Raw genomic sequence first — 56379 nt, forward strand, 5'->3', positions numbered from 1 at the left:
CGACATACACCTGGTCACCACTGTGCATCAGCAGGGCTGGCCGCTCGCCCGGCGCATGGGGCGCCGCCAGCAGCCGATCGGCGCACAGCAGGCCATCGTTGGCGCCATGGTGTGGCTTGCGGCAGGAGCCATGCAGCAGGTGATCGATGCGCGAGCGCAGCACGAAGGTGGGTCGCCTCGCGCCGTCGTAGAGCAGGTGTGCGGCCCAGTCGGCGATGCCCTGCTGGCCGTCGACCAGCAGGTCGTAGGCGATGATCTCATCCTGGGGCAGGGGCGTGTCGAGGTGCAGGTCGATCAGGTGGATGACCGCATGCTCACCGACTGCCAGGCGTTGGCAGGCGTTTTCGTCCAGTGGGTGATCGCATTCGGCCCGGTCGCTCGGCGCCAGGCGCAAGGTCAGCTGCAGCGGGCGGCTGGCGGCCAGCCAGAGTACCAGGCGATCGGGCTCCAGCCGGCGCAGGAGTGGGCCGGCGAGGACGCTGGGCAGGGCGATGGGGTCAGAATCTGGCAACGGCATCCCGGATGGTTCGCGGCCGCTGGCTCAGCCAGCCGGCCTGGGGTTCGGAGAATCAATAAGGACATGGCGCTTGGCCATTGGTTCGGCTGTCACAAAAGCTTCATGCGTCAGTGCGCGGCCTCGCGCAGTGCGTGCAGATCGAGAATCTCGATCTCGCCGTAGGTCAGCTTGACGATGCCGCGGGCCTGCAACTCCTTGAGCACGCCATTGGCGGTCTGCCGGGAGATCGCCAGCATGGCCGCCAATTGCTCCTGGGACAGGTGGATGATGCGTCGCGGGCCCTGGCTTTCGCCATAGTCCTCGGCGATCAGCAGCAGGCGCCGCGCCAGGCGTTGTGCGGCGGGCAGCAGGCTGATCTCCTCGAGCGCGATAAAGGCCAGGCGCACCTTGTGGGCCATCAGCAGGGCGAGGTCGCGCCAATAGGCGGGATGGGCATCGAGCAGATTCAGCAGGCCCGCCTGGGGCACGTGCAGCAGGCTGCTGGCGCCTTCGGCAACGGCGTCGTGGGTGCGTGGCTGGCCGTCGAACAGGGCGATTTCCCCGAACCAGTGGGGCGCTTCCACCAGCACCAGCAAAGCCTCCTTGCCGTCGGCATCCACGCTGCCGACGCGCATGGCGCCGCTGAGCACGGCATACAGCCCGCTGGGCGCGTCGCCCCGGTTGAACAGGCGTTGCCCGGCCTCCAGGTTCAGCCTTCGGCCCTGGCTCAGCAACGCCTGCTGCAAGGCCTGCGGCAACGCGGCGAACCATTGGCCCTGAAGCAGGGTGTCGTGCAGATCGGTCATGAGGATCCCGCTTTGTCGGCTAGCTGACAGTGCTGCTGCGCGAGCCGCGCCATGATGAGGCGGTACGCACCCCGAGAGGATAACAACAATGAAAACCCTGGTGGATCACCTCGCCCAATACGCGGCCTACCACCGCGACCGGCGCAATATCGTCACCCACTTCGTCGGCATTCCGATGATCGTGCTGGCCGTCACCGTGCTGCTGTCGCGCCCGGGCCTGCTGCTGGGCGGCCTGTGGCTGTCGCCTGCGACCCTGGCTGCGCTGCTCAGCACGTTGTTCTATTTGCGCCTGGACCTTCGCTTTGGCATGGTGATGGGCGCCTTGCTGGGCTTGTGCCTGTGGTTCAGTGCCGGCCTGGCGATAGCCGGTACGGCGCTGTGGCTGAGCATGGGCCTGGGGCTGTTCGTGGTCGGCTGGATCATCCAGTTCATCGGTCATTACTACGAAGGCCGCAAGCCGGCGTTCGTCGACGACCTCTCGGGTCTGATCATCGGGCCGCTGTTCGTGGTCGCCGAAGCGGCCTTTCTGCTCGGCCTGCGCCAGGAGGTCGAGCATCAGGTGGTGGAGCGGGCCGGGCCGACGATGATTCGGCAGCGCGGGGTGGTTTGAGACGCCAACGTTTGCGGGCTATCTGTGGGAGCGGCGGGGATGCCTAGGGTCTGTTGACGTTTCAACGCGAGCCGCGTTGCCGCGAGAAATCTCGCCAGGCCGGGCGGCGATCCGCTAGGCGGAGGATGCAGGCAATGGACTAGCCGTCCGCGTTTTCCCTTGCCAAGTCCTCCAACAACGCATGGCGAGATTTCTCGCGCAACCTAGGCGGCCCCACCCGAAGGGCCGGGCCCGTTTTTGCGCGATGCGGCGTTACTCGATGGCTCATTTGGCCCACCAAACTTCGCATCTCGTGCCTTGCCTCGCGCAAAAACGGGCTCCGGCGCGGCCGTGCGTGAAACGTCAACAGACCCTAGTCCGTGCCCGCGAATCGCGCGCATGGCGCGCTCCCACAAAGTAGGGCGCGCGGATTTGCTTACTCTCGTACGGCGACCAGACCGGTTACCTCGAAAGAGCCGTCAGGCCCCAGTGCTCAGCGGCTTGCCGCCCTTGGGCTTGAAGTACAGGGTGGTGCCGCGGGCGAGGTTGTCGAGGCTGAGGTGATCCTTGGCGACTTCGGCTTCGATCAGCTCGTCCTGGCCCTCGACCTTCAGGGTGATGCGGGTGATGGCGCCAAGCAGGCGGATATCCCGCACTTCACCGGGCTGGTGACCGTCCAGCGCCTCGCTGGACAGGCTCACTTCGTGGGGGCGGAACAGCACGTGGTGATCGTCGCCGACGTACAGGCGGTTGGCGTCGCCGAGGAAGTGGTAGACGAAATCGCTGGCCGGCTTCTCGTACACCTCGGCCGGCGAGCCGATCTGCTCGACCACGCCCTTGTTCATCACCACGATGCGGTCGGCCACTTCCATGGCCTCTTCCTGGTCGTGGGTCACGAACACCGAGGTCAGGTGCACTTCTTCGTGCAGGCGCGCCAGCCAGCGGCGCAGTTCCTTACGCACCTTGGCGTCGAGGGCGCCGAAGGGTTCGTCGAGCAGCAGCACTTTCGGTTCCACCGCCAGGGCGCGGGCCAGGGCGATCCGCTGGCGCTGGCCACCGGACAGCTGTTCCGGGTAACGGTCGGCCAGCCAGTCGAGCTGCACCAGATCGAGCAGGTCGTGGACCTTCTTCTTGATCACGTTCTCGTTGGGACGCTCGCCCTTGGGCTTCATGCGCAGGCCAAAGGCGACGTTGTCGAACACCGTCATGTGGCGGAACAGGGCGTAGTGCTGGAACACGAAACCGACCTTGCGATCGCGCACGTCGTGCTCGGAAACGTCTTCGCCGTGGAACACGATATTGCCGCTGTCCGGGTTTTCCAGGCCGGCGATGATGCGCAGCAGGGTGGTCTTGCCGCAGCCGGACGGGCCGAGCAGGGCGACCAGCTCGCCGCTCTGGATGTTCAGGTTGATGTTATTGAGCGCATTGAACTGGCCAAAGTGCTTGTTGATACCGCTGACTTCGATACTCATGGTGTCTACCTGTTTCGGTCTGGTCGGTTCGCGCAAGGGCGCGGCGCCGGTGAAAGGGATTCAATCGTCGTTCGCCTTGAGCTGGCGGCTCAGGCGCGCTTCGCTCCACTGGCGCAGCAGCAGCACGATCAGGGCCATGACCAGCAACAGGATGGCCACGCTGAACGCGGCGACCATGTTGTATTCGTTGTAGAGAATCTCGATATGCAGCGGCAGCGTGTTGGTGTAACCGCGAATGTGCCCGGAAACCACCGATACCGCACCAAACTCGCCCATCGCCCGCGCGGTACACAACACCACGCCATAGACCAGCGCCCATTTTACGTTAGGCAGCGTGACATGCCAGAACATCTGCCAGCCGTTGGCGCCGAGCAGGCGCGCGGCCTCCTCTTCGGTGGTGCCCTGTTCTTCCATCAGCGGGATCAGCTCGCGGGCCACGAAGGGAAAGGTCACGAAGATGGTCGCCAGCACGATACCGGGTACCGCGTAGACGATCTGCAGGTCGTGGTCCTGCAGGTAGGGGGCGAGAAAACTCTGCGAGCCAAACAGCAGCACGTAGATCAGGCCGGCGACCACCGGCGACACCGAGAAGGGCATGTCGATCAGGGTGATCAGCAGGCTCTTGCCACGGAACTCGAACTTGGTCACCGCCCAGGCCGCGGCTACGCCGAACACCAGGTTGAGCGGCACCGAGATGGCGGTGGCCAGCAGGGTCAGCTTGAGTGCGGAAATGGCATCCGGCTCGCTGATCGCCTCCCAGAAGAATGCCAGGCCACGGCTCAGGCCCTGGCTCAGCACGATATACAGCGGCAGCAGCAGAATCACCGCGAATACCGCCCAGGCCACGACGATCAGGGCGATGGCGCCAGGGGAATGGCTCGCCGGGCGGGCCGCGTTCTTGCCAAGGGTTGCAAGGCTCATGACGGGCTCCTCAGAGTTGCGGCTGGATGCGGCGCTGCAGGATGTTGATCAGCAGCAGCAGGATGAACGAGACCACCAGCATGATCACGCCGATGGCCGTGGCGCCCGGGTAGTCGTACTGGTCCAGCTTGGAGACGATCAGCAGCGGCAGGATCTCGGTCTTCAACGGAATGTTGCCGGCGATGAACACCACCGAGCCGTACTCACCCACGCCACGGGCGAAAGCCAGGGCAAAACCGGTCAACCAGGCCGGCAACAGGCTGGGCAGCAGCACATGGCGAAACACCTGAAACGGCTTGGCGCCCAAACAGGCAGCGGCTTCTTCGACTTCCTTGGGAATGTCGGCCAGCACCGGCTGCAGGGTGCGCACCACGAAGGGCAGGGTCACGAACACCAGCGCCAGGGTGATGCCCAGGGGCGTGTAGGCGATCTTGAACGGGAACAGCGAGCCGATCAGGCCGTTGGGCGCGTACAGCGCGGTCAGGGCGATACCGGCCACGGCGGTGGGCAGGGCGAACGGCATATCGACCATGGCATCGATGATGCGCCGGCCCGGAAAGGTGTAGCGCACCAGCACCCAGGCGATGATGGTGCCGAGAATGCCGTTGAGCAGGGCAGCCGCCAGCGCGGTGCCGAACGACAGCTTCAGGGAGAACTGCAACTGGCGATTATTGAGCAGCGCCCACCACTGTTCAGCGGAGAGCTGCAGGGAGAACAGGAACATCGCTCCCAGGGGGATCAGCACGATCAACGCCAGGTAGGTGAGGGTGAAGCCCAGAGTCAGCCCGAAGCCGGGTATGACCGAGGAAGTTCGACGAGACATGGGGAGTCCTTTTGCTCAGGTCCACGGCAAAGCCCGCCATTGAGTCGCGCAATGGCGGGCCAGATCGATCAGCTGAACGTACAGGCCGTTGAAAAACGTAGGCGAGGCAGCCAGTGCAAGGCAAAAACAGGCGAAAAAGCGGAGTGTACGAGTAGTACATGAGCATTTTGAGTCTGTTTTTAACGCTGCGATGGCAACGCAGCTAGTTTTTCAACTGCCTGTTACTGGTTGATCTTCTGGAAGATCTTGTCGAACACGCCGCCGTCATCGAAATACTTCGGTTGCGCCTTGGCCCAGCCACCGAAGTCCTTGTCGATGGTGACCAGCTCCAGGTCCTGGAACTGGTCCTTGAACTCGGCCGCCACCTTGGCATCACGGGGGCGATAGAAGTTCTTCGCGGCGATGCGCTGGCCTTCTTCGCTGTACAGGTACTGCAGGTAGGCTTCGGCGGCCTTGCGGGTGCCCTTGCGGTCGACGTTCCTGTCGACCACGGCCACCGGCGGCTCGGCGAGAATGGACAGCGACGGGGTGACGATTTCCAGCCCGTCGCCGCCTTCTTCGGCCAGCGACAGGTAGGCCTCGTTTTCCCAGGCCAGCAGCACGTCGCCCAGGCCACGCTGCACGAAGCTGATGGTCGCGCCGCGGGCACCGGTGTCGAGCACCGGCGCGTGGCGGTACAGCTCGGTCACGTACTCCAGGGCCTTTTCGTCGCTGCCGTACTTCTTCTTGGCGTAGGCCCAGGCGGCGAGGAAGTTCCAACGGGCGCCACCGGAGGTTTTCGGGTTCGGGGTGATGATTTCCACGCCATCCTTGATCAGGTCATCCCAGTCCTTGATGCCTTTCGGGTTGCCCTTGCGCACCAGGAACACGATGGTCGAGGTGTACGGCGTGCTGTTGTCGGCCAGGCGCTTCTGCCAGTCCTTGTCGATCAGCGGCTGGTTGAGGTTCAGTGCGTCGATGTCGCCGGACAGTGCCAGGGTCACCACATCGGCCTGCAGGCCGTCGATCACCGCACGGGCCTGCTTGCCCGAACCGCCATGGGATTGCTGGATGGTCAGCGGTTCGTTGCCCAGTTCCTGCCAGTGCTTGTTGAAGGCCTTGTTGAATTCCACATACAGCTCACGGGTCGGGTCGTAGGACACGTTGAGCAGGGTCTGGGCGGAGACCGGGCCGGCAACCAGGGCGCTGGCAAGTGCAGCGAGTGCGAAACGGCGGATGGACATGGTGAAGCTCCTAAATGCTGAATACGTGTCTGGCGATGCGATGTCTGCTCTCTAGGCCGGCATTCGCGGGTTACATCGCCAGTACGGGTAACGGTTCATGCGGGCGGCCCGTAGTCGGGTGGCGAAAGGCGCTCAGGCGTTCTTGTTGCCAGGCTGCTGGAGGCGGAACTTCTCCTTGCGCTCGATCTGCACCACCTGGCCGTTGTGCACGGTGATTTCCACCGAACCGAACTTGAGGCCGTTCAGGGTGCTTTGGATTTCACGCAGGATGGTGGCGTCATCCTGGCCTTCCAGATTGCGAAGCGTGGCGGTCATGGCTAAAGGCTCCTTGCCCTCGAATCGTGATGCGACGGCTGTCGGCGGCGGGGCGTGGGTCGGATACTAGGAGACCTGAAATATTCTTAAAAATACTGTTTAAGAACATTTATATTCATTTTTAGTATATGTAATCGATTGGGTTGCCCAATTGGATTTTGGTTTTCGGAGCATAAGCAAATAAATTCTTATTCTTTTTAGATCGGTCGATGCGCTCCTACACTGCAGGTCACGCAGATATGGAGGGCGCTCTGATGCGCAGTGAAACGGTTCGCTACCTGATCGTGCCGGGCTGGCAGGGCTCGGCCGATGACCATTGGCAGAGCCATTGGCAGCGCAGCCTGCCCAATGGCGCGCGGGTCGAACAGCGCGACTGGCTGACGCCGCGCCGTGAAGATTGGGTTGCCGCGCTGGAACAGCAGATCGCTGCCGACCCGCGCCCGGCGATCCTCATCGCCCACAGCCTGGGCTGCGTCACCGTGGCTCATTGGGCGGCCCAAGGCTTCACCTGCTGGCCTGCGCCGTGTTCGGGGTGCGCTGCTGGTGGCGCCGGCCGATGTGCAGCGCGCCAATTGCCCGGAGGCGCTGCGCAACTTCGCGCCGATTCCCCGTCGAACTCTGCCATTTCCCAGCCAGCTGGTGGGCTCGGACAACGATTCGGCAGCCAGTGCGGCACGCGCCATCGAACTTGCCCGCGACTGGGGCAGCGAAGTCGCCATTCTCAGCGGTGCCGGGCATATCAACGTGAAGTCCGGCCATCAGCGCTGGGATCAAGGCTTCGCCTACCTGTTCCGCCTGCAGGGCCGCATCGAGCAACAGCTGCGCCTGCGTGCCTGAGACGCGCCTGATCGGCAGCACGCCCCTTGCCACCACGCGGCCTGTGCGTCATGGAGAACCCCTTATGAGCCTGTCTACGGCCGCTGACCCCTCCTTGCTGATTTTTCCCGACGCGGACAAGAGCGTGCTGAGCATCCGTGCCAAGGCGCTGGTCTTCATCGATCCGCGTACCCGGCGGTTGCGCGAGGAGGTCGAGCGCCTTGCCGGCTTGCCGGTGCCGATCCTGATCGAGGGCGAAACCGGCACCGGCAAGGAGTTGCTGGCCCGGCATATCCATCGCTCCAGCGAGCGCCCCGGCCTGTTCGTGGCGCTCAGCTGCAGCGGCCTGAGCCCCAACCATGGCGAGGCCGAACTGTTCGGCCACACCGCCGGCGCCCACCAGGGCGCGCCGAGCAGCCGCGCCGGCTGGCTGGGTTCGGCCAATGGCGGCACCCTGTATCTGGACGAGATCGCCGACCTGCCGTTGCCCTTGCAGACCCAGTTGCTGGGCGTGCTGGAAACCGGCGAAGCCTGGCGTGTCGGGGCCTCGGCGCCGACCCCGGTGGACGTGCGGCTGGTCGCGGCCACCAGCATCGACCTGTGGCGGGCGGTCGAGGCCGGCAAGTTCGACGAGCGCCTGGCCCATTACCTCAGTGATGGCCACCTGGGGTTGCCGCCGTTGCGCGAGCGGGTCGGTGATGTACTGCCACTGGCCGAGTACTTTCTCGGCATCTATGCCCAGCGCTTGCGGCTGCCCCTGCCGAGCATCACGCTGGCTGCCCAGCAGGTGCTGGAGCGGCATGACTGGCCGGGCAATACCCGCGAGTTGGAGAACGTGGTGCATTTTGCCCTGCTGGTCTGCAGCGGCGAGGAACTCGACGCACGCCACCTCAGCCTGCCGGCCGCGGCGCCGCTGAAGCGTATCGAGCATGCTCTGGAGCAACTGCTGGATGAGGGGGAGGCCGGGCAGCTCGCCGCGCTACGCGAGCTGCTGCTGCGGGCCGAACAGCGGCTCGCAGGTTGGTGAGCGTAGGGTGGGCGGAGGCGCCTGTCAGGTTGCTGGGCGTGCCTCTGGTCGTCGTCGCGCCGTAACCCACCATCGACGCAACTCGGCCTATCGCCTGCTGGGTTACGCGGCGCGCGGGGACGCGGTTATTCCAATACTTGGCTTGGCGCCGCTCCACCCACCCTACGGATGGAGCCGTGTGGTGATTCTGTGGGAGCGCGCCATGCGCGCGAACGCTTCGCGGGCATGGACTAGGCGTTCCCACCCGCTCCACGGTGGTCTCGGTTTGCCGCCGCCACAACGCGTCTTACGACGCCAGCAACGATACCGATTTCACCTGCGCCCACAGCGGCTGTCCAGCGCGGATAGCCAGTTGATCGAAGGAGTAGCGGGTGATGCGCGCGATGATGCGCTGTTCGCCCAGCTGCAGTTCCACCAGGCGGTGCGCCGCATTGGGCAGGTCGAACCAGCGTTCGACCCTTGCCGGCAGCAGGTTGAGCACGCTGCTGTCGCGGGCCTGCTGCAGGCTCAGGCTGATGTCCCGCGCCTTGATCTTGATGCGCACCTGACGGCCTGCCGGCAATGGCGCGTGGGCCAGGCGCAGGCAGGCGTTGCTGCCCGGAAGGCGGATGTCGAGCAGGTCGTACTGGGCGTCGTGGCGCTCGACCTGGCCGTCGATCACCGCTTCGGCATCGTCCTCGAAGATGAACGGCAGGTCGCTGCGCATCAGGGTTTCCTTGAGCGGCCCGCTGGCCGTGACCCGGCCTTCGTCGAGCACCACCAGGTGATCGGCCAGGCGCGCCACCTCGTCCGGGGCGTGGCTGACGTAGAGAATCGGAATGTCGAGCTCGTCGTGCAAGCGTTCCAGGTAGGGCAGCACCTCGCGCTTGCGCTTGAGGTCCAGCGCCGCCAGGGGTTCGTCCATCAGCAGCAGGCGCGGACTGGTGAGCAGGGCCCGGGCCATGCCGACGCGCTGGCGCTCGCCACCGGACAGCCGCTCCGGCAGGCGCTCGAGCAGGTGCTCGATGCCGAGCAGCTCGACTGCCTGCTCGAAGGGCACGCGGCTTTCGGCCCTGGCGATGCGCTTGAAACCGAACTCGAGGTTGCGCCGCACCGACAGGTGAGGGAACAGGTTGGCATCCTGAAACACGTAGCCGACCGGGCGCTGGTGGGCCGGTAGCCAGATGCCGCTGGCGCTGTCCTGCCAGGTGTCGCCATTGATTCGCAGGTAACCGCTGCCCGCGCGTTCCAGGCCGGCGACGCAGCGCAGCAGGGTGGTCTTGCCGGAGCCGGAATGACCGAACAGGGCGCTGACGCCGCGACCGGGCAGGTGCAGGTCGACCTGCAGGGTGAAGCCCGGGTGAGCCAGTGTGAAGCGTGCCTGTAGCTGCTTGTCGCTCATATCCACGCCTTCTGGCCGCGCCGGTTACCGGAGTAGAGCGCCAGCAGCACCAGGAAGGAGAACGCCACCATGCCGCCGGCCAGCCAGTGGGCCTGGGCGTACGCCATGGTTTCCACGTGGTTGTAGATCTGCACCGAGGCCACCTGGGTCTTGCCGGGAATATTGCCGCCGATCATCAGCACCACACCGAACTCGCCGACGGTATGGGCGAAGCCGAGGATCGCCGCGGTGAGAAAGCCCGGCCTGGCCAGCGGTAGCACCACGCTGAAGAAGGTATCCCAGGGCCCGGCGCGCAAGGTGGCGGCAGCCTCCAGCGGCGCGCGGCCGATGGCTTCGAAGGTGTTCTGCAGCGGCTGCACCACGAACGGCAGGGAATAGAACACCGAGCCGATCAGCAGCCCCGCGAAGGTAAAGGTCAGGGTGCCCAGGCCAAGGGCCTGGGTCAGTTGGCCGAAAAAGCCACTGGGCCCCATGCTGATCAGCAGGTAGAAGCCGATCACCGTCGGCGGCAGCACCAGGGGCAGGGCGACGATGGCGCCAATCGGCCGCTTCAGCCAGGACTCGGTACGCGCCAGCCACCAGGCGATCGGCGTGCCGACCAGCAGCAACAGCACGGTGGTCAGGGTGGCCAGCTCCAGGGTAAGGAGAATGGCGGCGAAGTCATTGGGGCCCAGGGGCATTCAGTGGCCTTTCAGCTGTGGTAGAGGGGAAGAGCGTCGGAGCCGGCTGCTGATCTTCCGACTTGGGCTCCGGTATTTCAAATCAATGGCTGCAAAGGGGCGGAAGCGGCCATTGAGCTTCAAGCCGCAAGCCTCAAGCTGCAAGAACAAGCTAGAGCACTGCGGACTGCTTTTAACCTGTAGCTTGCAGCTTGCGGCTGCTTGCGCCACATAGCTGCCACCCCTGTGCTCTGCTGCATCGGCCCGCAGGAGATCTTTGACATGCTCTCTAGAGCTTGTAGCCATAAGCCTTGATGATTTCCGCGGCCTTCGGCCCTTTCAGGTACTCGACCAGCGCCTTGGCGGCTGGGTTGTCTGCGCCTTTCCTGAGGATAAGCCCATCCTGGCGGATCGGCTGGTACATCGCTTCGGGCACCACCCAGGCCGAACCGGTGCTGATCTGGCCGTCCTTGTAGACCTGGGAGAGGGCGACGAAGCCCAGCTCGGCGTTGCCGGTGGACACGAACTGCAGCGCCTGGGTGATGTTCTGGCCTTCGACGATCTTGCCCTTGAGTGACTCACTCAGGCCCAGCTTGTCGAGTGTCTGGGTGGCGGCCAGGCCATAAGGTGCGGCCTTCGGATTGGCGATGGCCAGGTGCTTGAAGTCGCCTTTGCCGAGCACCGCACCCTGGTCATCGACGAAGTCTTCCTGCGGCGACCACAGCACCAGGCTGCCGATGGCGTAGGTGAAGCGCGAACCCTCCAGGCTCTGGCCTTCCCGCTCGAGCTTGGCGGGGGTGCTGTCATCGGCGGACAGGAACACCTCGAAGGGTGCGCCATGGCTGATCTGTGCATAGAACTGCCCGGTGGCGCCGTAGGAAGCCTGCACGCTGTGCCCGGTGTCCTGCTCGAAGGCGCTGGCGACGGCCTGCATCGGCGCAGTGAAGTTGGCAGCCACTGCGACCTGAACCTGGTCGGCGAGGGCGCTGCCGGTGGCGAAGCTGGCACAAAGGGTGAGAAGCGAACGAGCGAGGCGGTGGCGCATGGGGGCTCCTGAGCGAAGGGCCACGAGAGGCGGCCACTGGCGATACCGCTATATACAAAAATATATGGCGGTAGGAAAGCCAAACCATCGGGTATCGAGCGATAGGGGGGTTAAAAGGGCGGAAACAAGAATGCCAGTCAGCGGACTGACTGGCATTTGTTGAAGCGACGGGGAGCGGGCGTCAGCTTATTTCAGCCACTCGGCCACGCGATCCGGGTTCTTCTCGATCCACTGCTTGGCCGCTTCGTCCGGCTTCACGCCGTCGCGGATGGACAGCATCACCGCGCCCACTTCCTCGGCGCTCCAGGAGATCTTCGCCAGGAAGGCTGCGGCTTCCGGTGCCTTGGTTTTCAGGCTTGGGTTGGCGACGGTGTCGACGTGCTCGGCTTCACCAAAGACGTTCTTCGGGTCTTCCAGGAAGCGCAGCTTCCATTGCGCGAACATCCAGTGCGGGATCCAGCCCGTCACCACGATCGGCTTCTGGGACCTTTCCGCGCGGGTCAGGGCGGTGGTCATCGCCGGGCCCGAGCTGGGCATCAGCTTGATGCTCTTGAGGTCGTACTCCTTGATCGCTTCTTCGGTGCGGCGCATCACGCCGGCGCCGGCATCGATACCAGTGATCTTGCCATCGAAGTCCTTGGCATACTTCTCCAGGTCGGCGATGGTCTTGGCTTCCACGTAATCAGGCACGATCAGGCCGATCTTGGCGCCGTCGTAGTTGGTGCCCAGCACGGTGACCTTGTCCTTGAGCTTCTCGTAGTACTCGCCATGGGTGGCCGGCAGCCAGGCGGACAGGGTGGCATCGAGGTCGCCGCGGGCGATGCCCTGCCACATGATGGCCGGTTCCACTGGCTGCAGGGTCACGTCGTAACCGAGCTTGGTCTTGAGGATTTCACCCGCGACATGGGTGACAGCGACGCTGTCGTCCCAGCCGTTCACGTAGCCGATCTTGAGGGCCGGCTTGTCGGCGGCCATGGCACCGGACATACCCAGGGCCAGGGCAGCGGCACCGAGGCTCTGCAGGCAGAGGCGTTTGAAATTGTGCATAGGTCTTGCTCCGTCAGTGAGTGGCAGTTCAGGTGGTTTACTGGCTCGTTCTGATCGCGGGCCTTGCGGCACCAGCTGTGCAGAGCAGGGCATCGCCCTGTTGGCACCGGCGCAGGGGGTTCGAGCCCCCGGCTGACAGGCGATGCGTGCCGCGTCGCCTGCCGTACCTGACCCGCCCAGGCGCAGGCGGGTCGTGGTGAGTGCGGGCTCAGAGCCCGACGAATTTCTTCACGGCGGCCGCACCGTCCTGGCCGTCGAAGGTGGTCACGCCCTGCAGCCAGGCGTCGAGCACCTGCGGGTTGGCCTTGATCCATTCCTTGGCGACCTCGGCGGGATCCTGCTTGTCGAGCACCTTCTCCATCAGCTGGCTTTCCATCTCGACGTTGAACTGCAGGTTGTTCAGCAGCTTGCCGACGTTGGCGCAACGCTCCTCGTAGTCGGTGGGCACCACGGTGTAGACCTTGGCAGCGCCGTAGTCCGGGCCGAACACATCATCGCCGCCGGACAGGTAGGTCATGTCGTACTGGGTGTTCATCGGGTGCGGCGCCCAGCCGAGGAACACCACCGGCTCCTTCTTGCGGATCGCGCGCTGCACCTGCACCAGCATGCCGGCTTCGCTGGACTCGACCATCTTGAAGTCGCCCAGGTCGAACTTGTTTTCCTTGATCATGCCGTCGATCAGCAGGTTGCCATCGTTACCCGGCTCGATGCCGTAGATCTTGCCGCCCAGCTGATCCTTGAACTTGGCGATGTCCTGGAAGCTCTTCAGGCCCGCTTCGGCGGCATAGGTCGGCACCGCCAGGGTGTACTTGGCGCCTTCCAGGTTGGGCTTGGCCAGCACCTTGACGCTGTTGTCCTTGGTGAACGGCGCGATCACCGAGTCCATGGAGGGTGCCCAATAGCCGAGGAACACGTCGATCTGTTTGTTCTTCACGCCCGTAAAGGCGATCGGCACCGAGGCCATGGTCTTGCGTGGCGTGTAACCCAGGCCCTCGGTCAGGGTCATGGCCACGCCGGTGGTGGCGGCGATATCGGCCCAACCGATTTCGGCGAAACGCACCTGCTTGCAGCTCGCCGGCTCCTGGGCCCAGGCGCCCTGGATCAGGGCGCAGGACAGCAGGCCGACACCCGCTGCTTTGTGGAATATGTTCATCCGCGAATCCTTGTGTGATTGAAAGGACGCTGAGTATGGCCTTTTACTGGCGCTGCAGTCGCGCACTCAGCCAGCTCAGCCAACCGGCGCGATTTGCGGCGGTCTGCGGCGTACCGAAGCTCTCGGTGATGCGGTCGAGGATGATCGCCAGCAGCACCACGGCCATGCCACTTTCGAAGCCCAGGCCGATGTCCAGACGCTGGATGCTCGCCAGCACGTCGTTACCCAGGCCGCCGGCACCGACCATCGAGGCGATGATCACCATCGACAGGGCCATCATGATGGTCTGGTTGACGCCCGCCATGATCGACGGCATGGCGTTGGGCAACTGCACCTTGAACAGCAGCTGGCGGCTGTTGCAGCCGAACGACTGGCCGGCCTCGACGATTTCCTTGTTGACCTGGCGGATGCCCAGGCTGGTCAGGCGCACGGCCGGCGGCATGGCGAAGATCACCGTGGCGATGATGCCGGGTACCCGGCCGAGGCCGAACAGCATAGCCGCCGGTATCAGGTAGACGAACGCCGGCATGGTCTGCATGAAGTCGAGAATCGGCCGGATGATGGTCGACACGCGCTCGCTCTTGGCGGCCCAGATGCCCAGCGGAATGCCGATCAGCAGGCTGATCAGGGTCGCCGAGAAGGTCAGGCCGAGGGTCACCACCGTCTGTTCCCAGAAGCCGGTCATCACGATCAGCACGAAGGCCACGGTGGTGAACAGTGCGAAACGCAAGCCGATGCGCCACAGGCCCAGGGCCACGAAGATGGCGATCAGCAGCCATGCCGGCGGCAGCATCAGCACGTTCTCGATCGCTTCGGAGAAGCCGCTGACCACGCTGCCCATGCTGTCGAATACGCCGCTGTAGTTGTCCAGCATGTGCTGGACCGCGTCGTTCACCCAGCTGCCCAGATCCAGTTTCTCGCTCATGTCATTCTCCCTGCAGACGGGTCAGGAGGCGGCCCTTGCTGATGGCGCCGCTGTAATGGCCATCCCTGTCGACCACCGGAATCGGACCCTCGTTGTCCACCAGGCGGTTGATCACCTGATCCAGAGGCAGGTCTTCGGGAACCGGGCTGATGGCTTTCAGCACGTCACCATCGAGTGCCGGGGAATCACCACCTTCGACCAGCAGGGCGATCTTCTCCAGGCTGATGGAGCCGCGGAATTTGTTGTCTTCGTCGACGATGAAGGCGTAGTGCTTGTCCTGCGCCTGTAGCTCACGGCACACGGTCTGCGCGTCGGGCGCCTTGCCGTTGTGCACGTACACCGGCACGCTGTTGGCCTTCAGCTGGCCTGCAGTGAGATAGCGGCTGGTGTCGACGGTATCGAAGAAGTTGCGCACATAGTCGTTGGCGGGATTGTCGATGAGTTCCTGCGGCGTACCGACCTGGACGAGCTTGCCGCCCTCCATGATGCCGATGCGGTTGCCGATGCGCATGGCTTCTTCGATATCGTGGGAGACGAAGATGATGGTGCGGCGATGGGTCTTCTGCAGTTCCAGCAGGATGTCCTGCATTTCCCGGCGTTTGAGTGGGTCGAGGGCCGAAAAGGCTTCGTCCATGATGATCATCGACGGGTCGACCGCCAGGGCACGGGCCAGGCCGACCCGCTGCTGCATGCCGCCCGAGAGCTCGTGGGGAAATTTGCTGGCGAAGGTGTCCAGACCGACCTGCTTGAGCACCTGCATGGCGCGTTCTTCACGCTCCTTGCGTCCCTTGCCGGCGACTTCGAGGCCGAATGCGGCGTTGTCCAGAACGGTGCGTGAGGGCATCAGGGCGAAGGACTGAAAGACCATGCTCATGTCGCGACGACGCAGGTCGATAAGCTGATCCTTGGGGAGTTTGGCGACGTTCTGGCCGTCGATGTAGACATTGCCGGCGGTGGGTTCGACCAGCCGGTTGATCAGGCGGATCAGGGTGGATTTACCCGAGCCGGAGAGGCCCATCAGGACAAAGATTTCGCCCTCTTCGACGCTGAACGACACGTCACTGACGCCGATCACGGCGCCCTTTTCAGCGAGGATCTTGTCCTTGCTCCAGCCTTGCTTGAGCAGGTCGATGGCATCTTGCGGCTTGTCGCCGAATACCTTGTAGAGGTTTTCGACGACGATTTTTCCAGACTGCATGGGATGGTTCCCCTTCAGTAGACATCAGAGCAGTCACAGGCAACTTGCCGAGCGCCCACCGGGCGCCCGTCATGCAGTGCAGACTGTTCTTGCTTGTGGGTATATACACGGTTCCTGGGTTTGGACAGCGTTCTGTCACATGGCCTTCAGCAGGCACTCGAGCGCGCCCCAGAACGGTTGCCGAGGCAAACGCCATAGGTGGACGTGACGAATGATGTAATGCGTTGCCGTGGTGCAAACTGCTTTCCAAACCCTCTGGCAGTGTTACGAAGCCCAATCCTTTGGGTATTCACACCTCATCCGAGATGCGCGTACATCCGAAATTTCTTGTTGGGCTGGCGCCCTGTTGCGGTAGCCAGCACTTATCTGTTCTTCGGTCCAGGGCGGTGGGCCCCAGTCTGCCTCCCTGGTCAAGAGCGGCAGCGACGAAATCGGCTGACTCAACGATATAGTCTTGCGGTCGTGGCAATTATCGAATTACGACCCTGACGTGTTGGGCGACGACACGAAGCCGCCACCTAAAAAACCATAACAGATTCTCTCCGCTCTTGGCCAAGGCCGGAGGCCGCGCATGGCGCGGCTCTCAGCTTTTCGACCGAGTGCAGGCCAGAAGCCACGCGGGCTGCAGCAAATTCCAGAAAAACGTATGTAAAGCTGTTGGTCACGGGCAAAAAGCGTATCAGTGGCGGTCGTTTTCAGGCTGATTGGCGGCGCATCTTATCGCCAAAGGGCACTGGCCGGCAGACATTCCTAGCGCGCTGCGGCCATCGCTCGGCATTCGCCGCAGGGTGTCGATCACCGTTTCGCCTGATCGAAATCGCCCTGCTCGACCCTTTCGATCAGGAAAGGGAGCAGGCTACACAGCGGTGAGCATTTTTTGCTCAACCGGGGCTGCTTTCGCCAGCTTTTGGTGCACATGGAGAGTCGGCCGATTTGTCGCCTGCGTGACCGGTCAGTCATGTTTTCCTCGGCCGGTACGGTTACCCGCTCATGGTGTGGGGAACACCGTTACGCCGGGCACTGCTACCAAAATGCTCAAGCCCTTGTGGCATGGCACATTGCGCCTATTTGCCAAGCCACCTCGGCGTTTCGCCAGAGCCCCGCCAACGGGAGTTTTCAGCGCCAGGCTTTTCTTTGTTGAACGAGCGTTCAATGTCGGCATGGCCTTTGCGTTATATACGCCATCTGCTTGACTGCCAGTCAGGCGTAACTACAAGAAAACAGAGCCTCGCCATGGAGGCTCATAACCTGGTTAGCGTGAGGGTTCACCGATGTCCCAGTTCAATCAGGGAGCGCAGCTCCAGAGCCGTGTTCCTCAGTCCATCGGCTTTCTCCTGCTGGACAACTTCACCCTGATTTCCCTGGCATCGGCCGTGGAGCCCCTGCGCATGGCCAACCAGCTCTCCGGCAAGGAACTGTATCGCTGGTACACCCTGACCCTCGACGGCCAGCCGGTTTGCGCCAGCGACGGTTTGAAGATCACCCCCGATGCCAGCACGGCCACTGCACCGGCACTGAGCGCAGTGATCGTCTGCGGCGGCGTGGATATTCAGCGCAGCGTCACCCGTGATCACGTGCATTGGCTGCAGGCCCAGGCCCGTCAAGGCCGGCAACTGGGTGCGGTGTGCACCGGCAGCTGGGCGCTGGCCAAGGCCGGTCTGCTCGACGGCTACGATTGCAGCGTGCACTGGGAATTCCTTGCCGCCATGCAGGAGGCGTTCCCCCGCGCCGCCATCACCACGCGGTTGTTCTCCATCGATCGCAACCGCAATACCTCGTCCGGCGGCACCGCGCCGATGGACATGATGCTGCACCTGATTGGCCGCGAGCATGGCCGCGAACTGGCGGCGGCGATCTCCGAAATGTTCATCTACGAGCGCATCCGCAACGAGCAGGATCACCAGCGCGTGCCGCTAAAGCACATGCTCGGCACCAACCAGCCGAAGCTGCAGGAAATCGTCGCGCTGATGGAGGCCAATCTGGAGGAGCCGATCGACCTCGACCAGCTGGCACTCTATGTGGACGTGTCGCGTCGTCAGCTGGAGCGGCTGTTCCAGAAATACCTGCACTGCTCGCCGTCGCGCTATTACCTGAAGCTGCGCCTGATCCGCGCGCGCCAGTTGCTCAAGCAAACCTCGATGTCGATCATCGAGGTGGCGTCGGTCTGCGGCTTCGTGTCCACGCCGCACTTCTCCAAGTGCTACCGCGAGTACTTCGGTATTCCACCGCGTGATGAGCGTGCTGGTAGCAGCGCCAACGTGGTGGCGCTGGTGCCTGTGCACGATGAGCTGCTGCACGAGTCGTCCACGGCCATGGCAGCGCTGAGTCGTGCCCAGGGCGAGTCGACATTCGCCAGCGTGCGGGTGGTCTGATCACCGCTATTTTCCTGCATCGCGCAGAAAATGCTCAATCCCCGCAGACGTCCGAGAGCCGTGGCGTCTGCGCTGTCTTTCACAGATTATCCACAGTTATGCACAGAGTATTTGTTCGCAAAATATCGGTGAGCTGAATACCGCGGTGCTTGCCGGTCTGGCCTGCCTGAAGCCCCGTCAGGCCGGCCGTTTCGCCGAGTGCATCGAGACGTTGCTGGACGATAAACCGTCAGGTGGCCAGGCGGTCCACGTGTGTTGGCGTTGCGCGCTTATCCAACAGTTTATCCACAGGCCTGCGCACTGTATTTATGATCAAACGACGACCCCCGTTTCAGCAGGCGTGCGGCGCTGGAGGGTCAGCTACGCGGCACCAACGCCGGCAGCAAGGTGCGGGAGATGGCTTCGCGTACGGTCGGCAGCACGGTCGCGCTGCCGGCCAGAATGTCTTCGACCATATGGCGCAGGGCGAGGGCCCGTTCCGGGCACAGGCCGGTCACCGCGTATTCGCAGGCCTGCTCGGCGGTGGCGCCGCTGGGAACGCTGAAACCCAGGGCAATCAGGCGTTCGCGCAGGTCTTCCTGGTCGATCAGTTCGGTATGCATCATCGTGGCTGTCCTCGTGGCAAGTTCGAATTCGGCGTGCCGTCAGCGCAGCACGCCCTCATCCAGCAGTAGCTTGAAGATAGCCTCCGCACCTTGCTGTGGCGAGACGCCGGTGATCACCTGACCACCACCGCCCGCCGCCTTCGCGGTCGCCGCCTTCATGCGCTCGGCGCCGGTCTTGGCCTTGATCACCTTCAGGCGCTTGGGGCGCGGTCGAGCTGGTTGCCATTGCGCATCGGCATACAGCGGATCATCGACCAGTTCCACCGCTTCGCGCTCCAGCGCACCGCGCCGGGCCGGGCCGAAGGCGCTCTGGCGCGCCGCCGGTGCGGCCGCATCGACGCTGGCGACGAAGGGCAGGCGTACCTTGAGGCGCCGCCGCTGCCCGCGGGGCAGGGCCTGCAGCACCTGGGCGCTGCCGCCCTCGATGTTTTCCACTTCCGCCAGGCCGACGATCAGTGGCCAGCCCAAGCGTTCGGCCAGCAGGTAAGGCAGCATGCCCGAGCCTTCGCCGGTTTCCGCCTGGCTGCCGGTCAGCACCAGTTGCGCCTTGGCCAGCTGCAGGTGCTCGGCCAGGGCGGGCAGGGCGTCGGCCTCGCGGCTCTGTTCGAGGACGGTCAAACCGGGCAGGCCCATGCCCAGGTAGGCGCGCAGGGTCTCTTCTTGCGGGTCGCCGGCATGCACCACGTTGAGTTTCTCACCGGCCAGCTTGAGGCCCAGCTCCACGGCGCGGGCGTCCTGCTCGGCGCGCCGCGGCCGGCCCGAGGCAGGGTGGGTGCCGATGGACACCAGGGCGACGACGTTCAGATCAGCCATGCTGCGACCCCCTGTATTGTTTTTCGCGGGCATGGCCCGCTCCCACGTATTCATGCGGCATCGCGCTTCATCCCGTTGCGGTGGGCTTCCACCCGCTCGATCAAGGCCTGGAGGATCGCGGCGGCGTCGCCGATTACCGCCAGGTCGGCGCGCTTGATCATGTCGCAGCCCGGATCCTGGTTGACCGCCACCACCTTGTCGCAGGCGCCGATGCCCTGCAGATGCTGGATGGCGCCGGAGATACCGACTGCCACGTAGACCCGGGCGGTGACCCAGGTGCCGGTGGCGCCGACCTGGCGGGCCCGGGGCATATGACCGTCGTCCACCGCCACCCGCGACGCGCCTTCGGTGGCGCCCAGGGCGACGGCGGCGCGGTGGAACAGCGCCCAGTCCTTCACGCCGTTGCCACCGGAAAGGATGAATTCGGATTCGGCCATGGGAATCTGCGCCGGGTCGACGGCGACCGAGCCCAGGTCTTCGATACGTGGCAGGTTGCGCGCCACCTGTGCCGACAGCTCGACCTGGCGTGCCTCGTGGCGGGTTTCGCTGACCGGCTCGGCGCACTCGGCGGCGGCCAGGATCAGCCGCGGCGCCACCTGCGCGATATCTTCGCGGCCCGCACCGGCGCGGCCGGTGCTTTGCCCGTCCTTGACCTGCCAGACGCGGGTGGCCGGGCGCTCGCCCAGGCTGGAGGCCAGCCGGCGGCCCAGTTCGCCACCGCCGGTGCGGCTGTCCGGAAGCAGCCAATGGCGCGGGTTGAACTGGTTCTCGACGGCGCGCAGGGCCAGCACCCGCTGTTCGGGCGAGTAGCCGCTGTATTCGTCGCCTGCCAGCTGCAGCAGGCGGTCGACGCCGGCGCTGTCGAAGGCGGATTCCTTGTGCTCGCCGAATACCACGGCCAGCACGGCGCCGTGCTGGCCGGCCAGCTGATGGGCGAGGCCGAGCAGGTCCTTGTCGTGGCTGCTCAGGCGACCGCCCACCATGTCCGGAACCACGGCAATGACGAACGCCGGCTGCTCGACCACATGCAGCGGCAGTTGCACGACCGCGCTGGTGCTCTGGCGCTTGGCGGCGCCGCCCTGCTGGGCACCGCTGCGGTCGATGCGCTTGATGCCGGCCGGGCCGATAAAACCGGCGGCGGCCGCATGGGGGTTCTTGCGGACGATGCCGTTCGGCCCCATCCACTGAATCTGCTGGGGCTGCAGGGCCGCGTGCAGCGGGTGCAGACGGTTGCGGGCGATGCGCTCGGCGCGCGGGTCACGGCGGATGATGTCAGTCATTCAGGCCACCTCCACGGCAGTGGGTTGCGCGACGGGTTTATTCTGTGGCACTTCGCTTTCGATCAATACCTCGGCAACCAGCTCGGCGATGTCCTTGATCTGCGGGCGCGGTTCGACCACGCCTTCGAGCATCACGGTGCACTGCGGGCAGCCGACGGCGACCAGCTCGGCGCCGGTTTCCTTGATGTCTTCCATGCGCATGTCGGGAATCCGCTGCTTGCCGGGGATGTCGGTGATCGGTGCGCCGCCACCACCGCCACAGCAGCGCGAGCGGAAGCCGGAGCGGGCCATTTCCCTGACCTCGATACCGATGGCCTTGAGCACTGCACGGGGCGCCTCGTACTCACCGTTGTAACGGCCCAGGTAGCAGGGGTCGTGATAAGTCACGGAGCCGCCACGCTGTGCAGAAAGAGGGTGCTGACCCAGGTTGAGGCCGCCGCGCTGCATCAGGGTGTCGATAAAGGTGCTGTGGTGCATGACCTGGTAGTGGCCGCCCAGGGCGCCGTACTCGTTCTTCAGCACGTGGAAGCTGTGCGGGTCGCAGGAGACGATGGTCTTGAAACGGTACTGGTTCAGGGTGGCGATATTGCGCTTGGCCAATTGCTGGAAGGTCGCTTCGTCACCCAGGCGGCGGGCGACGTCGCCGCTGTCGCGTTCCTCCAGGCCGAGCACGGCGAAGTCCACGCCGGAGGCCTTGAGGATCTTCACGAAGGCACGCAGGGTGCGCTGATTGCGCATGTCGAAGGCGCCATCACCGACCCAGAACAGCACCTCGGCGCTGCCCTTGTCGGCCATCAGCGGCAGGTTCAGGTCCGCCGCCCAGTTCAGCCGGCCGCCGGGTGCGAAGCCCCCCGGGTTGTCGGTGGCAATGAGGTTTTCCAGCACTTCGGCGCCCTTGTTCGGCGTCGAGCCTTTTTCCAGGGTCAGATGGCGGCGCATGTCGACGATGGCATCGACGTGCTCGATCATCATCGGGCATTCCTCCACACAGGCGCGACAGGTGGTGCACGACCATAGTGTGTCGGCGTCGACCAGCGCCTTGCCCTGCAGCGAAACGATCGGCTGGTGCGGGCCGCCGCCATGTTCGCCCAGGGGTTTGCCCGGATAAGGCGAGCCGGCGAAGTTGGCGTCGTTGCCGCCGGCCAGGCCGATGACCATGTCCTGGATCAGCTTCTTGGGGTTCAGCGGCTGGCCGGCGGCGAAGGCCGGGCACATGGCTTCGCACTTGCCGCACTGCACGCAGGCGTCGAAGCCGAGCAGCTGGTTCCAGGTGAAGTCGGTGGGCTTTTCGACACCCAGCGGCGCTTTCGGATCGGTGAGGTCGAGGGCCTTCAGGCCGGTGGAGCTACCGCCAGCAAAGCGCTCGCTACGGCGGTGCCAGGCCAGGTGCAGGGCACCGGCGAAGGCGTGCTTCATCGGCCCGCCCCAGGTCATGCCGAAGAACAGTTCCGACACGCCCCAGGCCACGCCCACGGCGAGGATGGCGGCGAGCACCCAGCCACCGAAGCCGGCGGGCAGAACCCCGGCCACCGGCAGGGTGGCGATAAAGAAGCTGGCGGCGAACATCAGCAGGCTTTTCGGCAGGCGCATCCACGGGCCTTTGGACAGCCGCGCCGGCGGATTCAGGCGGCGCCTGGCGACGAACAGGGCGCCGGTGAACATCAGCACCGTGGCGGCCAGCAGGGCGAAGCCGAGGATGCGGTTGTGCAGTCCGAAACCATGCACCGCGACGGCCAGCACCGCTGCCAGCACGAAGCCGCCGGCGGTGGCCACGTGGGTCCTGGACATGTACTTGTCGCGCTCGACCACGTGGTGCAGGTCCACCAGGTAGCGGCGCGGCATCTGCAGCAGGCCTTTGACCCAGTCGACCTGGGCCGGCCGACCGCGGCGCCACATGAAAAAGCGCTTGGCCGCGCCAATGACCGCAAGGGCCAGGGCGGCGAACAGCAGGATTGGCAGAATGGTGTTTAGCATGAGAGCCCCCGAGGGGCAGCTACAAGCTTCAAGCTGCAAGCCTCAAGCTGAAAGCGACGGGCGCCTTTGCTTGCAGCTTGCAGCTTGCGGCTTGCGGCTGCTTAAAAGTCTTTGCACAGGCGCAGGGCGTCGTAGATCGCCGCGTGCACGTTGCGCTGGGCCACGCAGTCGCCGATACGGAACAGCAGGTAGCCGTCGCCCGCCTCGGAGAGGCACGGCTGCGGCTTGATCGCGAACAGTGCCTCGACATCGATCTGGCCCTTGTTGCGCGAGCCGTCCTTGAGCCCGTAGTACAGGCCCTCGTCCGGGCGCACGCCGTTCTCGATGACGATCTGGTCGACCACCCGCTCTTCCCGCGCGCCGGTGTATTCGTTCTCCAGCACCGCGACCTTCTTGTCGCCCTCGGCGTAGACCTTCTCCAGCATCATGTCGCCGGTCATCACCACTTCCTTGGGGTACATGCTGCGGTAGTAGGTCGGGAAGGTGGTGCCGCCCATGGCCACGCCGGGCTTGATGTCGTCGGTGACGATCTCCACCTGGCTGCCCTTGTCGGCCAGGTAGTCGGCCGCCGACATACCGGTGAATTCGCAGATGGTGTCGTACACCAGCACGCTCTTGCCGGGCTCCACCTTGCCGCTGAGGATGTCCCAGGCGCTGACCACCAGGCCTTCGGCCGCGCCCCAATGCTCGTTCTGCTCGAGGAAGGCGTGGCCACCGTTGGCCAGCACCACGATGTCCGGGCGCAGGTCGAGGATGGTCGCCTCGTCGGCGGCGGTACCCAGGCGCAGGTCGATCCCCAGGCGGGCGATTTCCAGCTGATACCAGCGGGTGATGCCAGCGATCTGGTCGCGCTGTGGCGCCCGGGCGGCGATGCTGATCTGCCCGCCGAGGCTCTCCTGTTTCTCGAACAGGGTTACGTCATGACCACGCTCGGCGGCCACGCGGGCTGCCTCCATCCCGGCGGGGCCGCCGCCGACGATCACCACCTTGCGCTTGGCGCCGGTGGTTTTCTCGATGATGTGCGGCACGCCCATGTATTCGCGGCTGGTGGCGGCGTTCTGAATGCACAGCACGTCCAGGCCCTGGTACTGGCGGTCGATGCAGTAGTTGGCGCCGACGCACTGCTTGATCTGGTCGATCTGGCCCATCTTGATCTTGGCGATCAGGTGCGGGTCGGCCATGTGCGCGCGGGTCATGCCGACCATGTCCACATAGCCGCCTTCGAGAATGCGCGTGGCCTGGTTCGGATCCTTGATGTTCTGCGCGTGCAGCACCGGCACCTTGACCACTTCCTTGATGCCGGCCGCCAGGTGCAGGAAGGGCTCCGGCGGGAAGCTCATGTTGGGGATGACGTTGGCCAGGGTGTTGTGGGTGTCGCAGCCCGAGCCCACCACGCCGATGAAGTCGAGCATGCCGGTGGCGTCGTAGTAGGCGGCGATCTGCTTCATGTCCTCATGGGACAGGCCGTCGGGGTGGAACTCGTCGCCGGTGATACGCATGCCCACGCAGAAATCGTCGCCGACCTCGGCGCGCACCGCCTTGAGCACTTCCATGCCGAACTTCATGCGGCCTTCGAAGCTGCCGCCCCATTCGTCGGTACGCTTGTTCACCCGTGGCGACCAGAACTGGTCGATCAGGTGCTGGTGCACGGCGGACAGCTCGACGCCGTCCAGGCCTCCTTCCTTGGCGCGGCGCGCCGCCTGGGCGTAGTTGCCGATGATGCGCCAGATCTCCTCGACCTCGATGGTCTTGCAGGTGGCGCGGTGCACCGGTTCACGGATCCCGGAGGGCGACATCAGGGTCGGCCAGTGGTAACCGTCCCAGCGCGAGCGGCGGCCCATGTGGGTAATCTGGATCATGATCTTGGCGCCGTGCTTGTGCATGGCGTCCGCGAGATTCTGGAAGTGCGGGATGATGCGGTCGGTGGACAGGTTCACCGAGCTCCACCATTGCTGCGGGCTGTCGATGGCCACCACCGAGGAGCCGCCGCAGATCGCCAGGCCGATGCCGCCCTTGGCCTTCTCTTCGTAGTATTTGACGTAACGCTCGGTGGTCATGCCGCCGTCGGTGGCGTAGACCTCGGCGTGCGCGGTGGAGAGCACGCGGTTGCGGATGGTCAGTTTGCCGATCTGGATCGGCTGGAACATTGCTTCGAAGGCCATGACCTTCTCCTCGATTCGGCGGCTAAGCGTTCACGGTTCTGTTTTTATGGGCGGGAGCGAGGCGTGTTCGCGAACCTTCGCGGGCATGGCCCGCTCCCACCGGGTAAACCGCTACAGGGGACGGGTAACGAACAGGCCATCGTCGTGGCCTTCTTCGGAGCCGCCATATTCCTGCACGGTGACGGTGCGCAGGCTGCTGCCCTTGGCGGACAGGATCTGATCGATGGCGCCGGAGAACCAGCCGGTGAACATGTAGTCCACCTTGCGGCCGACCTTGCCGTACACGTACACGAAGGCCGAGTGCTTGAGTTTCACTTCCGCGTAGCCGGCGTCGATGTCCAGCTTCTCGATCTCGAACAGCCCCCAGCCGCGTTGCGACAGGCGCTTCATGTAGTGCTCGAATACCGCGGCGCCTTCCAGGCCGTGGCATTCGGCTTCCTTCTCACACCAGTGCCAGGCGGATTTGTAGCCGGCCTTGTAGAGAATCTCGGCGTACTTGTCGGCACCGAGCACTTCCTCGATGCCGCGGTGGTTATTGACGAAGAAGTGCCGCGGCACGTACAGCATCGGCAGGGCGTCGGTGGTCCATACGCCGGTTTCGTCGTCGACCTGGATGGGCATTTCGGGGGCGTGGGTGGCCATGTGTTGTTAACTCCAGAATTCGTTGTCGTGCATGTTTGAACGGTGCGGATGAATGCCTGTGGAGCCGTAGCGAGCACGCCGAGAGCAAGGAGATCCGCAGTGACAAGCGAGAGCAGTACGACTGTACGGCGAGCTTGTCGCGAGGACGCGACGCCGCTATCGGTGAGCGCAGTAGGCTGTGCAGGTATTCGTCATTCGCCCCAGACGTCGGCCAGTACCCGTACCCAGTTCTCGCCCATGATCTTGCGCACCACGCGCTCGGAATGGCCGCGTTTGAGCAGGGTCTCGGTGAGGTTGGGGAACTCGCCGACGGTACGGATACCCAGCGGGTTGATGATCTTGCCGAAGCTGGTCAGGCGGCGGGCGTAGCCCTTGTCGTGGGTCAGGTACTCGAAGAAGTCCTGGCCGTGACCCTGGGTGAAGTCGGTGCCGATGCCGATGGCGTCCTCGCCGACGATGTTCATCACGTACTCGATGGCTTCGGCGTAGTCGTCGATGGTCGAGTCGATACCCTTGGCCAGGAAGGGCGCGAACATGGTCACGCCAACGAAACCGCCATGGTCGGCGATGAACTTCAGCTCCGCGTCGGACTTGTTGCGCGGGTGCTCTTTCAGGCCCGAAGGCAGGCAGTGGGAGTAGGTCACCGGCTTTTTCGACTCGAGGATGACTTCCTCGCTGGTCTTGCTGCCCACGTGGGACAGGTCGCACATGATGCCCACGCGGTTCATCTCGGCGACGATCTCGCGACCGAAGCCGGACAGGCCACCGTCACGCTCGTAGCAGCCGGTGCCAATCAGGTTCTGGGTGTTGTAGCACATCTGCACGATGCCCACGCCGAGCTGCTTGAACACCTCGACGTAGCCGAGCTGGTCCTCGAACGCATGGGCATTCTGGAAACCATAGATGATCCCGGTCTTGCCCAGCTCCTTGGCCTTGCGGATGTCGGCGGTGCTGCGCACCGGCATCACCAGGTCGCTGTTCTCGCGGATCAGCTTGCTGCTGGCGGCGATGCTGTTGACGGTGGCCTGAAAACCCTCCCAGACCGACACCGTGCAGTTGGCCGCGGTGAGGCCGCCTTTGCGCATGTCCTCGAAGAGTTCACGGTTCCACTTGGCGATGATCAGACCGTCGATGACGATGCTGTCGGCGTGCAATTCGGCTGGGCTCATCAGGCGGCTCCCCTTGAATGGATGCACCAGATTCGCTGCTGGCGCTTTGTGGGCAGCATATGCCTCGCCGCCCTGGCGACCCGATGCAAAAACGACGGGGGGATTGCCGAAAGCGTCAAGCCGAGGTCGTGACCGATAAGGCCATAGGTGTCGCGTGCGGCCCAGGCCCAGGCCATTGGCGGTTGCAGCCTGGCGCAATGGCCTGCCAGGTGCCTCAGGGGGGCTGGGCGGCGGCCGGCGAGTCGGCAAGGTCGTTAACCGACCCTCAACAAGCTTTAACAACCTTTAACAACATGGCCTGGCAATGGCTCTCTAGTCTTCGAGTCGTTGCAGGAAAGCCCGCTCGACGAGGTGGCTTTCCTGAAACCGGTTATCACCGCTGGTGATGCCGCTCATTACCCCTTAGATATTTTCGGAGATATCCCATGGCTGAGACTCCTCCAGTAAGCAGCGGCGGCGCAGACGCTGCCATCGACAAGATGTCCGCGGTGTTCGATATGGCGATCGAGAAATCCGCCAAGATCACCGAGATCACCACGGCCAAGAAAGCCGAGCTCGACGCGACCAAACAGCGTCCGCAGAACTGACCCGGGCTGCAGGCGGCGCTCGGCGTCGCCTGCAACCTGTGTCTGCGCCGTATCGGCACCTTTTCCATCGAGGGCGTGGCCCGGCCGTTCTGGCCGCATACGTCGCTCGATAGCGTGATTCCTAAGCCCCGGTGAGTCCTATGACTGCGATAGCCTCGAGTTCCGCCTCGCTGAACAGCGGCGACCAGCCTCGGCTGGAGGTGACCGCTGGCATCCACCGCGGTGTATCGCTACCGCTGGATGAAGCGGTGTACTGCATTGGCAGTGGCGCGGCGGCCAACCTGATGCTGCGTGACGCCGGGGTGGCGGATCGTCACCTGACCCTGCGCTTGAGTGCCCGCCATGTTGGCGTCGAGGCCACCGGGGGCGACGTGCAGGTCATCCACAACGGGCGTGAGACCCCGGTCGCGCGCGGGCACGGTTACCGCGGCCGACTGCCTGTGGATATCCGTATCGGCACGGCGACCCTGCGCCTGGCCATGCCCCAGACCGGCGGCCCGGCGGCCAATCCGGTATGGTATGGCAAAGCGCAATGGGCGATTGCCGCGCTGTTCATGTTCATCTGCGCGGGCGCCCTGGCAGTGCTGCGCGATGGGCCGATGCATAGCGCCGAGCCTGAGTCGCTACAGCGACTGACACTCGCCGAGGAGCGGCCGGCAGAGGTGCCCCGGGCGGCGTCGCTGCAGCTGGCCCGCGCCGACCTGGCCAGCCAGGCCAAGGCCGCCGGGCTGAACCATCTCAAGCTCGACACCAGTGCCGGCCAGCTGCGCGTCAGCGGTACCCTGGAACCTGGGCAGGAGCAGGACTGGCTTGCCCTGCAGCAGTATTTCGATGGCCGTTATGGGCGCCAGTACGTCTTGCGTGGCGATGTCAGCGTGCGCGAAAGCGCCGCCCGGCCTAGAGTCAACTTCCAGGCCGTATGGTTCGGTGACAATCCCTACGTGATCAATGCAGCGGGCGCCCGCCTGTATCCCGGGGCCCCCCTTGAAGGTGGCTGGAAGCTCGAGCGTATCGAGGACGGTCAGGTGGTGCTGGCACTGGGCGAGGAGCGCTTCGCACTCACATTAGGGCCCTCGCCAGTGCCTGAGGGTTAGGGTGTGCTCCTCGTCCAGCACCGCCGCGCCGGAGCCCGTTTTGACGCGAGGCAAGGCATGAGCCGCGAAGTTTGGTGGGCCAAATGAAGATCGATTCACGCGCCCCGCTGGCGCCGTCGGATGCGGCCTCCGACGTTCGCACTCGCCCGAGTGAGCTGCTTCCTGCTTCCCCCGCCGCGCCACCCGCCGTTCGCCCGCCCAGCCTGCCGCGCACGCCGCCGCTGCCGACGGTACAGGACGATCTGCACGCCCTGGAGCTGGCGGCGGGCGTCGAGCCCGGGTTGTTCGCCGGCTCGCGACCGGCGCAAATTCTCGAAGACATCCTCGAACGCATCCTGCCGTCGCTGCCGCTCGACGGTGAAACCCGAGCCCTGGCCATGAGCCTGGTGCGCGAGGAGCTCGACACCCGCCAGGCCCTGGATCGCCAGCGCGTCGAAACCGAGGTGGAGCCATGATGCTGCGCGACGAACACGATGCCGCCAAGCTGCTCCAGGGCCTGGGCGATCTTTACCTGCGGGTTGGTCAGGGGCCTCGCGCCCTGGTGCTGCTGCTGCTGGCCGTGCAGCTCAATGCCGATGATCCGTTGTTGCTGGCGCGCCTGGCGGCGGCCTTCACCGCCAATGGCGATGGGCAGCGGGCCTTGCACACCCTGGATCGTCTGCGCGGGCTGCAGGGGGAGTCGGCGGCCTGGCTGCTGCTGCGCAGCCGGGCGCTGTGGAGCGCCGGTCAGCACGGCGAAGCGCGCGCCTGCTTTGCCCGTTACCGCACTTTGCGCCAGGAACGTGAAGCATGATGGCGCGCCTGGGAGCCCTGGCGGGCATGGCGGCGCAACGCACCGAGGTGGTGGTGGTCGCCTTCATGATGATGGCCATCGTGATGATGATCATCCCGCTGCCGACCTATCTGGTCGACACCCTGATCGGCATCAGCATCGCCCTGAGCATTCTGGTGCTGATCGTCGCTTTCTACATCCGCAAGCCCCTGGAACTGTCCGCGCTGCCGGCGCTGATTCTGCTCAGCACGCTGTTCCGCCTGGCCCTGTCGATCAGCACCACGCGGCTGATCCTGCTGCACGGCGACGCCGGGCATATCATCGAGGCCTTCGGCAAGTTCGTCATCGCCGGCGAGGTGGTGGTCGGTCTGGTGATCTTCTTGATCATCACCGTGGCGCAGTTCGTGGTCATCACCAAGGGCGCCGAGCGGGTGGCCGAGGTGGCGGCGCGTTTCAGCCTGGACGCCATGCCCGGCAAGCAGATGAGCATCGACAACGACCTGCGCAACGGCGACATCGACGCCAACGAGGCGCGCCGCAGGCGGTCCGACCTGCAGCGTGAGAGTCAGCTGTTCGGGGCAATGGACGGCTCGATGAAGTTCGTCAAGGGCGATGCCATCGCCGGCCTGGTGATCCTCTTCGTCAACCTGATCGGCGGCCTGCTGATCGGCATGCTGTCGCGCGGCATGTCCTTCGCCGATGCCGGGCACACCTACTCGCTGCTCACCGTGGGCGACGGGCTGATCGCGCAGATCCCGGCGCTGCTGATCGCCGTGGCCGCCGGCACCGTGGTGACCCGGGTCAACAACGAGGCCGAGCAGGCCGACCTGGGCACCGAGATCATCCGCCAGATGGGCAACAGCCAGCGTGCCCTGACGCTGACCGCGCTGATTCTCGCCGCCGTGGCGTTCATCCCCGGTTTCCCCGCGCCGGTGTTTATCGGCCTGTCGGCCGTGCTGGGGTCGTGCGCCTGGATGCTGCGGCGCCGCCAGCAGCGCGAGGAGCAAGCCGAGGTCGTGGCTGCCGAGGTCGTCGAGGAGGCGGCTGCCGACCCCGAACCCGAGCAGCAGGCGGACGCCCCAGCCGCTACAGCGGACACCCGGGTGCTGCTGTCGATCGGCCCGGGTCTGGCCGAAGCGGTACCGCTGCAACCCTTCAAGCAACGCCTCGAGGTGCTGTGCCACGACCTGCACAACGAGCTGGGCATCGAGTTCCCGATGCCGTCGGTGGTCGTCGACATGGCCGGCTCGACCGGTAGTTACCGGGTCGAGCTGGAAGGCGTGCCGGTGGATCAGGGCGAGCTGAACCCGGCTCAGGTGCTGCTCAAGGATGACCCCGTGCATCTGCAGCTGCTCGATATCGCTGGCGAGGAGCGCGCATCACCCCTGGGCAGCCGCGCCGGCCTGTGGATCGCCAGCGAACACCAGGCCGAACTGAGCGACGCGGGGATCGTCTACCTGCGCCCCGATGAAATCCTGCGTGATGTGCTGGCGCGCGTGCTGCGGCGTTATGCCGGGGACTTTCTCGGTATCCAGGAAACCCGCCAGTTGCTGGCGCACCTGGAGGAAAGCCACGGCGAGCTGGTCAAGGAGGCGCTGCGGGCAGTGCCCCTGCAGCGCATCGCCGACGCCCTGCGCCGCCTGGTGGCCGAAGGCGTATCGATCCGCAACCGGCGGGCGCTGCTCGAGGCGATGGTCGAGTGGGGCGGCCGCGAAGGCGATGTGGGGCGCTTCAGCGACCACCTGCGTACCGCCCTGGCGCGGCAGATCAGCCACCAGCATGCCGATGAGCAGCGGGTGATCGCGGCCTTCGTGCTGGGCTCGGCCCTGGAGGCGCAGCTGCTCGAGGCGGCGCGTCAGCAGGACACCGGACGCGGCGAGGTCCGTGCCCGGGAAGCCACCCGTGGCCTGCTCAAGGCGCTGCGCCAGGCGTGCGAGCAATTGCCCGAACGGGTCAAACCGACCCTGGTGGTGCACCCCGAGCTGCGCCGCCGCATCCTGCGCCTGTGCATTCGTGACGAACTGGAGATGGCCGTGCTGTCCTTTACCGAACTGGCCCCGGAATACAGCCTGCAGGCGATCAAGGTGATCGGCGCGCCGAGCACCGCGCGGGCGGAAAAGAGCCAACCTGCACCCGCGCTGGCAGGTGCCACATGATCCGCCTGCTGGTGTTGACGCTGTGCTGCCTGCCGCTGCTGGCCCTGGCCCAGTCGCCTCTGGGCGGCGATATCGCCCTGGCCACCGGCGAGGGGCGGATCATGCGCTTCAGCGACCCGGTGGAGGCGGTGATGATCGCTGAGCCGGGCGTGGCCGACCTGCAGGTGATTTCGCCCGGGGTCATCTACCTGTTCGGCAAGCGCCCGGGTCATACCACCCTGGTGGCCCTGGGCAGTGACGAGCGGGAAGTCGCCTCGCTGCAGATCAGCGTCGGCGGCAACGGTCGGCCGATCACCAGTGCGCTGCGCAGCCGCTATCCGCAGAGCGGTGCCGAGGTGCAGGGCGTGGGCAACCGCCTGGCAGCCCGCGGCCAGGTCAGCAACGTGGCCGAGGCGCTGGACCTCAATGCCCTGCTCGACCCCACCGGGCAGGACTGGCAGGGGGCGGTAAACACCGCGACCTACGCGGGCTCTGCCCAGGTGAACATTCGCGTGCGCTTCGCCGAGGTGTCTCGCGAAGAGCTGCTGCGCTATGGCGTGAGCTGGAATGCGCTGTTCAACAACGGCACCTTCTCGTTCGGCCTGCTCACCGGCGGCAACCTGGCGGCGGAGGCCGCTGCCGGTGGTTCCAACCTGATCGGCGTGGGCCTGGACAGCGGCAATTTCAATATCGACAGCGTGCTCGAGGCGCTGCAGAGCAATGGCGTACTGGAGATCCTCGCCGAGCCCAACATCACCGCCATGACCGGTGAGACGGCAAGCTTCCTGGCAGGCGGCGAGGTGCCGGTGCCGGTGCCGGTGAACAGCGACCTGGTGGGCGTCGAATACAAATCCTACGGGGTGTCGTTGTTGTTCAGCCCCACCGTGTTGCCGGGCGACCGCATCGGCCTGCAGGTGCGCCCGGAAGTCAGTAGCCTGATGGGCGGTAGTACCCTGGAAGTCTCCGGGTTCCGCGTGCCCTCGTTCCGTGTGCGCCGCGCCGACACCCGCGTCGAGGTCGGCAGCGGGCAGACCTTTGCCATTGCCGGCCTGTTCCAGCGGGAGAATTCACGGGATCTGGAAAAGGTGCCGTTGCTGGGCGACATGCCGGTGCTCGGCAACCTGTTTCGCTCCAAGCGCTTTCAGCAGAACGAGACCGAGCTGGTGATTCTCATCACCCCCTATCTGGTCGAGCCGGTGCAGACCCAGGCCATGCTCACGCCGCTCGACAAGAGCCTGGGCGCCCGTGCCGATGGCCCGGCGCGCAGCGGCTCCTTCGGGTTCCACCTGCAATGAACGGGAGTGCCGTGATGAGCCGTCTGGGCCTGTTGTCCACCTGCCTGCTGCTGGGCGCCTGCCAGACCGAGCTGCAGGCCCCGGACTACTCCCCCGGTTACCAGACCGTCGTCGACGCTAACGGCCAGGCCCTGCTGGTGCCGGATGCCTGCCGGCGCGTCAGCGACGAGGGCCAGCCAGTCGACGAACGCGAGCTGCTACCTCTGCCGCCTGGCTGCGCCAACAACGCCAATCTGCTGCAGATGGTCGAGCGCCGTGGTGACCTGCTGCGTGGCCGGCAGACCGGGCCGACCCTGGCCGCGCCGGTGGGCCGCGCGGCGCAGTCGTACCTGGAGGGTTTCGAGACCGATGAGAAGCGCCGCCGTCGTCAGGAGCAGGCAGCGCAGAGCGATACCGGGGGTGGGCAATGAGCTTAGCGCCCGGCGCTCATCCCAAGGGCTCTGGCGCGTTCGGCGGGGTCGCCGATGGCCGCGATACGCTGCGCCTCGGCGATCAGCGCCTGGCGCTGGGTGGCGCTGGTGTCGTCGAGCTGCACGCTGGCCGGTTTGCCCTGGGCGCCCGCCAGTACCTGAACCAGCAGCGCGTTGCGTTGATGGCGCAACTGCGCGGTGGGCGCACGGTCGATGCCGGTGATTTCGCGCAGGGCATTGCCGGTGTCGCCGTTGAGCGCATAGGCCAGGGCCAGGTTGCTGCGCGCATCGAGGTCGTTGGGGGCCAGCCGGCGTGCCGTGGCGAAGGCCTTCTGCATGGCCGTGACATTGCCCAGCTGCGCCTCGGCGGCGCCCAGGCGAGCAAAGGCCTGGGCATCGTTGGGCAATTGCCGGGCGGCACTTTCCAGCAGCGGCTGGGCGCGCTCCGGGTAGCCCAGGCGCAGCTGCGCGGTGCCCAGGCCGAGCAGGCCCAGCGGGTTGTCCGGCTCCAGCGCGACGGCTTTCTGGTAGGCCGCCTCGGCGCCCTGGATGTTGCCGCTCTCCAGTCGCGCATGGCCCAGCCGCTGCCAGGCGTCGAAGCCCGCCCCCGGTTGTTCCGCAGCCCTCTGGTAGAGCGTCGCGGCGGTGCCGCGGTCACCGCGCGATTCGACATCGCCGGCCAGTTTCATCAGGCGCTGGTAGGCCTCATCGCCGCCCGGCGCGGGCTCGTTATCGGGGGCGTGGTGACTACAGGCGCCGAGCAGGGCGAGGCTGGCAAGCAGGATGCAGCGGGTGGAAATCGACGGCAAGGGCGGTGCTCCTGGGTTGGTTCGGCACGTGCACGGCATTCTATAGAGCCAGCTTCGGAGGGTTCTGTGAAGGGGCTGCGAAATCTTGTGATTGTTGCCGGGCGGCGGTTGTTTCATCGACCTGCCTGCGCCGATAGTGGCTCCATCGGGCGTTGTCTGGCGCTGACCCTGCTGTTGCTGGCTGGCAGTGTGGGCACGGCCCGCGCCGACGTCACGCCACCCTGGTTCGATCAGCCCTACGACTATGTGGTGATCGACCAGGATCTGCGCAGCACCCTGGAAGCCTTCGGGCGCAACCTTGGCCTGCCGATGGCGATTTCCAGCCGGGTCAAGGGGCGCGCTCAGAGCAACCTGCGCGCGGCCAGTGCCGGCGAGTTTCTCGACGCCTTGTGCAGCAACGGCGGCCTGACCTGGTTTTTCGACGGCAACATGCTGCATGTGAACAGTGAGGAAGAAATCGAGATTCGCCAGTTCGAACCCAGCGGCTTTCAGCTCGACGAGTTGCAGAGCGCATTGGACGAGCTGGGTGTAGCAGGCAAGCATCTGTCGCTGCGCAGCAGCTTTCACGGTGACGGCATGCTGATTTCCGGGCCGCCCCCCTACATGGCGCTGGTCCAGCAACGTATCGATCAGCTGCAGAGCCCGGTGGTCGCCGAGCCCGAAGTGGTTCGCGAGCGAGGCGTGCGGGTGTTTCGCGGCAGTGCCGGCATCCAGGTGGTCAAGGGTGCGGACGAATAAACCTCAGACGAAAGGAGATATCCCATGGCAGTCACCCAGGTAGATGGCAACGCCAGCCCCCAGAACACCCCTGAAGCCGAATTCGACCAGGCGCTGGAAAACGCCCAGGGGGACGCGATGACGGAAGACATGATCACCCAGGCGATCATCCTCGGTGGCCAGTTCATCGTCATGCCGCGGGCCCAGGAGATTCTCAAGGAAGCCACCGCGGACGACGAAGAATAACCACGGGGATTGGCCATGACAGTCAGTGCAGCAGTCGCCACGGCGACCCCTGCGGCCGCCGGGCAGGATGTCGCCCAGGTATCGCAGAACCTGTTCGAGCATATGGCCAGCCAGGCCAAGGGCATGCCCCAGGGCGCCAGCCCGAACCAGATCGGCGAAAACCTGATGGAGCGGCTCAACGGTTTCATCGACCGCTCCAAGGGTTTTTCCGATAGTGCCGCGGTGGAGCGCACGCCGTACATCAGCAGTGCGCCGGTGGATAAAGGCGCCGGGGTCGAGCCGGGCAAGGTCAACGAGCAGCAGATCGACCGCCTGGTTGGCTCGCTCAGCCGGGTCTTCGATTACTCCATCGAGACCCAGATGGTGGTGCGTGGCGCCACGCAGATTTCCGGCTCTGCCAATACCCTGCTAAGGGGCCAGTGACCATGGGTGGGCATCCTTTGCGGTTGTTCGCGCTTTTGCTGCTGACGCTGTTGCTGCAGGCCTGCGATGGCATGGTGCTTTACAGCAACCTGGGCGAGCGTGAAGCCAACAGCATGGTCGCCGCCTTGCTGCGCGAGGGCATCGCCGCCCAGCGCCAGGTCCAGGAGGATGGCCGGATCACCGTCAGCGTGCCCCAGGAGCGATTGTCCGAGGCTGTCGCCCTGCTCGACGAAGCTGGCCTGCCCCAACAGCAGTTTTCCAACATGGGCGAGGTGTTCAAAAACAACGGTCTGGTGTCCTCGCCGGTGCAGGAGCGCGCGCAGATGGTCTACGCGCTCAGCGAAGAGCTGTCGCACACCGTGTCGCAGATCGATGGCGTGCTGTCGGCACGGGTCCACGTGGTGCTGCCCGACAACGACCTGCTCAAGCGGGTGATCTCGCCATCGTCGGCGTCGGTGCTGATCCGTTACGAAGCCGATACCGACATCGACCAGCTGATTCCGCAGATCAAGACCCTGGTTGCCAACAGTATTTCCGGGCTCAACTACGACGGCGTGTCGGTCACCGCGATCAAGGCGGCGGTGCGCAGCCTGCGTGACGATGCGCGGCCGCCGCTGAGCTCCTTTCTCGGTGTGTGGATGCTCGACGAAAGCGTGACGCGGGCACGTACCCTGTTTTTCGGCGCCCTGTTGCTGCTGCTCGGCATGGCCGGGGCAGTGGGCTGGCTGCTGTGGCGCGAGCGCCAGGGGCAGGGCACCTACGTGCTGAGGCAAAGCGAGTGAGCCAGGTGTCGCGCCAGGCCTGGCGCATGTTGCTGGCCCGGCCGATCACATTCGTCGCCGGGGACTGCCTGGAGGCCGCGCTGCTCGGCGCGGTGCCCCGTGAGCGGGTGCTCGAGCTGATCGAGCAGCGGCGCTTCGAAGCCCGTCTTGGCGAGTTGCTCCTTTCCTACTACGGATTGCAGCCGTTGAGCGGCGTCGGTGAGGTGGCCGATGACGACCTGCCGGTGCTGCTCCTGCCGCCGTCGACCTTTACCAGGTTTGCCACGACTTGCGGTGCCTGCCGGCATGCCGTTGCCCTGGCCCGGGAAATTCGCGGCCCGCTGGTGCAGCAACTGCGCGAGCGCTTGGGTGATGCCACCTACGACCTGGCCATTGGCTGGCGCGAAGCAGCGGCCGACGCACCCATGATGAGGACCGGCGATGCCTTGCTGGCCGCCATCGAGGAAGATGGCCAGCGCTGCGTGGCGGCCTGGCTGGCGGCCCAGCCGCCAGCCCTGCAAGCCTGGCTGCGCCTGCGCTTCGGTTTGGCTGCGCCCCTGTCGAGCGGCAGTGCCGAAGACATCCAGCTGGTGCGTCAGGTCGCCCTCGCCATCAATGACCCTGCCGAGCGAGGCGCTGCATGAGCGCGCTGCCAGACAAGCCGGGCCAGCGCATCCTGCGTGCCGAGGAGGCAGCGCAGTGGCTCGACGGCTACGCCTTCATGCAGGCGGCCCGCGAGGAGGCCGAGCGAACCCAGGCAGCCTTGCAGCAACTGCGTGACCAGGCGCGAGACGAGGGCCTGGCGGCCGGCCTCGCCGAGGGGCAGCGCGAAGCGGCGCAGTTGCTGGCGCGCACGGCGCAGCAGGTCGATGACTACCTGGCCGGCCTCGAAGCGCAGATGGCCGACCTGGCGCTGGGCATCGCCCGGCAGGTGATCGGTGAGCTGGATGACGCCAAGCGCCTGGCCCAGTGCACGCGCCAGGCACTCGGTGCCTTTCGCCACGCCCAGCGGCTGCGCCTGCAGGTGCGGCCGGATCAGCTCGACGCCGTGGGTGAGCAACTGCGCGACCTCGGCGAGCGCCTCGACGTGGAGGCCGATGACACCCTCGCTGCCGGTCATGGGCGGTTGAGCAGCCCCCAGGCCAGCGTCGAGCTGGATCTGCATACCCAGCTTCAAGGGCTGCGCCAGGCACTGCTGCCCGGCAGTCTGGAGGGTGGCGATGAACGCGCCTCTGCATGACCTGCTGCCGACCCTGAGCGCGCGCCTGGCCGATGCCCAGCCGCGGCCGTTACGCGGGCGTATTCGCAGTATTCGCGGCACATTGATCCAGGCCAGTGTGCCGAACGTGGGCATTGGCGAGCTGTGCCGGCTCAGCGACCCGGCCAGCGGGCGGGTGCTCACCGCCGAAGTGGTGGGGTTCGATGGCGACGAGGCGATTCTCTCGCCCGTCGGTTCCCTGGAGGGGCTGTCGACTCGGACCGAAATCGTCGCCACCGGCGAAAGCCAGAGCGTACTGGTGGGCGATGCCTTGCTGGGGCGGGTGATCGGTCCCCTGGGCGACGTGCTCGATGGCGGTGCGCCGGTCAGTGGGTTGCACCGTTATCCCCTGCAGGCCGAGCCGCCTGCACCCTTTTCCCGGCAGATCGTCGCCCAGCCGATGCCACTGGGCATCCGCGCCATCGATGGTCTGCTCACCGTGGCGCGTGGGCAACGCATGGGCATCTTCGGCGAGCCCGGCGTGGGCAAGTCGTCGCTGCTGGCCAGCATCGTGCGGCGCAGCGAAGCCCAGGTGATCGTCATCGGCCTGATCGGCGAGCGCGGGCGTGAGGTGCGCGAGCTGCTCGATGTCCACCTGGGGGCAGAAGCGCGGGCGCGTACCGTCGCCGTGGTCGCCACCTCCGATCGCCCGGCCACCGAACGGGTCAAGGCGGCGCTGGTGGCCACCGCCCATGCCGAATACCACCGCGACCAGGGCCGCCATGTGCTCTTGCTGCTCGACAGCCTGACCCGTTTCGCCCGTGCCCAGCGCGAGATCGGCCTGGCCATCGGCGAGCCGCCGACCCGCCGCGGTTATCCGCCTTCGCTGTTCTCGGCCTTGCCGCGCCTGCTGGAACGCTCGGGGCCGGCGGCCAACGGCAGCATCACGGCGCTGTACACGGTGCTTACCGAAGGCGATGCGGCCCTCGACCCGGTGGCCGAGGAGGTGCGCTCGATCCTCGACGGGCACCTGGTGCTCAGCGCCGAGCTGGCCCAGCGCAACCACTTCCCGGCCATCGACGTGCTGCAGAGTCGCAGCCGTCTGATGGATCGCGTGGTCGAGCCGGAGCAGCGGCAGCTGGCCGGCCACCTGCGTGCCCTGATGGCCCGGCACGCTGACATCGAGCTGCTGCTGCGCACCGGTGACTACGTGGCCGGCAGCGATCCACTGGCTGACGAGGCGATCGCCCGCCAGGCCGCCATCGAACAGTTTCTGCGTCAGGATGCCGCCGAGCCCAGCGGCTTCGACGACACCCTGCGCGCGCTGCGCAAGGTGCTCGGATGAGCGCCGTTCAGCAGCTGGACGATCTGCGTCGCCTGCGCGTGCGCCGCGCCGAAGCGCAACTGGCCAATTGGCAGGCGCGCTGCCAGCAGGCTGCCGCCGAACTGCAGTGCGCCCAGGCGCGGGTCAGCGAGGCACTGGCGCTGCTCGACGACGAGGCCGGGCAACTGCAGGCCCTACTCACCGCAGGGGCGCTGCCGGTGGGGCAGTACCGCAGCGCGCTGGAGCTGCTCGACGCGCTCGAGGCACAACGGGGCCACCTGGCGCAGCAGGCCGACGAAGCCTCCCGTCAGCTGGCCGAGGTGCAGGCCGGCCGTGACCAGGCCCAACAGCTCTGGCTGCGTCGGCAATTGCAGTGCGAGGCGCTCGAACCCTTGCTGCAGCACCATGCTCGGCGCCAGCAGCGCGCCGCCGAGGCCCGTGAGGAAAGCCTGGCCGAAGACCGTCCCCATGGAGCCATGCATCGATGAACTGCCGCCAATCGCTGCCCGTGCCGGTGTTGCCCCTGCTGCCGAAACTCGATGTCGCCAGGCAGGCGCTGCTCAATCGGCTGCTGCGCCGGCAGCTGCCCTGGCAGGGCCTGATCGCGGGTGTGCGCCTCGAAGTCGCGGTAGGCGGCCCGCCCTTGCAGGACGCCGCCTGTGTCGTGCCGGGGCGGTTGGGCACGGCCGCCCTGCACTTGCATCTGGATGCCGCCCTGCTCGAAGGGTTGCTGGCATCGCTGGCGCTGCAGCGCGACTTCGGGGGCCTGCCGGCGGCGCTGCAGAGCGTGCTGCTGGAAAAGGCGCTGCTGCCCTGGATCGAGCCGCTCGAAGCCGCCTTGGGCCAACCCGTAAGCCTGGACGCCGACTCGCAACCCGATGACCTGATGCTCACTGTGCAACTGAGTGCAGACGGTGCGCCGCTGGGCACGCTCACCCTGCAGTTGAGCCATGCCGCTGCGCAAGGCGTCGCCGATCTGCTGGAGCGCTACCTGCCGGTGGCGCGCCATCCGCTGCCGACCTTGCAGCTGGGCCTGGCCCTGCAGCGTGGCTGGCAGACCCTGAGCCTGGGCGAGCTGCGCAGCCTGCAGCCGGGCGACGTACTGATGCTCGACTGCCCAGTGGATGCCGACGGCCTGCTGGTGCTCGCCGGTGGCCATCGGCAGGCCCGTTGCAAACGCCAGCAATCCGGCTTGCAGCTGCTCGAAGCCTGGCAACCAATCAACCCGACGATGGAGAACGCCATGGGGCAAGACGCCGACGATGCGCAACTGGACGATGTGCCGCTGACCGTGGTCTGCCAGATCGGCAGCCTGGAGATGCCCCTGGGGCAACTGCGCGAGCTGGGCGAGGGCAGCGTGCTGGCATTGCCCGACGCCGATGTTCAGCGGGTCGAGCTGCTGGTCAATGGCCGCTGCGTGGGGCGTGGTGAGCTGGTCGCCATCGGCGATGGGCTCGGGGTGCGCCTGACCCGGTTCGCCAGCCCATCAGGCTGCTGAAAAAAACTACCTGCGTTGCCATCGCGGCGTTAAAAAGAGGCTCGAAATGCTCATTTACACCAGTAAAGTCGCCCGCGACTCCGACCGCTTCCTCACCTCCTTTTGCGGGGCCGCCTCCGGTGTTGCGCTGACTGCCTCGGTAACGTTTTTCAGCGGCCTGCTATGACGGATTACCAACCGAACCTGCTGGAAATCATCCTGGTCGTCACCACGATCGGCTTGATTCCCCTGGCGGTAGTGACCCTGACCGGCTTTCTGAAAATCTCCGTGGTGCTGTTCCTGATTCGCAACGCCCTGGGCGTGCAGCAGACGCCCCCGAACCTGGTGCTCTACGGCATCGCCCTGATCCTCGCGGTATACGTCACCACGCCGCTGATCGGCGAGATGTACCGCGAGGTGGAGGGGCGCTCGATCAGTTTGCAGAACGCCGAGGAGTTGCGCGAGCTGGGCGACGCCCTGCATGCGCCCTTGCAGACCCACCTGTCACGTTTCGCCAACCCGTCCGAGCGCGCCTTCTTCGTGCAGGCCACCGAAACCGTATGGTCCGAGGAAGCCCGCGCTGACCTGCGCGACGATGACCTGGTGGTGCTGATTCCGGCGTTCGTCAGCTCCGAGCTGACCCGCGCCTTCGAGATCGGCTTTCTGCTCTACATCCCCTTTCTGGTGATCGACCTGCTGGTGGCCAACGTGCTGATGGCCATGGGCATGATGATGGTGTCGCCGACGCTGATCTCGATTCCCCTGAAGATATTTCTGTTCGTCGCCGTCAGCGGCTGGTCACGGCTGATGCACGGCCTGATCCTCAGCTACGGGGGAGGGTAACGCGTGGGCCAGGACGTATTTCTGTCGTTGATGAAACAGGCGCTGATGACCGTGCTGCTGCTCAGCGCCCCGGCGCTGGGCGTGGCCATTCTCATCGGCCTGGGGGTCGGCCTGCTGCAGGCGCTGACCCAGATCCAGGACCAGACCCTGCCGCAAGCGGTCAAGCTGGTGGCGGTGCTGCTGGTGCTGGTGCTGATCGGCCCGCTGTTGGCCACCCAGGTAGCGGCGCTGGCCAGCCACGTGCTGGACAATTTCCCTGCCTGGACGCGCTAGGGCATGGATGCCGATATCGGTCTGGGCATCGCCGAGATCGCTTATCCGGTGATTTCGGCGGCGGCCCTGGCGGTCTGTCGGGCGCTCGGCCTGGTGTTCATCACCCCGGCCTTCAATCGCCTGGGGCTGACCGGGATGATCCGCAGCTGCGTGGCCGTGGCGATTTCCGCGCCGATGTTTCTGCCGGCGTTCTCGGCGCTGACCGCCCTGGAGGACTACGGCAGCTTTTTTCTCGCCGGCCTGATGGTCAAGGAATTCCTCATCGGGGTGACCGTGGGCCTGCTATTCGGCATTCCGTTCTGGGCTGCCGAAGTGGCCGGTGAGCTGGTCGACCTGCAGCGTGGCTCGACCATGGCACAACTGGTCGACCCCTCCGGTGCGGGGGAGTCCGGGGTCACCGCGACCCTGCTCAGCGTCACCCTGATCACCCTGTTCTTCATGTCCGGCGGCTTTATCCTGATGGTCGACGGCTTCTACCACAGCTACCAGCTATGGCCGGTCACCGCGTTCACCCCGGTGATCGCCAGCGCGGCGCTGGAGGCGGTGCTGGCGATTCTCGACCAGGTGATGCGCATCGGCGTGCTGATGGTGGCACCGCTGATCATCGCCCTGCTGGTGGCGGACATGATGCTCGCCTACCTGTCGCGCATGGCGCCGCAGATGAATATCTTCGACCTCTCGCTATCGATAAAGAACCTGATCTTCACCTTTTTGATGGTGCTCTACTGCGGCTTCCTGATCCCGCTGATGCTCGAGCAACTGGCGGAATTTCGTGGCACCGTCGAGGTGCTCAAGACGCTGTCCGGCGCGGGTGAGCCCTGATGGCCGGCAACAGCGGCAGCGAGGAGAAATCCCAGCCGGCCTCCGACAAGAAGCTGCGCGAGGCACGGCAGAAAGGCCAGGTCTCGAAAAGCCAGGATATGGTCTCGGCGGTGGTGCTGCTCGGCTGCTCGGTGTGCATCGCCTTTCTCGCCAGCGTCGCCGAATCACGGGTGCGCGGTCTGCTCGACCTGGCGGCGACCATCTACGTGGAACCCTTCGCCACGGTCTGGCCACGCCTGCTGGAAAGCGCCCAGCAAGTGCTGCTGCGCACCGCCCTGCCGATCCTCGGGGTGACGGTGGTCTGCGTGATCCTCACCAATATCGTGACCATGCGCGGCGTGCTGTTTTCCGGCGAACCGATCAAGCCGGAAATCTCGCGCATCAACCCGGTCGAAGGCGCCAAGCGCATCTTTTCCATGCGCAACTTCATCGAGTTCCTCAAGAGCCTGGTCAAGGTGGTGGTGCTCTCGGTGGCCTTCTATGTGGTGGGGCGCATTGCCTTGCAGGCGCTGATGGAGTCGTCGCGTTGCGGGGCCGGCTGTATCGAGTCGGTGTTCTTCGTGCTGCTCAAACCGCTGCTCGCCACGGTGCTGCTCACCTATCTGCTCATCGGCGGCGTCGACGTGCTGCTGCAGCGCTGGCTGTTCCAGCGCGAGATGCGCATGACCCGCAGCGAACAGAAGCGCGAGCGCAAGGACATGGACGGCGATCCGCTGATCAAGCGCGAACGCCAGCGCCAACGCCGCGAGATGCAGGCCCTGAGCAGCCGCAAGGTCGGCATCGCCCATGCCACCCTGATGATCGGCAGCGAAGACGGCTGGCTGGTCGGCGTGCGCTACGTCCGTGGCGAAACCCCGGTGCCGGTGCTGGTGTGCATTGCCATGGGCGAGGACGCCAAAGCCCTGCTGGCGCAGTCGGTGAGCCTGGGGGTACCCCGTAGCCCGGACGCCAGGCTGGCGGCCGAGATCGCCAAGCGTGCGGTGAAGGGCGAGCCGATTCCGGCCAATACCTTCCAGCCGGTGGCCGATGCGCTGGTTGCGGCGAGGCTGATCTGAACCAGAATCCAGGGTGAGCCCGCTATCGGCGGGGGCGGCGCTCAACCTGTGCAGATGGCCACGCCCGTAACCGGCGCATGACCATCGACTGGCGCCTCTAGTTGGTCTCCCAGGTCGTGGTGGTGGCCTTGGGTAGGTCCGGCGAGGACTCATCCTTTGGCGTGAACGAGCCATAGCCACTGATGTAGATGTGCTCGTTGCCCTCGTCGTCGACGAAGGTGTATTCGTGGCCGGAGGCCCAGGAGTAGCCGCCGGTCAGCTCGTTGGCGCCGTCACCCAGGTAGTCGCGGTGGGTCTTGTCCTCGCCCTGCCACTCGGCCTGGCGGAAATCGAAGACGCTGCGATTATCCGGGGTGTCGCGCTGGCGGTAGTTGGACAGGTAGGTCTGCAGCCAGACGTAGTTGCTCGCGCCCTGTTCCTGCAGCAATCCGTCCTTCTCGAACTGCTTGATCTGCTCCCATTTCTCCAGGGATACCTTGTGCAGCTTGTGGGACTTGATAGTGCCCAGGATCGCGCCGATGAAGCCCAGGCCGGCGGAAATCAGGAAGCCCACCGGCCCGGCGGCGGCAATGATGCGCCCTGCCGAGCCGCCGATGATGCCCCAGGCGCCGTTGACGCTGGCCACGCCGGCCGCCACACCACTCAAACCGCCGAATACCCCGAGAAAGCCCGAGGCCGTCTGCAGCGAGTCGCCGTTCTTGAGCCCGTCGCGAATGCCGAAGGCGCCCAGCACGATGCCGGTCACCGCGCCAGCCAGGTCGGCGGAGGAGCCAATGAACCGCGATACCGAGCCGGCGATACGGTGCCCCGTGCTGGCATCGGCGATGCGGTACTTGGTGTTGCCGGCACCGTCCAGGTAACCGCGTTTGAAGGCCTCGGCATCGAAGTTGGCGTAGTGGTCGCGGTTGGCGACGTTGGGAACCTTGTTCGGGTTGTCCGTCCCATAGTCGGGGCCGGCAATCACCTGGGTGACGCCGCCCCTCTCGTCATGAACGTAGACGGACGGTAGGTCGCTGATAAAACCCTGGCCAGCCAGGTGCTTGGCCAGGTTGGCATCCACATTGACACCGGGTGGCGCCACAGGCGGCAGCTTGCCCCACATTTCCGGGATGCTTTTGCTGAGCCCCAGATGCTCGTACACCCTGGTGTTGAGGATGGTGTCGTAGGTCTTCGAGCCCAGGGTGAGGAAGCTGTTGGAGAAGCTGGCGAAGGTGATGAAGTCAGCGGCGATGGCCAGCCGTCCTTCCGGGGTGCTGGCCAGGTCACCCGGGTTACCGTGCAGCTGATAAATCCCCCGGGCCAGGCCGAAGATGCCGGATACCGAGCCGAGGGTGCCGGTGTCCTTCATGGTGGTGAACATCTTGGTCAGGTTGTCCCGCTCGGTCGAAGACAGTGAGCGGAAGGCATTGTTCTCGGCGTTGAATGCGCGCTGGATGTCGGTATCGGTCACCACGCCGTTACGCATGTAGGTATCGCCCAGTTCTGCGTAGATCTTGCTGAACGCCGCCGCATCGTTCTTGTTCAACGCGAACTTCTGGATGGTCGTTTCCCAGCTGCTGATCAGGTGCGAGGGAATATCGGGGATGGCCCGGGCCGCCCGCAGCCAGTAGTTGGTGGTGTCGATCGCCGCCAGTGAGCTGTTGTCCTCGCTGATCTGGCTGGGGTCGGCCATTAGCGCATCCAGGTCCATGATCATGGTGTCGCGGCTCAGGTCACCGAGAAACTGCTCGGCCGCCTGTGGGTCGATCTGCGCCAGGTTGAGGTAGGTCTGCTGGATCTCCAGCTGTGCCAATTCGCTCTTGCCATCGGCTTCCAGCGCCTTGATGTAGGTACGGAACGCCTCGGAGTTGGCGCTGCTTTTGAGCTTTTCCTCGACTTCGGCGATCTTCTCCGGCCCGCCAACCACCTTGTCCCGGGCTTCCTTGTCGAAGCGCGCGAGGTCGGCCGCGACGGTCTCGTTGCTGGTCAGTTCGGCCAGGGTTTCGTCGATGGCCTGGACATCGAATATCTCTTCGCGCACATCCCGGCTGGTGACGTCGATGGGGTCGCTGGCATCGGCCTTGTAGCCGCGACCGTGCTCGGGAATGATCGACATGCCGTTCTCGGCCATGCTCTTGGCTTCCAGGGCGCGCAGGAAGCGGGCACGCGGGTCATCGGCCGCGATGCTGCCGTCTTTGACGCCCTCGCGATAGGCCTCGATCATGCGTTGCAGGGCCAGTTCCTGCACGCTCAGGGTTTGCCCGTCCTCATTGGTTTCGCTGGTAGGCAGCTCGTTGATGCTGACCTCCTCGAGGGGTGGCAGGCCGTGTTCCCTGCGCAGCGCGTCGAGGTCATTGATCTGCAGGGTGACCTCGTCACGATGCCCCGACACCTGGGCGAACAACTCCGGGTTGATCGCTTCGCTGACGATCAGCTTTTCTTCCTCGCCGCCTGGTTTGCGATAGGTGAAGGCAATCAGGCCGGGGCCGTACTCGCCAACGCCACCCATGCTGGCGATGTCTTCCGTGGCCGGCAGGTAGTGGTCAGCACCGGCCAGGCGGTAACCATCCCCTTCGGCCCGGGCGATGCCGGCGAGAACCTCGGCCGACTGGGCATAGGCCTTGAACGCGTTCGGCGCCATGGCTTCGATGGCGACCACCTTCCTGCCGTCCTTGAGGGTAATGACCTGCACGCCGCCCTCACTGAAGGCATGCACGCTGTCGATCTCGGTCAGCGCAACGGGCTTGTTGGCGTCGTTGGCCAGGATGTCACCGTTCTTGATGGCATTGACCAGTGCGTCATGGGCGACGGTGCCTTCGGTCTGTTTCAATGCCGTGAGCAGATCGTAGAGTCGCGAGCCGCGCAGCTCCAGGCTCGGTGACCGGTCGTTGGCGCCGGCCAGCCCGATACGCAGCCCCTCGGGCAGCTGCATTTCGGCCTCGCTGGCGTCGCCGGGCGCCAGCATGTAGGCACGCCCGTCGTAGCGGAAATGGATAAGCCCGGTTTGCTTGTCGATGCGCTCGACCTGCAGCTTGTCGATGTCATAGTCGGCTGGCAGCGATTCCACGACCTGGTAGCCCTTCTGCCCGCCAGCGTCGATCTGGCCGCGCACCTCGCTCAGGTACTGCAGTTGCTGGTGGGCCTGGGGATTCAACTGTGCAGAGATGATGTAGCGCTGACCGTCGCTGGTTTCGACGCGTGTCAGGCCGTCACCCAGGGTTTCGATGGTCCGGTAGGCCGTGCTGCTCATGGGCAGTGGCTGCTGGGCGCCGAGTAGGGCGTAACCGTCGTTCTTGTAGGCAAGCACCTGTTCCATGTGCAGCAGGCGTTTAAAGGTGTCGGGGGTATGGCTCTGGGTGATGACCCACTGGTTGGCGCCGAACTGGTAGGTGATGACGCCGCTCTCGGCGTTGCGGGTGTCGATACTGGTGATGTGTTCGTAATAGGAAAGGGTATCGTTGTTGTCGACCGCCAGGGTATAGCCATCGGCCCGGGCGGCGAGGGTGTAGTGATCCTCTACCACGCGCTGGTAGAGCGCCGGTGTGCTGGAGCGATAAACGATGACCTGCTCGCCGTCGCGGGTGACATAGCGCACGGTATCGGCCGCCACCTGCCCGGGCGCCTCGATGCGCTGGTACTCCTCGAGGCGCGGCGGCGCCTGTTCCGGCTTGGCCTGGCGGTAGGCATCGGCCGGTTTGCTGGACAATAGACGGGAGTGCTTCAGAACCTGGTCGAAAGAGGCGCCGCTACCCGGCTGCGTAGCGAGCCGGTCGCCTTGGTGAATGGTGGTCATCGTTTACTCCGCTTGCCGATCGCGTCATGCAAAACGCACAGAAGGGTGGGTTTGGCAGAGGTTATGACAAACGATGCAGTGCACCGCTCAAGCACTACGGATTTTCACCACAATTCGCGCCTGCAAGGCGCTGAGTCAGTGACCCGCCCGTGCATTACTGGCGGGTCGTCAGGCTAATGGCTGTCAGGGTCTGTCGTGGCGGCCGCCGTCCGGCCACGATGCCCTGATCTCCTGTGCTCAACGAACCTGGTAGCGCAACGGCTCCTGGGCTGCCGACTGTTCCACCCGGGGGCGCGATGAGCGATCACGGTAGGGGCCGAGGCCGAGTGCTGCCAACGTCAGCTCCAGGCCCAGGGACTGGTTGCCCTCGGTGGAGCAGGCCCAGGTGAGCGCCGAGCGAATGGTATCGCTCTCCGCGCCATAGAGGTTCTTCCAGGCTTCCGGCACCACGGCGTCGAGCTGGCTGGCCGCCTTCTTCACCACCCCCAGGGCGTAGGCCGCATGGCGGGCCACGAGGCGCTGGGTACTGCCGGTCTGGTCGAGTTTTTCCAGGGCGTAGAGGCGCTCGCTCTTGGGCATCTGGTAGTACTTGAGGGTGTCATCGCGGTGGGCGATCAGCAGGGACTTGTCCACCAGGCTTTCGATCAGCGGCAGTGGATCGCCCGACAGTACCGCGTCGCCTTCGACCAGTGCGCGCACGGCGTTCAGGGTGAAGGTGCCGTTGAAGATCGCCACCAGGCGTAGCATTGCCTGCTCGGCCGGTGCCAGGGTCTGGTAGGACCAGTCCAGGGTTGCGCGCAGCGAGCGGTGGCGAGGCGGCGCGGTACGGCGGCCCTCCATTTGCAGGCGGAACTCGCCATCGAGCAGTTCGGCCAGTGGGCCCAGCCCAAAGGCGCTGACCCGGGTCGCGGCGATTTCGATATCCAGGGGAATGCCGTCGAGCTTGCGGCAGATGTTGATCACGTCGGCCACGTTGCCGTCGTTGAGGGTAAAGGCCGTGTCGCTGGCCTGCACCCGCTCCACGAACAGTTCGATGGCCGGATACCCCAGCGCCTGCTCGGCATTGGGGTGCTCGCAGGCGGCGGGCAACTGCAGGGGCAGCAGGCGCTCGATCTGCTCGCCCGCGGTGCGCAGCGGCTCGCGGCTGGTGGTCAGGATGGCGCAATCGGGGGTCCACTTGAGCAGGGTTTCCACCACCAGCGCCGTGCCGTCCAGCGCCTGCTCGCAGTTATCCAGGATCAGCAATTGGCGCCGTTGCTGCAGGTGCTGCACCACCTCACGCAGAGGATCGCTGCTGGCCTGCAGACCCAGGGCTTCGGCCAGAGCGTGAGGGATGCGGCCGTCGTCGTCGATTTCGCTGAGGTCGACGAAGCAGGTGCCATGGGGCCTGTCGCCGGCGAGCTGGTTGCCGAGCGCCAGCGCGACGGTGCTCTTGCCGATGCCGCCCGGGCCCACCAGGGATACCAGGCGCGTGTGTTGCAGCTGCTCGGCCAGGCGCTGCAGCACGGTATCACGGCCCAGTGGCCGGGTGATCAGGCTGGGCAGCGACTGCAGGCGCTCTGCCGCGGCGGGCTCGCTGCCGGCCACGTAGGGCTCTATATGCGCCACGAAGCGATAACCCCGGCCCGGCACGGTCACGATGTATTCGAAGCCGGTTTCGTCCTCGCTGAGCACCCGGCGCAGGGCGACGATCTGTGCGCGCAGGTTGCACTCTTCGACGATGACCTTCGGCCAGGCGCAGGCGATCAGCTCGGATTTTTCCAGCAGCTCTCCCGGCCGCGCTGCCATGGCGATGAGCAGGTCCAGTGCACGGCTGCCCAGGCTGACCGGCTCACCATGCTTGAGCAGCAGGTGCTGGCGCGGGTAGAGAATGAAGGCGCCGAACCGCACGGCGCCTTCGCTGCTGAATGGCGCATGGTCGTAAGGCGTCTCGGTCGGCGTGGTGGTGGTGCCGAGAGTGGTCGAATACATGCCTATAGTCCCTCGAGGATTATGGTTGTTGTACGCACTGGTGACGGTTGCGCACAGGCGCACCAGGTCATGCTCGGGTTCGGTTCGCATGGAGGCCCGATGCGGCGGTCGCTGGCGGAAGGTGCCGGTGCGGCAGTTTGAATAGGCAAGAAGATCCCTCCAGAACGTACTTGTTTTTGTATATCACCGCAGTACTGCAAAGCGGTGTCGATCAGAGGCGGGGAGTACTTCGCAATTAACGTGCCGCGCCGGGATCTGCCTCGGCGATTGCTAACTGATTGATTGTCAATGACCACGGCAGCCTGGTTGACCGAGCCCGTTCGGAACTTCGGATAGCGCTGCAAAAGCTGTTCGGGAATCCGACCCGGGCCGGGTGCGTCGAGGGTGGTCTGGTTGCATGTCGCGTTGCTCCTGACAGTCTGTTCAGCGCCGCCCTCGCGTCCTGTTAAGGGCCATGTGTCGCCGTGAAAAGCTGCGAAATCCGTCGCGATCAGGTTGTTACATCAATGTGACGATTGCTTGAATGAAAGGGCAGCAGACCGCGCTTTTTGCGTGCACCGTTCCCGTTTCCGTCAACCAGCGGGGCGTCACGCATTGGCCTGCGCCGTTCAACAAGTGCCATAGCCACCTTCTTTCGCACAAGGAGCGCAGCGCCATTTTGCGACCTTGTCCACTTATCGAGCCGGAGCGCAGAGCCGATGAGCACAATCGATACAACAAGACCAGAACGCGTGACCGGACAAACCGGCGATACCGATTTCGACGACAAGCTGCGCGAAGCGCAGAGCAAGGGCGGGCAGCTCGACAAGGAAGGCATCGAGGCCTACAAGGAGTACCGCGGCCCCTACCTGGACGGCAAGCCGCCGCAGGCCGAGAGCAATCACCAGTGGAATGAAGAGGACATCGCCAACGTCGAGACCGAATGGCTGTCTTCCAGCGGCCACCGTCTCATGCTCTGGGACGATCTGTTGCTGGTGACCATGAAAAATGGCGATCAGGTGCTGGTGCACGCTGGCGTGAACCCACGGCTGCACCAGGTGGCCAAGGAAAAACTGGATGCCGGTGATGTAGCCGGGCCACCGGCCTGGACCGAGAAGGAGCTGTCCGAGGAGCATGAAAACTGGCTTGGCCAGCGCGAGGCCGGCGGTTTCGAGGTGGTCACCTCGGCCGAACAGATTCCGGAGCTGGGCGATCTGCGCTTTATCGAAGACGGCTACCTGGACATGAGCGCGGCGGTGTATCACCCCGGCAACGGCTTCCAGCTGACCGTCGACGATAGCGGCGCCTATGGCGCCAACGACACGGCACTCTTCACCACGGCCGATGGCAGCAAGTACGCGGTCTCCAAGGAGGTTTCGCCGGAAGCCTACAAGAAGGTCAAGGAGCTGGCCGAGACCCGCGACAAGATCGAGAACAAGGTCGATGAGGACGGCTACAAGGTGATGAGCGCCCGGGATGACATCCCGGTGGTCACCGGTGACACCAAGGTGGAGACCCTGGCACCTGGCGTGCTCGCTGTGGAAACGCCGCGGCGCGGCAAGTTCATCGTCATCGAGAGCGTCACGCCCGAGCATTTCGCCAGCCTCAACGGGGTGCAGACCGAGAAGCAGCAAGGCGCCGTCGACAAGGCGTTCGAGGACCGCGACCTGCCGCCTGCCAAGGAAACCGACCTGATGCTCGCCGAAACCAGCGAGAAGAAGGATGGCAAGGCCAAGACCGTTGGCGAGCTGTACTACGACAATCTCAAGGAGGCCTACAAGGACAAGCCCGCCGACTCCAAGGAAGCCAAGTACCTGCGCCTGCTCGAGGCCCGGGCGATGCTCAACGGCGGCTTCCAGTACCTGCCCTACTCCACCACCAATGGCGCTTTCAACAGCACCACCACCAGCTATGGCAAGGACCCAAAGGAGATGAACCCGGCCGAAATGCGCGGGCTGGTGGACGAGGGCAAGCTCGGTGAAGAGCTGCTGGCATTGATGACCGATGAGGACATCGCCGCCGACAACGACCGTTTCCTCAAGGAGGCGATCGACAAGATCGAGGACAAGGACGGCTTCAAGGACAAGCTGGCCGAGACCCTGCGCGACCCCGAGTACAAAGAGGCCCTCGAGGCGCTGGAGAAGGACAACCCCGAAGGCGCTGCGGCGCGCTATGCCGCCGACATGCAGTCGCTCAGCCTGCTCGATTCGGAACTGGCGGCGCAGATCGACACCGAATTCAAGTTCGGTATTCCCATCGACCAGCTCAACGAGCTGTACAAGGATGGCATCGAAGGTGTCGGCGAGGAAAACGTCGACAAGGCCACCACCGACATGGTCTCCACGCTGCTGACCACCATGATGACCTCGGTGCTGGGTACCAAACGCGGCACCGATATCTACAACTATTTCTTTGGCGGCGGCAAGGAAAAGGGCCAGGCCAAGCCCGAGCTGAATGCCGAGGAGCAGAAGCTGGTCACCGCGGCGGAAAACTCCCGGGAGCCGTTGACCCAGCTGCTCAGGGACAGCGCCACCGAGAGCATCAAGGATCCCTCGGGGAAAGGCGGCGCCATCACCGCCGAGAATATCGAAAAGGCGGTGGCGAAAGTCCCTCTGGCCGAGCGCGACGGTGTCGCCGGGGTACTGGGCAAGCTTGGCAAGACCGGGGTACTGAGTTCCAGTGCCGGGTTGATCTCGATGGTCGCCGGGATCTACAAGCTCTCCGATGGCGGGCTGAACTTTGGTGAAACCGCGCCCGAGCGCATCGAGGCGGCGAAGAACTTCGTGACCACCATCAGCATGATCTCGCCGATGGCCACCATGGTCACCGGGGCCTACGAGGAGTTGTTCCGCAAGCCGGGCGCCGCCGACTCCCTGGGCCTTGGCACCAGCCTCAAGGAAACCGTCTGGGACAAACACTTCAAACCCAAGGACGTGTCGGAAACCGATGCCATCGAACTCAAGGAACGGCAGCAGAAGCTCGATAACCTCAAGGAGCTGCCCCAACTCGACATGGGCAAGGAGTTCACTGCCGACAATTTCTGGAAGGAGTTCGATGACACCACCCGCAAATCACGGCCGGCTGTCGAGGACCTGATCGAGCAGCTGCCGCCGGAGCAGCGTGACGCCGCACGCAGCAGCTTCCTCAGCATCACCGACAAGAACCCGGATTTGAGCAAGGTGCCCGAGGCCGATCGGCTGCGCTGGGTGGGTGGCGCGCTGTCGACCATCGGCGGCGCCGCCGACGTGGTGGGCGGAGTGCTCGACCTGGTGCTTGGCGGCATGGGTATCGACAAGCTGCGCAAGGAAGGCGGCACGCCCGAACAGTTCGCCGCCAAGAGCCTGCAACTGGTGGGCGGCACCGCGGGGCTGGTGATGGGCGGGGCCGGCCTGGCCGCGGCCCTCGGCGTGGGCTCGGCGGCAGTCGCCGGGGTGGTGGCCGCCGCCGCCGGCGGGGTGGGTGCGGTACTGGGTTTCATCGGCGCCATCATCGGAGGTGTAGTCGCCCTGAAGAAGAGCGAGGAGACGGTCGAGAAGGTACGCGACTACTTCCGCGAACTGGACAAGGATGGGGTGCTGGAAAAAGAGTGGGGCGACAAGCTCAACTACCTGGTGCACATGGGCTACGAGTACAACTACTACGAAGGCAAGTACGAGGATCGCTTTGACGCCTGGTACCCCGAGGACATTCCCGTTTGGGAAGCGCAGCCCGAGCATTACAAGGAGTTTACCGAGAAGGTGGAAAAGGATGGGCGCATCGATGACGACTGGTTTACCGACAACATGCAGGATCTGGTCACCCACAACGACAAGTTCGATGCCGCGTTCTACCGCGACAACAAGGACAAGATCGACCGCATCGTCGACAACTGGGAGCAGTGGCAGGGCAGCGACGACATCATCAGCGACAAGGATTTCAACAAGCTGCTCAAGGGCGATGATCGCTTCGACAACTCCAAGGAAGACATCGACGCGGTGCGCTTCCTGATGGAGAACAAGGAATTCTTCGAGTTCCTCGATACCATTCGCTTTCACCCCAACAACACCAAGGCCGACGGCAAGATCAGCCGCAAGGACGTCGACAAGTGGCTGGAACAGGTGAGCTGATCGCTCGCGCCACTAGGGTCAGTTGCCGTTTCAACGCGAGCCGCGTTGCGGTGAGAAATCTCGCCAGGTCGGGCGGCGATCCGCTAGGCGGAGGACGAAGGGAAGACTAGCCGTCCGCGTTTTCCCTTGCCAAGTCCTCCAACGACGCATGGCGAGATTTCCCGCGCAACCTGGGCGGCCCCACCCGAAGGGCCCCGGCGCGGCCGTGGGTGAAACAGCACAGACCCTAGGCCTCGTGGCGATCCTCGCGAGGGCTGACAGCGAAGCGGGCGCGGTAGCGGCGGGCGAAGTAGGAAGCCGAGTCGAAGCCGCAGGCCAGGGCCACCTCCAGCACGCTGAGGTCGCTCTGGCGCAGCAGCTGGCGGCCCTTGTCCAGGCGCAGGGCGAGGTAGAAGGTGAGCGGCGTGGTGCCCAGGTGCTGGCGGAACAGCCGCTCCAGCTGGCGGGTGCTGATGCCCACCGTTTCGGCCAGTTGCCCCGGCGTGCGCGGTTGCTCGGTGCAGCGCTCCATTTCGCCGATCACCAGGGCCAGCTTCTTGTCGTGGATGCCGTAGCGGCTACTGATCTGCATGCGCTGGTGATCCAGCCGGGTGCGGATGCGACCCAGCACGAACTGCTCGGACACCTGAATCGACAGCGCCTCGCCATGGTCGCGGCCGATCAGCCCGAGCATCAGGTCGAGGCTGCTGGTACCGCCGGCACTGGTGATGCGCCGGCCGTCGATTTCGAACAGCTCCTGGGTCGGTTGCAGTTGTGGATAACGTTCCCGAAAGGCGTCCAGCGCCTCCCAGTGCAGGGTGAAGCGCTGCCTGGCTTCCATCAGCCCGGCCTCGGCCAGCACGAAACTGCCGGTGTCGATGCCGCCGACCACCGGGCACTCGCGCTCGGCTCGCCGCAGGCGGCCTGCCAGCTGTGGGCTGAAACCGGCCAGCGGCTCGAAGCCGGCGACCACGAACAGGCTGCAGCCTGCCAGTTCACCATCCAGGGTGCCGTCGACATTCAGAGACATGCCGTTGCTGGCCGGCACCGCCTGGCCGTCTTCGCTGAGCAGACGCCAGTGGTAATGGGGCGCGTGAAAGCGATTGGCGACTCGCAGCGGCTCGATGGCCGACATCAGGCCCATCATCGAGAAGCCGGGCAGCAGCAGAAAGCAGAAGTGGTGCGACATGGCGCGATTCCCGCGTGTGGAATCTCCCATCTAACGGCAGGCGCGCCGGACAATCAAGTCGTTATGTTCTGGTTTTATGTCGGTATGGTGCGAATTAGCGTATCGGCAACAGCGTAGCTTGGCCCTATCGGAATACCGCTGTTCCGGTCACACGGTACTAAGAACCAGACTAAACCGTTGAGGAGCCTCATCATGAACACGCTCACCGGGTTCGCAGCCTGCTGCGCCGTCACCCTGTTCAGTACGTCCCTGCTGGCCGCCGAAGACGCCAGTTGCAAGACCGTACGCCTCGGCGCCGTCGGCTGGACCGACGTGGTCGCCACCACCGCCGTGGCCAACCAGTTGCTGCAGGGCCTGGGCTATGAAACCAAGCAGACCCAGGCTTCGCAGCAGATCATCTTCGCCGGCATCCAGAAGGGCCAGGTCGACGCGTTTCTCGGCTACTGGAAGCCGATCATGGACGACAACATCAAGCCCTTTCTCGAGGCCGGCGCGGTGAAGGTGGCCGAGCGGCCGTCCCTGGACGACGCCGTGGCGGCACTTGCGGTGCCGTCCTACGCCGCTGAGCAGGGCATCAGGACCCTGGCCGATATCGCCCGCTTCAAGGACCAGCTCGATGGCAAGATCTACGGTATCGAGGCCGGTTCGGGCGCCAACACGGCGATCCAGAAGATGATCGACGGCAACCAGTTCGGCCTCGGCGAGTTCAAGCTGGTCGAGTCCAGCGAGGCCGGCATGCTCGCCGCCGTCGGTCGTGCGGTGCGCAACGACAAGCCGGTGGTGTTCTTCGGCTGGAAGCCGCACCCGATGAATCTGCAGATGCCGATCACCTACCTGACCGGCACCGAAGACGTGTTCGGCCCCAATGACGGCGCCGCCACGGTGTCCACCGTGACCTCGCCGGATTACGCCAAACGCTGTCCGAATGCCAATCGCCTGCTCACCAGCCTGCGTTTCACCAGTGAGCAGGAGGCCGAGCTGATGCAGCCGATCATGGATCGCCAGGCGCCGGACAAGGTGGCGCGCGAGTGGATCGCCGCCAATCCCCAGGTCGTCAGCGGCTGGCTCGAAGGCGTTACCACACGCGATGGCAAACCCGCTGCCCAGGCCCTGAAACTCACTCAGTAATCACACCGCCCTTTCAGCACCGTGCCACGTGCGGGGGCGGCGTTCGCCCCGAATAATGAGGAGATCGACCGTGAATCATGACGTCATCATCACCTGCGCGGTCACCGGCGCTGGCGACACCGTTGGCCGCCATCCGGCCATTCCCGTCACGCCGAAGCAGATCGCCGAGGCCGCCATCGAGGCTGCTAAAGCCGGCGCCACCGTAGCCCACTGCCATGTGCGCGATCCGCAGACCGGCAAGCCAAGCCGCGACGTGGCGCTGTACCGCGAGCTGGTCGAGCGCATTCGCGAAAGCGACACCGACGTGATCATCAATCTCACCGCCGGCATGGGCGGCGATCTGGAGATCGGCAAGGGCGAGCAGCCCATGGAATTCGGCGTCGGCACCGACCTGGTCGGCCCGTTGACGCGCCTGGCCCATATCGAAGAGCTGCGGCCGGAAATCTGCACCCTGGACTGCGGCACCCTGAATTTCGGCGATGGCGATTTCATCTACGTGTCCACCCCGGCGCAGCTGCGTGCTGGCGCCAAGCGCATCACCGAACTGGGCGTGAAGGCCGAGCTGGAGATCTTCGACACCGGCCACCTGTGGTTCGCCAAGCAGATGATCAAGGAAGGCCTGCTCGACGACCCGCTGATCCAGCTGTGCCTGGGCATCCCCTGGGGCGCGCCGGCCGATACAGCGACCATGAAGGCGATGGTCGACAACCTGCCGCCGGGCCTGACCTGGGCCGGCTTTGGCATCGGCCGCATGCAGATGCCCATGCTCGCCCAGGCCATGCTCTTGGGCGGCCACGTGCGCGTCGGCCTGGAGGACAACATCTGGCTGGACAAGGGGGTACCGGCCAGTAACGGCTCGCTGGTCGAGCGGGCGGTGGAGATCATCGAGCGCCTTGGCGGCCGTGTGCTCAGCCCGGCCGAGGGCCGGGCAACGATGAACCTGAAAAAACGCTGAGCCTTCGCCTGGAGCCTGCCATGTCTTACGTTACCGATATCAAGATTTTCGCCGCCCTGGGTACCGGCGTGATCGGCGCCGGCTGGGTCGCCCGCGCCCTGGCCCAGGGGCTGGACGTGCATGCCTGGGACCCGGCGCCCGGCGCC

Annotated in this window: 52 protein-coding genes and 1 pseudogene (2 of these 53 cut by a window edge); 28 read left to right on the top strand and 25 right to left on the bottom strand. The window is 65.1% G+C overall.

What is annotated here, in order from left to right; all coding sequences use genetic code 11:
• On the bottom strand, positions 1-517 hold the beginning of the coding sequence (locus SA190iCDA_RS03635; RefSeq protein ID WP_070885036.1) for a hypothetical protein. It extends 1436 nt beyond the left edge of the window; only the first 517 of its 1953 coding nucleotides appear in the window; its start codon is at positions 515-517; its stop codon lies off the left edge, out of view.
• A gap of 107 nt (positions 518-624) precedes the next feature.
• Positions 625-1302, bottom strand: coding sequence for a Crp/Fnr family transcriptional regulator (locus SA190iCDA_RS03640; RefSeq protein ID WP_070885037.1), 678 nt, complete (start codon positions 1300-1302; stop codon positions 625-627).
• An 88-nt stretch (positions 1303-1390) separates the two neighbouring features.
• Between SA190iCDA_RS03640 and SA190iCDA_RS03645 the strand changes: the two genes are divergently transcribed.
• Positions 1391-1912 (top strand): DUF962 domain-containing protein, encoded by a 522-nt coding sequence (locus SA190iCDA_RS03645; RefSeq protein ID WP_070885038.1) that lies wholly within the window; start codon positions 1391-1393, stop codon positions 1910-1912.
• A 458-nt stretch (positions 1913-2370) separates the two neighbouring features.
• On the opposite strand, the gene SA190iCDA_RS03650 is transcribed toward SA190iCDA_RS03645, so the two are convergent.
• From SA190iCDA_RS03650 to oscA, 5 genes are all read right to left on the bottom strand, one after another.
• Complete coding sequence (locus tag SA190iCDA_RS03650; protein WP_070885039.1) at positions 2371-3363, bottom strand: sulfate/molybdate ABC transporter ATP-binding protein; 993 nt, start codon at positions 3361-3363, stop codon at positions 2371-2373.
• A 60-nt stretch (positions 3364-3423) separates the two neighbouring features.
• Entirely contained in the window at positions 3424-4284 is an 861-nt protein-coding gene (cysW, locus tag SA190iCDA_RS03655) for a sulfate ABC transporter permease subunit CysW (RefSeq protein ID WP_070885040.1), read from the bottom strand.
• A gap of 10 nt (positions 4285-4294) precedes the next feature.
• Positions 4295-5107, bottom strand: coding sequence for a sulfate ABC transporter permease subunit CysT (gene cysT / locus SA190iCDA_RS03660; protein WP_070885041.1), 813 nt, complete (start codon positions 5105-5107; stop codon positions 4295-4297).
• Between the two features lie 221 nt (positions 5108-5328).
• Positions 5329-6330 carry a sulfate ABC transporter substrate-binding protein gene (locus SA190iCDA_RS03665; RefSeq protein WP_070885042.1) on the bottom strand — a complete coding sequence of 334 codons (1002 nt, stop codon included), beginning with the start codon at positions 6328-6330 and terminating at the stop codon, positions 5329-5331.
• 132 nt (positions 6331-6462) lie between these two features.
• The gene (oscA, locus tag SA190iCDA_RS03670) at positions 6463-6645 is read right to left on the bottom strand and encodes a sulfur starvation response protein OscA (RefSeq protein ID WP_070885043.1); all 183 of its coding nucleotides are present in this window, start codon (positions 6643-6645) and stop codon (positions 6463-6465) included.
• 254 nt (positions 6646-6899) lie between these two features.
• Between oscA and SA190iCDA_RS03675 the strand changes: the two are divergent.
• Together SA190iCDA_RS03675 and SA190iCDA_RS03680 are read left to right on the top strand one after the other, a co-directional pair.
• A pseudogene (locus tag SA190iCDA_RS03675) lies at positions 6900-7482 on the top strand (alpha/beta hydrolase).
• 64 nt (positions 7483-7546) lie between these two features.
• The gene (locus tag SA190iCDA_RS03680; RefSeq protein ID WP_070885044.1) at positions 7547-8488 is read left to right on the top strand and encodes a sigma-54-dependent transcriptional regulator; all 942 of its coding nucleotides are present in this window, start codon (positions 7547-7549) and stop codon (positions 8486-8488) included.
• Positions 8489-8774: 286 nt separating this feature from the next.
• Here the strand turns inward: SA190iCDA_RS03680 and modC are convergent, their stop codons facing one another.
• The 7 genes from modC to SA190iCDA_RS03715 form a co-directional block, all read right to left on the bottom strand.
• Positions 8775-9869: a molybdenum ABC transporter ATP-binding protein gene (modC, locus tag SA190iCDA_RS03685; RefSeq protein WP_070885045.1), complete on the bottom strand. Its 1095-nt coding sequence runs from the start codon at positions 9867-9869 to the stop codon at positions 8775-8777.
• Positions 9866-10549 (bottom strand): molybdate ABC transporter permease subunit, encoded by a 684-nt coding sequence (gene modB / locus SA190iCDA_RS03690; RefSeq protein ID WP_070885046.1) that lies wholly within the window; start codon positions 10547-10549, stop codon positions 9866-9868. Before modB ends, modC begins: the two co-directional genes overlap by 4 nt.
• 268 nt (positions 10550-10817) lie before the next feature.
• Positions 10818-11573, bottom strand: coding sequence for a molybdate ABC transporter substrate-binding protein (gene modA, locus SA190iCDA_RS03695; RefSeq protein WP_070885047.1), 756 nt, complete (start codon positions 11571-11573; stop codon positions 10818-10820).
• A 186-nt stretch (positions 11574-11759) separates the two neighbouring features.
• A complete protein-coding gene (locus SA190iCDA_RS03700) occupies positions 11760-12620 on the bottom strand; it encodes a glycine betaine ABC transporter substrate-binding protein (RefSeq protein WP_070885048.1) in 861 nt (286 codons plus the stop codon).
• Between the two features lie 208 nt (positions 12621-12828).
• Positions 12829-13773, bottom strand: coding sequence for a choline ABC transporter substrate-binding protein (locus SA190iCDA_RS03705; protein WP_070885049.1), 945 nt, complete (start codon positions 13771-13773; stop codon positions 12829-12831).
• A gap of 43 nt (positions 13774-13816) precedes the next feature.
• Positions 13817-14698, bottom strand: a complete 882-nt coding sequence (locus SA190iCDA_RS03710; RefSeq protein ID WP_070885050.1) for an ABC transporter permease — start codon at positions 14696-14698, stop codon at positions 13817-13819.
• Between the two features lies 1 nt (position 14699).
• Positions 14700-15896, bottom strand: coding sequence for a quaternary amine ABC transporter ATP-binding protein (locus SA190iCDA_RS03715; protein WP_070885051.1), 1197 nt, complete (start codon positions 15894-15896; stop codon positions 14700-14702).
• A gap of 1271 nt (positions 15897-17167) precedes the next feature.
• Between SA190iCDA_RS03715 and SA190iCDA_RS03720 the strand changes: the two genes are divergently transcribed.
• Positions 17168-18268, top strand: a complete 1101-nt coding sequence (locus SA190iCDA_RS03720; RefSeq protein WP_070885052.1) for a GlxA family transcriptional regulator — start codon at positions 17168-17170, stop codon at positions 18266-18268.
• 356 nt (positions 18269-18624) lie between these two features.
• Here the strand turns inward: SA190iCDA_RS03720 and SA190iCDA_RS03725 are convergent, their stop codons facing one another.
• The 7 genes from SA190iCDA_RS03725 to SA190iCDA_RS03755 form a co-directional block, all read right to left on the bottom strand.
• The gene (locus SA190iCDA_RS03725; RefSeq protein ID WP_070885053.1) at positions 18625-18873 is read right to left on the bottom strand and encodes a hypothetical protein; all 249 of its coding nucleotides are present in this window, start codon (positions 18871-18873) and stop codon (positions 18625-18627) included.
• A 39-nt stretch (positions 18874-18912) separates the two neighbouring features.
• On the bottom strand, positions 18913-19686 hold the full coding sequence (locus SA190iCDA_RS03730; RefSeq protein ID WP_070885054.1) for an electron transfer flavoprotein subunit beta: 774 nt from the start codon (positions 19684-19686) through the stop codon (positions 18913-18915).
• Positions 19687-19736: 50 nt separating this feature from the next.
• Positions 19737-20966, bottom strand: a complete 1230-nt coding sequence (locus tag SA190iCDA_RS03735; RefSeq protein WP_070885055.1) for an electron transfer flavoprotein subunit alpha/FixB family protein — start codon at positions 20964-20966, stop codon at positions 19737-19739.
• On the bottom strand, positions 20967-22940 hold the full coding sequence (gene dgcB / locus SA190iCDA_RS03740; RefSeq protein ID WP_070885056.1) for a dimethylglycine demethylation protein DgcB: 1974 nt from the start codon (positions 22938-22940) through the stop codon (positions 20967-20969).
• Positions 22941-23041: 101 nt separating this feature from the next.
• Complete coding sequence (gene dgcA / locus SA190iCDA_RS03745; RefSeq protein WP_070885057.1) at positions 23042-25102, bottom strand: dimethylglycine demethylation protein DgcA; 2061 nt, start codon at positions 25100-25102, stop codon at positions 23042-23044.
• Positions 25103-25213: 111 nt separating this feature from the next.
• Positions 25214-25744, bottom strand: a complete 531-nt coding sequence (locus SA190iCDA_RS03750) for a DUF5943 domain-containing protein (RefSeq protein WP_070885058.1) — start codon at positions 25742-25744, stop codon at positions 25214-25216.
• Between the two features lie 191 nt (positions 25745-25935).
• Positions 25936-26913 carry a dipeptidase gene (locus SA190iCDA_RS03755; RefSeq protein WP_070885059.1) on the bottom strand — a complete coding sequence of 326 codons (978 nt, stop codon included), beginning with the start codon at positions 26911-26913 and terminating at the stop codon, positions 25936-25938.
• Between the two features lie 425 nt (positions 26914-27338).
• Between SA190iCDA_RS03755 and SA190iCDA_RS03760 the strand changes: the two genes are divergently transcribed.
• The 7 genes from SA190iCDA_RS03760 to SA190iCDA_RS03790 all read left to right on the top strand — a co-directional run bounded on the left by SA190iCDA_RS03760 (position 27339) and on the right by SA190iCDA_RS03790 (position 33206).
• The gene (locus tag SA190iCDA_RS03760) at positions 27339-27500 is read left to right on the top strand and encodes a hypothetical protein (protein ID WP_167369160.1); all 162 of its coding nucleotides are present in this window, start codon (positions 27339-27341) and stop codon (positions 27498-27500) included.
• A gap of 140 nt (positions 27501-27640) precedes the next feature.
• A complete protein-coding gene (locus SA190iCDA_RS03765) occupies positions 27641-28594 on the top strand; it encodes an FHA domain-containing protein (RefSeq protein WP_070885060.1) in 954 nt (317 codons plus the stop codon).
• An 83-nt stretch (positions 28595-28677) separates the two neighbouring features.
• Positions 28678-29049 (top strand): hypothetical protein, encoded by a 372-nt coding sequence (locus SA190iCDA_RS03770; protein ID WP_070885061.1) that lies wholly within the window; start codon positions 28678-28680, stop codon positions 29047-29049.
• Positions 29049-29387 (top strand): type III secretion protein, encoded by a 339-nt coding sequence (locus SA190iCDA_RS03775; protein WP_419203828.1) that lies wholly within the window; start codon positions 29049-29051, stop codon positions 29385-29387. The genes SA190iCDA_RS03770 and SA190iCDA_RS03775 overlap by 1 nt, the downstream gene beginning before the upstream one ends.
• On the top strand, positions 29384-31522 hold the full coding sequence (gene sctV / locus SA190iCDA_RS03780) for a type III secretion system export apparatus subunit SctV (protein WP_070885063.1): 2139 nt from the start codon (positions 29384-29386) through the stop codon (positions 31520-31522). Before SA190iCDA_RS03775 ends, sctV begins: the two co-directional genes overlap by 4 nt.
• A complete protein-coding gene (locus tag SA190iCDA_RS03785; protein ID WP_070885064.1) occupies positions 31519-32796 on the top strand; it encodes a type II and III secretion system protein family protein in 1278 nt (425 codons plus the stop codon). The genes sctV and SA190iCDA_RS03785 overlap by 4 nt, the downstream gene beginning before the upstream one ends.
• Before the next feature lie 14 nt (positions 32797-32810).
• The gene (locus SA190iCDA_RS03790; protein ID WP_236100992.1) at positions 32811-33206 is read left to right on the top strand and encodes a hypothetical protein; all 396 of its coding nucleotides are present in this window, start codon (positions 32811-32813) and stop codon (positions 33204-33206) included.
• A gap of 2 nt (positions 33207-33208) precedes the next feature.
• Here SA190iCDA_RS03790 and SA190iCDA_RS03795 read toward each other — a convergent pair whose 3' ends face one another.
• Complete coding sequence (locus tag SA190iCDA_RS03795) at positions 33209-34015, bottom strand: tetratricopeptide repeat protein (RefSeq protein WP_236100995.1); 807 nt, start codon at positions 34013-34015, stop codon at positions 33209-33211.
• Positions 34016-34123: 108 nt separating this feature from the next.
• Here SA190iCDA_RS03795 and SA190iCDA_RS03800 point away from each other — a divergent pair, with 108 nt between their 5' ends.
• The 13 genes from SA190iCDA_RS03800 to SA190iCDA_RS03860 all read left to right on the top strand — a co-directional run bounded on the left by SA190iCDA_RS03800 (position 34124) and on the right by SA190iCDA_RS03860 (position 43154).
• Positions 34124-34753 (top strand): type III secretion protein, encoded by a 630-nt coding sequence (locus tag SA190iCDA_RS03800; protein ID WP_236100998.1) that lies wholly within the window; start codon positions 34124-34126, stop codon positions 34751-34753.
• Between the two features lie 24 nt (positions 34754-34777).
• The gene (locus tag SA190iCDA_RS03805) at positions 34778-34978 is read left to right on the top strand and encodes a hypothetical protein (RefSeq protein ID WP_070885066.1); all 201 of its coding nucleotides are present in this window, start codon (positions 34778-34780) and stop codon (positions 34976-34978) included.
• Between the two features lie 102 nt (positions 34979-35080).
• Entirely contained in the window at positions 35081-35401 is a 321-nt protein-coding gene (locus SA190iCDA_RS03810) for a hypothetical protein (RefSeq protein ID WP_371923720.1), read from the top strand.
• 2 nt (positions 35402-35403) lie between these two features.
• A complete protein-coding gene (sctJ, locus tag SA190iCDA_RS03815) occupies positions 35404-36183 on the top strand; it encodes a type III secretion system inner membrane ring lipoprotein SctJ (RefSeq protein ID WP_070885067.1) in 780 nt (259 codons plus the stop codon).
• Entirely contained in the window at positions 36180-36806 is a 627-nt protein-coding gene (locus SA190iCDA_RS03820; RefSeq protein ID WP_070885068.1) for a hypothetical protein, read from the top strand. The genes sctJ and SA190iCDA_RS03820 overlap by 4 nt, the downstream gene beginning before the upstream one ends.
• The gene (sctL, locus tag SA190iCDA_RS03825) at positions 36803-37402 is read left to right on the top strand and encodes a type III secretion system stator protein SctL (RefSeq protein WP_070885069.1); all 600 of its coding nucleotides are present in this window, start codon (positions 36803-36805) and stop codon (positions 37400-37402) included. The genes SA190iCDA_RS03820 and sctL overlap by 4 nt, the downstream gene beginning before the upstream one ends.
• Complete coding sequence (locus tag SA190iCDA_RS03830) at positions 37383-38705, top strand: FliI/YscN family ATPase (RefSeq protein ID WP_070885070.1); 1323 nt, start codon at positions 37383-37385, stop codon at positions 38703-38705. Before sctL ends, SA190iCDA_RS03830 begins: the two co-directional genes overlap by 20 nt.
• Complete coding sequence (locus SA190iCDA_RS03835; RefSeq protein WP_070885071.1) at positions 38702-39172, top strand: hypothetical protein; 471 nt, start codon at positions 38702-38704, stop codon at positions 39170-39172. Before SA190iCDA_RS03830 ends, SA190iCDA_RS03835 begins: the two co-directional genes overlap by 4 nt.
• The gene (gene sctQ / locus SA190iCDA_RS03840; RefSeq protein WP_070885072.1) at positions 39169-40182 is read left to right on the top strand and encodes a type III secretion system cytoplasmic ring protein SctQ; all 1014 of its coding nucleotides are present in this window, start codon (positions 39169-39171) and stop codon (positions 40180-40182) included. The genes SA190iCDA_RS03835 and sctQ overlap by 4 nt, the downstream gene beginning before the upstream one ends.
• A gap of 162 nt (positions 40183-40344) precedes the next feature.
• Positions 40345-41004 carry a type III secretion system export apparatus subunit SctR gene (gene sctR, locus SA190iCDA_RS03845; RefSeq protein WP_042556778.1) on the top strand — a complete coding sequence of 220 codons (660 nt, stop codon included), beginning with the start codon at positions 40345-40347 and terminating at the stop codon, positions 41002-41004.
• Between the two features lie 3 nt (positions 41005-41007).
• On the top strand, positions 41008-41277 hold the full coding sequence (locus tag SA190iCDA_RS03850; RefSeq protein ID WP_042556779.1) for an EscS/YscS/HrcS family type III secretion system export apparatus protein: 270 nt from the start codon (positions 41008-41010) through the stop codon (positions 41275-41277).
• A 3-nt stretch (positions 41278-41280) separates the two neighbouring features.
• Complete coding sequence (gene sctT / locus SA190iCDA_RS03855; RefSeq protein WP_070885073.1) at positions 41281-42099, top strand: type III secretion system export apparatus subunit SctT; 819 nt, start codon at positions 41281-41283, stop codon at positions 42097-42099.
• Entirely contained in the window at positions 42099-43154 is a 1056-nt protein-coding gene (locus tag SA190iCDA_RS03860) for an EscU/YscU/HrcU family type III secretion system export apparatus switch protein (protein ID WP_070885074.1), read from the top strand. The genes sctT and SA190iCDA_RS03860 overlap by 1 nt, the downstream gene beginning before the upstream one ends.
• 97 nt (positions 43155-43251) lie before the next feature.
• On the opposite strand, the gene SA190iCDA_RS03865 is transcribed toward SA190iCDA_RS03860, so the two are convergent.
• Positions 43252-46926, bottom strand: coding sequence for a hypothetical protein (locus SA190iCDA_RS03865; protein ID WP_070885075.1), 3675 nt, complete (start codon positions 46924-46926; stop codon positions 43252-43254).
• 237 nt (positions 46927-47163) lie between these two features.
• The gene (locus SA190iCDA_RS03870) at positions 47164-48897 is read right to left on the bottom strand and encodes an ATP-binding protein (RefSeq protein WP_070885076.1); all 1734 of its coding nucleotides are present in this window, start codon (positions 48895-48897) and stop codon (positions 47164-47166) included.
• Between the two features lie 731 nt (positions 48898-49628).
• Here SA190iCDA_RS03870 and SA190iCDA_RS03875 point away from each other — a divergent pair.
• A complete protein-coding gene (locus SA190iCDA_RS03875) occupies positions 49629-52982 on the top strand; it encodes a hypothetical protein (RefSeq protein ID WP_070885077.1) in 3354 nt (1117 codons plus the stop codon).
• A gap of 226 nt (positions 52983-53208) precedes the next feature.
• Here the strand turns inward: SA190iCDA_RS03875 and SA190iCDA_RS03880 are convergent, their stop codons facing one another.
• A complete protein-coding gene (locus SA190iCDA_RS03880; protein ID WP_070885078.1) occupies positions 53209-54150 on the bottom strand; it encodes a GlxA family transcriptional regulator in 942 nt (313 codons plus the stop codon).
• Positions 54151-54342: 192 nt separating this feature from the next.
• Between SA190iCDA_RS03880 and choX the strand changes: the two genes are divergently transcribed.
• The 3 genes from choX to SA190iCDA_RS03895 form a co-directional block, all read left to right on the top strand.
• Positions 54343-55278, top strand: coding sequence for a choline ABC transporter substrate-binding protein (gene choX, locus SA190iCDA_RS03885; protein WP_070885079.1), 936 nt, complete (start codon positions 54343-54345; stop codon positions 55276-55278).
• 70 nt (positions 55279-55348) lie between these two features.
• The gene (locus SA190iCDA_RS03890; protein ID WP_070885080.1) at positions 55349-56233 is read left to right on the top strand and encodes a 3-keto-5-aminohexanoate cleavage protein; all 885 of its coding nucleotides are present in this window, start codon (positions 55349-55351) and stop codon (positions 56231-56233) included.
• A 20-nt stretch (positions 56234-56253) separates the two neighbouring features.
• A protein-coding gene (locus SA190iCDA_RS03895) for an L-carnitine dehydrogenase (protein ID WP_070885081.1) crosses the window boundary here: on the top strand, positions 56254-56379 show its beginning. The gene runs 840 nt beyond the window's last position; 126 of the gene's 966 nt are visible here — the first part of the coding sequence; it begins with the start codon at positions 56254-56256; its stop codon lies off the right edge, out of view.

The sequence above is a fragment of the Pseudomonas argentinensis genome, from assembly GCF_001839655.2.
GTDB classification, from domain to species: domain Bacteria; phylum Pseudomonadota; class Gammaproteobacteria; order Pseudomonadales; family Pseudomonadaceae; genus Aquipseudomonas; species Aquipseudomonas argentinensis_B.

Coding starts and splice junctions, on each gene's coding strand:
- SA190iCDA_RS03865 (WP_070885075.1), bottom strand. CDS start 46,926: ATGACCACCATTCACCAAGGCGACCGGCTCGCTACGCAGCCGGGTAGC.
- SA190iCDA_RS03750 (WP_070885058.1), bottom strand. CDS start 25,744: ATGGCCACCCACGCCCCCGAAATGCCCATCCAGGTCGACGACGAAACC.
- sctV (WP_070885063.1), top strand. CDS start 29,384: ATGATGGCGCGCCTGGGAGCCCTGGCGGGCATGGCGGCGCAACGCACC.
- SA190iCDA_RS03770 (WP_070885061.1), top strand. CDS start 28,678: ATGAAGATCGATTCACGCGCCCCGCTGGCGCCGTCGGATGCGGCCTCC.
- SA190iCDA_RS03665 (WP_070885042.1), bottom strand. CDS start 6,330: ATGTCCATCCGCCGTTTCGCACTCGCTGCACTTGCCAGCGCCCTGGTT.
- SA190iCDA_RS03755 (WP_070885059.1), bottom strand. CDS start 26,913: ATGAGCCCAGCCGAATTGCACGCCGACAGCATCGTCATCGACGGTCTG.
- SA190iCDA_RS03680 (WP_070885044.1), top strand. CDS start 7,547: ATGAGCCTGTCTACGGCCGCTGACCCCTCCTTGCTGATTTTTCCCGAC.
- modB (WP_070885046.1), bottom strand. CDS start 10,549: ATGCCCCTGGGCCCCAATGACTTCGCCGCCATTCTCCTTACCCTGGAG.
- sctQ (WP_070885072.1), top strand. CDS start 39,169: ATGAACTGCCGCCAATCGCTGCCCGTGCCGGTGTTGCCCCTGCTGCCG.
- SA190iCDA_RS03700 (WP_070885048.1), bottom strand. CDS start 12,620: ATGCACAATTTCAAACGCCTCTGCCTGCAGAGCCTCGGTGCCGCTGCC.
- SA190iCDA_RS03880 (WP_070885078.1), bottom strand. CDS start 54,150: ATGTCGCACCACTTCTGCTTTCTGCTGCTGCCCGGCTTCTCGATGATG.
- SA190iCDA_RS03710 (WP_070885050.1), bottom strand. CDS start 14,698: ATGAGCGAGAAACTGGATCTGGGCAGCTGGGTGAACGACGCGGTCCAG.
- oscA (WP_070885043.1), bottom strand. CDS start 6,645: ATGACCGCCACGCTTCGCAATCTGGAAGGCCAGGATGACGCCACCATC.
- sctT (WP_070885073.1), top strand. CDS start 41,281: ATGGATGCCGATATCGGTCTGGGCATCGCCGAGATCGCTTATCCGGTG.
- SA190iCDA_RS03830 (WP_070885070.1), top strand. CDS start 37,383: ATGAACGCGCCTCTGCATGACCTGCTGCCGACCCTGAGCGCGCGCCTG.
- SA190iCDA_RS03860 (WP_070885074.1), top strand. CDS start 42,099: ATGGCCGGCAACAGCGGCAGCGAGGAGAAATCCCAGCCGGCCTCCGAC.
- SA190iCDA_RS03705 (WP_070885049.1), bottom strand. CDS start 13,773: ATGAACATATTCCACAAAGCAGCGGGTGTCGGCCTGCTGTCCTGCGCC.
- SA190iCDA_RS03645 (WP_070885038.1), top strand. CDS start 1,391: ATGAAAACCCTGGTGGATCACCTCGCCCAATACGCGGCCTACCACCGC.
- sctR (WP_042556778.1), top strand. CDS start 40,345: ATGACGGATTACCAACCGAACCTGCTGGAAATCATCCTGGTCGTCACC.
- dgcA (WP_070885057.1), bottom strand. CDS start 25,102: ATGGCCTTCGAAGCAATGTTCCAGCCGATCCAGATCGGCAAACTGACC.
- SA190iCDA_RS03790 (WP_236100992.1), top strand. CDS start 32,811: ATGAGCCGTCTGGGCCTGTTGTCCACCTGCCTGCTGCTGGGCGCCTGC.
- SA190iCDA_RS03730 (WP_070885054.1), bottom strand. CDS start 19,686: ATGGCTGATCTGAACGTCGTCGCCCTGGTGTCCATCGGCACCCACCCT.
- sctL (WP_070885069.1), top strand. CDS start 36,803: ATGAGCGCGCTGCCAGACAAGCCGGGCCAGCGCATCCTGCGTGCCGAG.
- SA190iCDA_RS03640 (WP_070885037.1), bottom strand. CDS start 1,302: ATGACCGATCTGCACGACACCCTGCTTCAGGGCCAATGGTTCGCCGCG.
- SA190iCDA_RS03835 (WP_070885071.1), top strand. CDS start 38,702: ATGAGCGCCGTTCAGCAGCTGGACGATCTGCGTCGCCTGCGCGTGCGC.
- SA190iCDA_RS03810 (WP_371923720.1), top strand. CDS start 35,081: ATGGCCAGCCAGGCCAAGGGCATGCCCCAGGGCGCCAGCCCGAACCAG.
- SA190iCDA_RS03760 (WP_167369160.1), top strand. CDS start 27,339: ATGGCTGAGACTCCTCCAGTAAGCAGCGGCGGCGCAGACGCTGCCATC.
- modC (WP_070885045.1), bottom strand. CDS start 9,869: ATGAGCGACAAGCAGCTACAGGCACGCTTCACACTGGCTCACCCGGGC.
- SA190iCDA_RS03650 (WP_070885039.1), bottom strand. CDS start 3,363: ATGAGTATCGAAGTCAGCGGTATCAACAAGCACTTTGGCCAGTTCAAT.
- choX (WP_070885079.1), top strand. CDS start 54,343: ATGAACACGCTCACCGGGTTCGCAGCCTGCTGCGCCGTCACCCTGTTC.
- SA190iCDA_RS03715 (WP_070885051.1), bottom strand. CDS start 15,896: ATGCAGTCTGGAAAAATCGTCGTCGAAAACCTCTACAAGGTATTCGGC.
- SA190iCDA_RS03785 (WP_070885064.1), top strand. CDS start 31,519: ATGATCCGCCTGCTGGTGTTGACGCTGTGCTGCCTGCCGCTGCTGGCC.
- SA190iCDA_RS03725 (WP_070885053.1), bottom strand. CDS start 18,873: ATGATGCATACCGAACTGATCGACCAGGAAGACCTGCGCGAACGCCTG.
- dgcB (WP_070885056.1), bottom strand. CDS start 22,940: ATGCTAAACACCATTCTGCCAATCCTGCTGTTCGCCGCCCTGGCCCTT.
- SA190iCDA_RS03765 (WP_070885060.1), top strand. CDS start 27,641: ATGACTGCGATAGCCTCGAGTTCCGCCTCGCTGAACAGCGGCGACCAG.
- SA190iCDA_RS03775 (WP_419203828.1), top strand. CDS start 29,049: ATGCTGCGCGACGAACACGATGCCGCCAAGCTGCTCCAGGGCCTGGGC.
- modA (WP_070885047.1), bottom strand. CDS start 11,573: ATGCGCCACCGCCTCGCTCGTTCGCTTCTCACCCTTTGTGCCAGCTTC.
- cysW (WP_070885040.1), bottom strand. CDS start 4,284: ATGAGCCTTGCAACCCTTGGCAAGAACGCGGCCCGCCCGGCGAGCCAT.
- cysT (WP_070885041.1), bottom strand. CDS start 5,107: ATGTCTCGTCGAACTTCCTCGGTCATACCCGGCTTCGGGCTGACTCTG.
- SA190iCDA_RS03720 (WP_070885052.1), top strand. CDS start 17,168: ATGTCCCAGTTCAATCAGGGAGCGCAGCTCCAGAGCCGTGTTCCTCAG.
- SA190iCDA_RS03870 (WP_070885076.1), bottom strand. CDS start 48,897: ATGTATTCGACCACTCTCGGCACCACCACCACGCCGACCGAGACGCCT.
- SA190iCDA_RS03735 (WP_070885055.1), bottom strand. CDS start 20,966: ATGACTGACATCATCCGCCGTGACCCGCGCGCCGAGCGCATCGCCCGC.
- sctJ (WP_070885067.1), top strand. CDS start 35,404: ATGGGTGGGCATCCTTTGCGGTTGTTCGCGCTTTTGCTGCTGACGCTG.
- SA190iCDA_RS03805 (WP_070885066.1), top strand. CDS start 34,778: ATGGCAGTCACCCAGGTAGATGGCAACGCCAGCCCCCAGAACACCCCT.